This is a genomic window from Pseudomonas sp. GW821-FHT09C10 (genome assembly GCF_059418085.1).
In genome coordinates, this window is the sequence record NZ_JBWKPE010000010.1 from 57,267 (window position 1) to 114,937 (window position 57,671).

Genomic DNA, 57,671 nt, shown 5'->3' on the forward strand with positions numbered 1-57,671 from the left:
CTGGCCACGGGTGAATGCCAGGGACCGCGCGGCTTCCCATTGGGTGCTGGGGATCGAGCCGATGGCGCCCCGGAAGATTTCCGCGACATTGGCGCTGGCCGGCAAGGCCAGCCCGAGGGTGACCTTGATCCAATCGGGGAACGGCACGTAGCTGCTGCCGATCCGGATCTCGAACGGGAACACATAGGTGGTGAAGTAGATCAGCACCAGCCACGGCGCATTGCGAAACACCTGCACCCACAGCCGCGCCACAAAGCCCAGGGGCGACAATGCCAATGCACCGATCAACAGGCCCAGCAGCGAACCCATGCCGATCGCCAGCAGGCTGATCAGGATGTTCTGGCCAAAGCCGACCACCAGCGCCGGCGACCATTGCAGCAAGGCCGACAGCACCGGGAATGAATCAATGGCCATAGCCGGGCATCCTCAGGCGCGCTTCGAGCCAGCGCCCCACACAATTGACGATAAAACTCAGCAGGCCGAAAAAGCCCAGGATCAGGAGCATCAGCTCCAGTACGTTGTCACTCTGGGTCCAGATCATGATCGCCGCGTAGGTGATGTCGCCCACCGCAATCGCGGAGGCCACGGCGGTCATCTTCACCAGGTCGATCAGGTTGTTGATCAGCGATGGCAAGGCAAAGCGCAGCGCCAGGGGCAACTGCACATTCCACAGCAACTGGCGGCGGCTGAAGGCCAGGGAGCTGGCGGCCTCCAGCGTGACGGCGGGCACCGCTTCGATGCCGGCGCGCAAGGCCTCGGCATGGAACGCGCCCTTATGCAACGAGATCACGATCACCACCCAGGCAAACGGCGTCAGCGGGTTGGCCGCGCCGACCGCCTGGGTCAGCAGCATGTTCAACACCAGGAACGCGCAGTACAGCTGCACCAGCGTCGGCGTGTTGCGCGTGACTTCGACAAACACCCGCGCCGGCTTGGCCAGCCACGGGTTGCCTGAGGTCTGCATCGCCGCCAGCGTGATCCCCGCCAGCAGGCTGCCGAGGATAGTGAACAGGCACAGCAGGCCGGTGGTCAGCGCGCCCTGGACCAGGCTGCCACGCTGATAGGCGTCCAGCAGGAAGGTGTAGTTCAGGCCAATGCCGGCGGCCCAATGGACGCACAGCTCAAGCCAATGGCTCATCTCCATTGCCGGCTCAGGCGCCCTTGAACTGTTGCTGCAATTCCACCAGGGCCGGCGATGCCGGGCTGATACGGTTGCGGGTCTGGGCCTCGATCAGCCAGCCGCTGCGGTGCAGTTCCTTGACGATCGGATCGAGCCTGGCCTGGGTGTCATTCTCGCCGCGACGGGTCCAGATCACCGACGGTGCCGGGTTGAGCTCCGGACCAAGGACGCGGTAGCCCTTCCATTCGGCACTGTCGTTGATCAATGGGTTGATCAGGGTAGAGTCGTGCACCGCCGCGACGCAGTTGTTGCCCCGCAGGGCCAGCAGCGATTCGGACGAGCTCTTGAACGCCTTGAGCTGCGCGCCGAACCCGGTCAGCGGCTTGACGTAGCTGCTGCCCTGGGAGGTGCACACGGGTTGGTCCTTGAGGTCTTCCCAGCGGGTGATATTGCTGTCTTTGAGCACCGCAGCCGCACCGCCGACGCGGTAGAACGGCGTCGGCACGAAGCCGAGGATTTCACCGCGTTCGGCGGTCCATTCCATATTGGCGATGAGCAGGTCGACCTTGCCCTGTTGCAGGAACTGCACGCGGTTGGCCGGCAATACCGGCACCAGCTGCACCTCGGCCTTGAGTTGACGGCCCAGCTCATTGGCCAGGTCGACATTCAAGCCCTTGGGCTGTTGCGTGGCCGGATCGATGCTGCCAAACGGCCCGCCGGACAACAACACGCCCACCACCAGCACATGGCGCTGCTCGATCTTGTCCAGGGTCGCATCGGCCTGCGCCGCCGCACTGCCGCCCAGGGCGATCATCGACCCCAGGGCCACCGGCAACCATTTCTTCAACATCATTGGACTTCCCCCTGGCGAATGATCGGCGTACCCCGACCTGATGGAGGCTCATGCTAGGGAGAGTGCGAGGGCAACGGAAATGCAAATATCTCATATCGTTATAACTCACCGTCTTTGCACCACCTTCAATTTCGGCATAACCCATTATTCATTGGCCCAGGCAAAAAATCTTCTTCACCCATACATAAATATCTGTAATGTTTAACTTCACACACTTGATGTAAAACCGCTTCTGGAAATGGCCATGTCGACCCTCGACCTTGAACTGCTGCGCACCTTTATCGCCGTGGTCGACCACCACAGTTTCGCCGAAGCCGGCACGCACCTGGCGCGCACCCAGTCGTCCGTGACCCAGCATATGCAGCGCCTGGAGCAGCAAGTGGGGGTCAGCCTGTTCGAGAAGCGCGGCCGGCAAAAACAACTGACCGAGCCCGGCCTGCAACTGCTGCGTCATGCGCGGCAGATGCTGGCGCTGAATGACGATGCCTTGAATTCCCTGCGCGAGAGCAGCCTGAGCGGTGTGCTGCGCATCGGCTCGCCCCACGATATTGCCGACACCATCCTGCCGCCGATCCTCAGCCATATCGCCCGCTCGGCGCCGCGCCTGCGCCTGGAGATCGACGTGGGCCGCAGTCCGTTCCTGATGGACGACCTGCACCGGGGCAAGGTGGACATGGTGATCTCCACCCGCGCCGACCCGAACCTGGAAGGCTTTGCGCTGCGTACGTCGCCGGTGTGGTGGATCTGTTCGGCGCAGTACATCCACCAGCCGAGCGAGCCGCTGCCGCTGATCCTGGTGGATGAGCCGAGCATCTACCGGCGCTACGCGCTGGAGGCACTGGAGCGGGCGAATATTCCCTGGCGCCAGGCGTACCTGGCGTCGAACCTGATCGGGATTAAAGCGGCCACTCGCGCGGGCCTGGGGGTGACGCCGCGCAGCATGGAAATGCTCGGCCCGGACATGCGCGTACTGGGCGAAACGGATGGGTTGCCGAGGTTGCCGGAGGTCACGTATTACCTGTGGATTCGGCCGAATACGGCGAACCCCATTGCGCGCAAGGCGTATGACTTGATTCGGGGCAGCCAGGGCCTGTAAAGACGGGGCTGGCATCTGGATTTTATCCCGTTAGAATCATCGCCATTCCCGCCTGCCCTCCCTGACACGAGCCCCTTCATGAGCTTTGACTTCGATACGATCCACCCCCGCCTCGGCACCGGCAGCACCAAATGGAATCGCTACCCGGCCGATGTGTTGCCGATGTGGATCGCCGACATGGACATCGCCGCGCCGCCCGCCGTGCTGCAGGCCCTGCACGCGCGCCTCGACCAGCAGATTCTCGGCTACAGCGTGGCCGGCCCGGATGTACGCGAGGCCATCGTGGCCGACCTGTGGGCCAAGTACGCCTGGCGCGTGCAGCCCGACGACCTGCTGTTCCTGCCTGGCGTTGAGCCTGGCTTCAATATGGCGCTGCACGCCTTCGTCCAACCGGGCCAGCCGGTGGTGCTGCAAACCCCCAACTACCGGCCGATTCGCCTGGCGCCCGGCCACTGGAACCTGCCGCGCATCGAAGTACCGTTCGAATTGAACAACGCTGAATACATCACGCCAATGCCCGCCCTGCGCGAGGCCCTGACCGGCGCCGGCGCACTGCTGCTGAGCAACCCGCACAACCCCATCGGCAAGGTCTTCCCCCGTGAAGAACTGCTGGCCCTGGCCACTGCCTGCCTGGAAAACGGCGCGCTGATCATCAGTGACGAAATCCATGCCGAACTGTGCTTCGACGGTCGCCGCCACATCCCCACCGCCAGCCTCAGCCCCGAGATTGCCCAGCGCACCATCACGCTGATGTCGGCGAGCAAGGCCTACAACGTGGCCGGCCTGAAGACCTGCTTTGCGGTGATCCAGAACGCCGAGATCCGCGAGCGCTTCAACCAGGCCCGCTGCGGCATGGTCGACAGCGTCAGCCCCCTGGGCCTGGAAGCCACCCGCGCCGCCTACAGCCAGTGCGGCGCATGGCTCGACGCGCTGAAGCACTACCTGCAAGCCAACCGCGATTACCTGCTCGACGCCGTGCAATCCCGCTTGCCCGGCGTGGTGATGCATGCGCCGCAAGGCACCTTCCTCGCCTGGCTGGACTGCAGCGCCCTGGGCCTGGACGACCCACAGCAGTTCTTCCTCGAACAGGCCAAGGTCGGGCTGAGTGCGGGGATCGAATTCGGTGACGACAGCCAGCAGTTCGTGCGCCTGAACTTCGGCTGCCCACGGGCTTTGCTGGAAGAGGGTCTGCAACGTATGGAGCGTGCGCTGCAGCAGCGCTGAGGCAGGCTTTATGGATGGGGGAGCGGCGCTCCCACATCCGGTGGGTGTCACAGCTTGGCGATGGACACTTCGGTGGACTTCACAAAGGCAATCACTTCGCTGCCCACCTTCAATTCCAGGTCACGCACCGAGCGGGTGGTGATCACCGAGGTGACGATGCCGGACGCGGTTTGCACGTCGATTTCGGACACCACCTCCCCCAGCAGGATTTCCTTGATCACACCCTTGAACTGGTTGCGCACGTTGATCGCTTTAATGGTCATGTCGGCTTTCCTTTTGGCTGTTGGGTCAATCCGCACGAATGCGCAGGCCTTCAAAGTGCGCTATCGCGTAGAACATTAAAAGGAATATATAACTCTTTATTTATTCCATAAAAACATATGCGCACTGTTGCCTCACCAACAGCCGATCAACAATTTGCTCCCCCCGTAGCAGCTGCGGATTTGGATAAGGCGATATTTACGGTTAAGACGATCTCTACGCGGGGTAGCGGTGACCTTGGCATAGAGACTGCATATTCCTGTAAAGCATGATGAGACATTAAAAATCATCTTTCTGAATATAAGAAAAGCCTTCTCTCAACGCCTTGTCCGGAGCTGTTCCATGAACCCCTTCACCCAGCGTCTACTCGGCGCCTGCGGCCTCATCCTGAGCCTGCAGGCGCATGCCTATGCCGCCGAAACCGATCCCGCCGAAGTCAACCTCGACTACGCCTACTACTCGCCGGTCAGCCTGGTGCTCAAGCACTTCGGCTGGCTGGAACAGGCCCTGCCCCACAGCAAGGTCGGCTGGGTACTCAGCCAGGGCAGCAACCGCTCCCTGGAATACCTCAACAGCGGCGGCGTGGATTTCGCTTCGTCCGCCAGCTTGTCCGCCGTGTTGAGCCGCGCCAATGGCAGCCCGATCAAATCGGTGTACGTCTACAGCCGCGCCGAGTGGACCGCCCTGGTGGTGCGCAAGGACTCGCCGCTCAACAGCGTCATCGACCTGAAGGGCAAGAAAATCGCCGCAACCAAAGGCACCGACCCGTACCTGTTCACCCTGCGCAGCCTGCAACAGGCCGGGCTGAAAAAAGACGACGTGGAACTGGTGCACCTGCAACACCCGGACGGCCGCACCGCCCTGGAAAAAGGTGACGTGGACGCCTGGGCCGGCCTCGACCCGCACATGGCCGCGAGTGAAATCCAGGCCGGTTCGCGCCTGCTGTACCGCAACAAGGATTTCAACAGCTATGGCGTGGTGAGCGTCACCGAGCAGTTCGCCAAGGCACATCCACAAACCATAACCAAGGTGCTCGGGGCGTATGAAAAAGCCCGGGATTGGGCGGTGAAGCACCCCGATGAATTCGCCAGGTTGCTGGCGGATGAATCCGGCCTGCCGCTGGAAGTGGCCAAGCTGCAATTGTCGCGCACCGATCTGAGCACGCCGTTGTTGAGCGCCAAGGATGTGCAGTCGTCGAAGGCGGCGGCGCCGATCCTGGTGTCCGAGGAATTGGTGCGTCGTGGGGTGAATGTGGACCAGGTGATCGATCAACTGATCGACCCTTCGTTCGGCCAAACCCTGTCGAAGCAATAAGGGGCGCGCGATGACCAGCAAAAGCCAGGCATTACCGCTTCCGGTACCTGTGGCCAGCCAGCGCAGCGCCTGGCCACGACGGTTCAAAGGCCTGGTCTTGCCGGTGCTGATCCTGGTGATCCTGGAAGGGGTCGTGCGGGTGGGCTGGCTGCCGTCCTACCAGATGCCGGCGCCCAGCGAGATCGCCGTGACCCTCACCGACCTGGCCGAGGGCGCCTTGTGGAAGCACATCAGCGCCAGCCTCGCCCGCGTGCTGCTGGGCTTTGCCATCGGTGCCGGCTTGGCCCTGGTGTTTGCCGCCTGGGTCGGTTTGAGCCGTGAAGCCGAAGCCTACCTGGAGCCGACCTTCGCCGGCCTGCGTTCGATCCCGAGCCTGGCCTGGGTGCCCTTGCTGCTGCTTTGGCTGGGCATCGATGAAACCTCAAAGATTGTGCTGATCGCCATTGGCGCGTTTTTCCCGGTGTACCTCAATGGCGTCGCGGCGATTCGCGATATTGATCGCAAGCTGGTGGAAGTCGGGCAAATGTACGGTTTCAGTCGCCGCCGCCTGGTGCGCCGGATCCTGCTGCCCGCCGCCCTGCCCGGCCTGTTCACAGGGTTGCGCAGTGGCTTGAGCCTGGCGTGGATGTTCCTCGTGGCGGCCGAACTGATCGCGGCGACCAAGGGCCTGGGTTACCTGCTCAGCGATGGGCGGGAAACCTCACGGCCCGACATTGTGCTGGCCGCCATCATCGTATTGGCGCTACTGGGCAAGGTCAGCGACGGCCTGCTCGCGGCGGTGGAGAAACGCTGCCTGGCCTGGCGCGACACCTTCACTGGCCAAGGAGCGGAACAATGAGTACCCAGCCGTTATTGGACATTCGGGTGGAGCGTAAAAGCTTTGCCAGCACCACCGTGTTGAAAGACGTGCGCCTGGCCTTGCAGCCGTGCGAAGCGGTCAGCCTGCTGGGCCCCAGTGGCTGTGGCAAAAGTACCCTGCTGCGGATCGTCGCCGGGTTGGAAAAGGACTTCCAGGGCGAACTGCGCAGCCCTGACGGCGACGTGGCGTTCGTGTTCCAGGAACCGCGCCTGATGCCCTGGCTCACGGTGGAGCAGAACATCGGTTTCAGCGATGACAACCGCTACGACAGGGCCTGGGTCACACAATTGATCGAGGAAGTCGGCCTCAAGGGCTTCGCCCAGGCGCTGCCCAAGGCATTGTCCGGCGGCATGGCACAGCGGGTGGCGATCGCACGCGGCCTGTATTCACGTCCGCAGGTGCTGTTGCTGGATGAACCGTTCAGTGCGGTGGATGCCTTCACCCGCATGAAGCTCCAGGACTTGCTGCTGCAACTGGCCGCGCACCACGCCATCGCCCTGTTGCTGGTGACCCATGATGTGGACGAAGCGCTGTACCTGAGTGACCGGGTACTGGTGATGGACAACCGGCCCAGCAGCATTCGCCAGGAGCTGACGGTCGACCTGCCGCACCCGAGAGACCGACGTGATCCGTTGCTGGCCCGGCTCAAGGCGCTGGCCTTGACCGAGTTGCAGCGTGCCCACGTGATCTGAGGACTACTCGTAACTTGTGGTGAGCGGGCTTGCCCCGCGCTGGGCTGCGCAGCAGACCCAAAACCAGACGCTGCGGTTTACCTGACAGAACACAGGGAGCCTGATTGGGGCTGCTTCGCAGCCCAGCGCGGGGCAAGCCCGCTCACCACAGCAAGCCCACTCACCACAGCAAGCCCGCTCACCACAATAAGCCTGTTCACCGCAACAAGCAGGCTGGCCACAAAACCGCATCACGCCGCCTTGCGCAGGCTCACCCAATAACGGGTTCGAGATTGCACCTCCAACCCCAGGGTCGAGGCCAGCAGGTTGAGGATGCGGTCGGTGTCATCCAGGCGAAAACTGCCGGTCACCCGCAGCGTTTCCAGGCGGGGATCCCAGCGCAATACGCCGGGGCGATAGCGTTCCAGCTCGCGCAGAAAATCCCCCAGCAACTGGTTCTGTGCGGTCAACACGCCGTCGCGCCAGCCTAATTGCAGCACATCGAAGGGCACTGAAGCGCCCAGCCCGGCTGCTTTCAACGGCGCTTGCTGGCCACCCTGCAATGTAGTCAAGTTTGCGCTCAAATCACGCACCTGCACCGCGCCCTTGAGCACCGACACCAGGCAGCCGGAAGGCAGTTGCCGCACGCACACCTCGGCCTGGCTGACGAGCAATTGACCGTAGCGGGTTTGCACCGTCATCGCCGCCGTGCCCGGAACGTTCAGCGCCAGCTCACCGTCGACCAGGGTGATGCGCCGTTGTGCCAGGTCCACGTCTACGGCTGTGGCGGTATTGAGTTGCAGGCTGCCACCCCCGGCCAACGGCATTCGTTTGCGCTCGCCAGTGGCAGTGTGCAAGTCGGCACGCCAGGCTTCGATGGGCAACTGCCGGCTGATCAGCCAGGCCGCCGGCACCAGCGCCGCCACCCCCAGGGCACGCTTGAGCACGGCACGTCGCCCCGGTTGCGGGCGGTCGAGGCTGGCCATGGCGAGCGCCTGGGGCAAATCGCTGAAACGCTGGCGCAGGGTTTGGGCTCTTTGCCAGGTCTGTTCATGCTGGGGATGGCTGTCGCGCCAGTGCTGCAAGGCGGCGTGATCGCGCTCGGTGGCCGCGCCGGATTCGAGCAGCGCCAGCCACTGGGCGGCGGCGCGCGCGACGTCGCGGCTCACAGCTCCACCAGCAAACAATGCTCGTAGGCCTGGGCCATGTAGCGCTTCACCGTACGTTCGGACACGTCAAGGCGCTCGGCAATCTCGCGGTAACCCAGGCCTTCCAGCTGGCTCCATAGAAACGCACGGCGCACCAGCACGGGCAAGCCATCGAGCAATTCATCCAGGGCTTGCAGGGTTTCCAGCACCAGCCAGCGCTGTTCGGGCGACGGCACACAGGTGTCGGGCAAGGTGGCCAGGGCATTCAGATACGCCTGTTCGAGGCTGCGGCGCTGATGGAAATTCACCAACAGGCGCTTGCCCACCGTTACCAGGTACGCCCGGGGTTCCTGCATCTGCGCAATCGGCTGCGCACTGGCAAGCACCCGCAGGAACGTATCCTGGCTCAGGTCGGCCGCATCCCAGGCATTGCCCAGGCGCCGCCGCAGCCAGCTTTCCAGCCAACTGCGATGGTCACGGTACAAGCTCGATAGCGTCAGTTCAGGAGCGTGCGTGGGGACAACAGCATCATTCATGGCAACAACCTGCACGGCGCGATTGAGTCTCAAATGAGATTCATTCTATTTAATATCGTGCCGGGACACCATGATCTTTTCAACTTCGCGTTTATACGGACGCCTCGACGTCAAACACCCGCCCACGCCCCACGACACTGCCTGGCACCAACAGCGCCCCAGGCGCCAGCACCGCGTTAGCGCCGATCCGGCATTGATCCCCCAGCAACGCGCCAAACTTGTCGCAGCCGCTGCGCTGCAATACCCCGTCAACCCGTACCAGCACTTCCTTGTCGTCCCGCTCGTTGCGGTAGTTGGCGACGATACTTCCCGCCTCGAGGTTGACCCCATGGCCCAGCACTGAATCACCGACAAAGTTGAAGTGAGCCAGTTTGCTGCCGCTGAACATGAAGGTGGTTTTCAGTTCGGCGCCGGGGCCGATGATGCAGTGCTCATCCACCCAGCACCCACCGCGCAGCAGCGAGCCGCTGGCGATAAAGCAATGGGCGCCGATGATCAGGGGCGGCTTGAGCAAGGCACCGGGTTCGACGATGGCGGTACGGTGGATGGCGACTTCGTCCTTCACGCTGTACTCGTCGGCCGGCAGTTCGGCGAGCATCTGGCGAACAACGGCCGGCGCCTGGGCGACCAGGGCCCAGGGCGCCAAGCCGGCCCACGGAGCCAGGGGAGATTGAGCAAGGTTGGCGATGTAGTCGGTGAGTCGAATCAAGGTCGAGCCCTCACGTGGTCAGAGACAGTCAAGAAACCCCACATTGGCGATCATTCGACCTCGAGTACAGCACTTCCAGGCCCTCGCCTCTCACAGACCGCGCTTGCGCAACCACTGCAAAAAGCCCTTCTTCACCGGCACCACCGGCGCTTCCTGGGTCAGGACCTGAGCGGCGTGCAGGCGGAAATCCAGCAGCGCCTTCATCGCCTCACCGATGTCGTGGCGCGCGTCCAGGCACGGTTTCAAGTATTCATTCTCGATGCGGTACAGCGTGCAGAAGGTCTTGGCGGAAAAATCCGCCAGCGCAGCCTGGTCGGACAGAATCCCGGCCTCGCCAATCACTTCTCCCGGCCCCATGCGCCCGGCTTCGAATACATGGCCGCCCTTGGTCAACATCACCGAAACCACGCCGGACTCGACAATAAACAAATGATCGCTGACCTCCCCCGCCGGCAGGATCATCTCGCCAGCGCGGTAGGTGTGCAGGGTCATGTTCTGGCTGAAGGTGTCTTTCTCTTCCTGGCGCAGGGTGGAGAAAATCGATGAACGCTCCAGCAACGCCCGCGCGGCGGACATGGCCGGTGGCGCGCTGCTCTCGGTGGCGGACAGCACGCCCACGCCCGCCGCTTGCAGGTGCCGGAACGCCAGGTCATAGAGTTGGTTGCGCACCTCGCGCTTGAGGGCCATGGCCGGCACGAAGCCGCTGATTTCATACTCCACACCGCCACTGGCGGAGGTCTTGAATGCCACGCTCGGCGCCGGCTTGGCCAACAGGGGCCGGCACCCCTGCATCGCACGCTCCAGTGCCTCGATCACGGTTTGCGGACGTGCATGGGGGCTGACCTGCAGGCTGACCGCCAGGCCGAACATATCCGCCGGGCGCGAAAAGTTGATGATCTTGGCCTTGGCCGCCAGGGAGTTGGGAATCACCGCCAGGCTGCCCTGGGATGTTTGCAGGCGCGTGGCACGCCAGTCGATGTCGGTGACCCGCCCTTCGGTACCGTCGATGGAGATCCAGTCATCGATCTGATAAGGCTTGGTGGTGTTGAGCACAATCCCGGAAAACACATCGCTGAGGGTACTTTGCAACGCCAGGCCGACGATGATCGCCACCGCGCCTGAGGTGGCCAGCACGCCCTTGACCGGCAGGTCGAGCACGTAGGCCATGGCGGCGATGATCGCGATGAGGAAAATCACCGCACCCATCAAGTCCTGCAACAACCGCCCGGTGTGGCCCACCCGCTGCATCATTACCGCGCCCAGCAACACCGTCAGCGTGCGCGCCGCAAACAGCCACCAGCCGATCTGCAGGGCCGTGGCGGCCAGGTGCAAGGCGGTACTGTCGGCATAGGGCGCAAGTTGCATGGGGTTCATGCCGTCGTTGAACAGCACGGCACTGAACACGGCAAAAATCGCCAGTCGCGCAGCCAGCTTCCAATTGGCCAGGTCGGCAGAGATCAGGCGCCACACGGCGATGTCGATAAAGATCAGCGCCACGGCGCACAGCATCGGGTGATCAGCGATAAATGAGGACATCCAGGCGACTCCAGGGCGAATGACGGGAAGATCGCATGAAATGCCGTTCCGGGGTATAGCGAAAACAAATGTGGGAGAAGGCATGCCCCCACATTTGGTCCTGGGTACATTCGGCAGGTAAGATGGCGCCCCTTCGCACAGCGCCCTGCCAACCATAAGCCCTCCCATGCCTTTCGAATTCAGCGTAGACCTCACCACCCTCGCCATTCTCGCCGTCGTGGCCTTTATCGCCGGTTTTATCGACGCCATCGCCGGTGGCGGCGGCCTGCTTACCACCCCGGCGCTGCTCACCGCCGGGATGCCGCCCCACCTGGTACTGGGCACCAACAAGCTCAGCTCCACCTTCGGTTCGGCCACGGCCAGTTTCACCTTCTACCGTCGCAAGCTGTTCCACCCGCGCCAGTGGGTGCATGCCATCGTCGGCACCTTGATCGGTGCGCTGGCCGGTGCGGTGGTTGCCCACTACCTGCCCGCCGAAACCCTGAACAAGATGCTGCCGGTGATCGTATTCGCTTGCGGCGTGTATTTGCTGTTCGGTGGCACGCCCAAGGCACCGCTGGACGCCGACGCGCCGATCAAGAAGAAATGGCAAGGCACCCAGGGTTTCGGTCTGGGCTTCTACGACGGCGTGGCGGGCCCCGGTACCGGTGCGTTCTGGACCGTGAGCACCCTGCTGTTGCACCCCATCGACCTGGTGAAGGCCAGCGGCGTGGCGCGCAGCATGAACTTCGTCAGCAACGCGGCGGCGCTGTCGGTGTTTATCTTCAACGGCTCGGTGGATTGGATTGTCGGCCTGGCGATGGGGATTTCGGTGATGGGTGGCGCATTCTTTGGCGCCCGCAGCGCGATCAGCGGCGGCGCCAAATTCATTCGCCCGGTGTTTATCACCGTGGTTCTTGGCCTGACCGTGCGCCTAGCCTGGCAGCACTGGTTCAGCGTGGCCTAGGCGACGGGCCACGTAGAGGTCGATCAGGTAGCGCGCAATCGAGCGTGAAGCCGGCAGCGGCGGCAGGTCGTGGATGCTGAACCACTGCGCGTCCTCGATCTCGTCGGCCTGAGGCACGATGTCGCCACCGGCGTACTCGGCATGGAAGCCCAGCATCATCGAATGGGGGAACGGCCAGCACTGGCTGCCCATGTACTGGATATTCCTGACCTCCACCTGCACTTCTTCGCGCACCTCCCGGATCAGGCAGTCCTCGGCCGACTCACCCGGCTCGGCAAAGCCGGCCAAGGTGCTGTAGACCCCGGTGACAAAACGCGGCGAGCGCGCCAGCAGGATCTCGTCGCCACGGGTCACCAGCACGATCATGCTCGGCGAAATCCGTGGGTAGCTGCGCAGGTCGCAGGCCTGGCAATACATCGCCCGCTCCCGTGGCACCTGGACCATGGCCTGGCCGCAACTGCCGCAGAACCGATGCTCGCGCGCCCAGGTACCGATCTGCGCGGCGTAGCCCAGCACTTTGTAGAGGGTATGATCACCCTGCAGCATGAAGCCGCGCAGGCCCTGCCAGCTGCAACCCGGCACTTCGACCGCCGCGTCGAGTTCCAGCAGGTACACCGGCTCACCGTCGAGGTGGCCGATGCCGTGTTCGGCAAACACCGATAGGTCCTGGCGCTTGAGCCATTCCCGAGGGAACAGCGGGCCGTTGGCATCATGCAAAAAGCCGTCGCGGCTGCGGGCGACGGCCCAGCCGCCGGGGGCGTCGTTGTCCAGCAGCGTTGTGGTAATCCAGCCTGGGGTCATGTCAGTCAATCCACGAATTCGGGTTTCTGCTTGCTCATATGGGCCGCGATGGCCACGCGCAGGTCGTTGGATTGCAACATAGCCGAGTTCCAGGTGGCAACGTATTCCAGACCGTCATTGACCGTATGGTCACGCATGTAGCTGATCATGGCCTTGGTGCCGGTGACCGCAATCGGCGACTTGGCCGCGATAGCATGGGCGATCTCGAACACCCCGGCCAACAGGCTGTCCTGATCGGCATACACGCGATTGACCAGGCCGATGCTGCGCGCTTCCTCGGCGCCGAACGTGCGACCGGTGTAGGCCAGTTCACGCAGCATGCCGTCGCCGATGATGCGTGGCAGGCGCTGCAGGGTACCGACATCGGCGGCCATGCCTATGTCGATTTCCTTGATCGAGAATTGCGCGTCCTCGGCGGCATAGCGCATGTCGCAGGCGCTGATCAGGTCGATGGCGCCACCGATGCAGTAACCCTGGATCGCCGCCAGTACCGGCTTGCGGCAGTTATCGACAGCGTTGAACGAGGCTTGCAGCTCGAGGATCTTGCGCCGCAGCAGGCGCGCATTGCGGCCCACATCTTTGCCGAAGTCGTTGGCCACCGAGGCCAGCATCATCAGGTCGATGCCCGAGGAAAAATGCTTGCCCGCACCGCTGAGCACCACGGCGCGTACAGCGTCGGTGTCTTCGATCCATTGGAAGATGTCGATGATCTCGGTCCAGAACGCCGCGTTCATCGCGTTGATCTTTTCCGGGCGGTTGATCTGCACATGGGCAACGTTGTCGGTGAGTTCGACGACGAAAGCTTGGTATTCGGACATGGCAGTGATCCCTGGCTGGCGAGTGATAAGGCCTGAACTATAACAAGGGTACGTGACGGCGCATCGGCCAAAAGCGGGACTGGCAACAGCGATGGAAAAGACGCTGGATAAAAGCCCCGGCACACGCCATCCTTCGCGCTTTGAGCCGCCCCATCAGCGGCGTTCGACGTTTAAAGGATATGCCCATGCACGCCCAACCCCTCGCCCCCGCCGATTTCGAATTCATCGAAGAAACCCTGTTGAAATACGGCGACGACCATTCGGTGCTGAACCTGGCCGAACTCGACGGCTACTTCACCGCGCTGGTGTCCAGCCCGGCACAGGTGGACATCGCCGAGTGGTTCCCGGCGATCTGGGGCGGGCAGAACCCGGAGTGGGAAAACGCCGAAGAGGCTAAGCAGTTCCTGGACCTGTGCGTGCGTCATATCAACCTGCTGGCCGGTCAACTGGCGACTGACGCCGAGGGCTTCAAGGCACGCTTCGATGCAACCGAACACCAGGGCCAGGACGTGACCCTCGCCGAGGAATGGTGCTTTGGTTATATCCGTGGCGCGGCGATCGGCAACTGGCCGCAACTGCCGGCCGAACAGGCCGCACAGCTGGAGAAAATCTCCTGGTGCGCCGAGCAGGACAACTTCGAGTTGCCGGCCGACCTGGATGTAGACGCCCATCAGCAGCGAGCCCGAGAAATCGAACCCGCTGCACGGGCGCTACATGATTACTGGCTGAGCCGGCGTTGATCCGGGCTTATTTGAAGTCCAGGTCAAACGCCTGATAGAACGCGTTACCGGTATTGGCGACGATCCACAGCAACACCACCACATGCCGCCCCTTCTTGCCCTTGGGCAGTGTCACTTGATGCTCGACCTTGGCCTTCAATTCGTCGGCATGCTGGTAGTACGGCACCTGGGGGTAGAAGTCCTCGTAGAACGGCGAGGCTTCGAGTTGGGCACGGCTGATGCGCTGTCTGGCGTCCCAGCCGTCCTTGGTGATGAACCAGCGATAACCACGGGTGACGTGGGCGGCGGTGTATTCCCATTGCACCTTGAACACTTGGCCGGCCTCTACATTCAGGAGTGGCCAGGTGAATGGTGTGTTGAGCTTCTTGCTCATTTCCTCGTCGGTGAAGTTGATGCAGTCGCGCTCGTCGGTCTTGCCGCCACTGAGAATATGCCCATCGGCAGGCGGCGTGACGCTTTGATCGTCGGTTTCATACGGCGCAGGAAACGGCCCGGCCGTGAGCGCGGGGAAGTTCTTGCCACCTTCCATTTCATTGACTTGCCAATTGCCCAGCAACCCGCGCTCTACCGCAACCGAGCCTCGGCTGGCGGGGGTGACGACACGCCCGTGCCGAAGTTGTGTTTGAGGTTTGTTCATTTCATTCACTCCATGATTGAAAACGCCCCGGGTGGGAACGTTCTGAACTTACCCCATCACCCAGGCTTGTCCAGCAGGCGGCTATGCGGGCAACGCTGCACGTCTCCTGCAATTCATTAAGGGGACGCAGTTGTCCTGCGCCTGGTTCGGGCGTACGCCTACCTAGGCAAGGGCCATCTGCCTACAGGCCTTGTCCTGTAACAACCCACGGTGGTTGATTCCCCGCTCGACAAGCACTGCATCTATGCCCGATTATTCGGTTCCGCCCGTTGGCCGCGCCAGCCACCTTGCCTTGACCAGGAGCCTTGCACCTTGAGTTCGCAGAAAACCGTGACCGTTACACCGCCCAACTTCCCCCTGAATGGCAAGGTCGCGCCCCCCGGCTCCAAATCCATTACCAACCGCGCCCTGCTGCTGGCGGCCCTGGCCAAGGGCACCAGCCGCCTGAGCGGCGCCCTGAAGAGCGATGACACCCGGCATATGTCGGTGGCCCTGCGCCAGATGGGCGTGACCATCGACGAGCCGGACGACACCACCTTCGTGGTCACCGGCACCGGCAAGCTGCAATTGCCGGCGCAGCCGTTGTTCCTCGGCAATGCCGGCACCGCGATGCGCTTCCTGACGGCCGCCGTGGCTACCGTGCAAGGCACCGTGGTACTGGACGGCGACGACTATATGCAAAAACGCCCGATCGGCCCGTTGCTGGCCACCCTCGGCCAGAACGGCATCCGGGTCGACAGCCCGACCGGTTGCCCACCGGTGACGGTGCACGGCGTGGGCAAGGTCCAGGCCAAGCGCTTCGAGATCGACGGCGGCCTGTCCAGCCAGTATGTATCGGCCCTGTTGATGCTGGCCGCGTGCGGCGAAGCGCCGATTGAAGTGGCACTGACCGGCAAGGACATCGGCGCCCGTGGCTACGTGGACCTGACCCTGGACTGCATGCGGGCCTTCGGTGCGCAGGTCGATGTGGTCGACGACACCACCTGGCGCGTGGCCCCCACCGGCTACACCGCCCATGATTACCTGATCGAACCCGACGCGTCCGCCGCCACCTACTTGTGGGCTGCCGAAGTGTTGACCGGCGGCCGTATCGACATCGGCGTGGCCGCCCACGCCTTCACCCAACCGGACGCCAAGGCCCAGGCGGTGATCGCGCAGTTCCCGAATATGCAGGCCACCGTGGTGGGTTCGCAGATGCAGGACGCGATCCCGACCCTGGCGGTCCTGGCTGCCTTCAATAACACCCCGGTGCGCTTCACGGAGCTGGCCAACCTGCGGGTCAAGGAATGCGATCGCGTACAGGCCCTGCATGACGGCCTCAATGCGATCCGTCCGGGCCTCGCCAGCATTGAAGGCGATGACCTGCTGGTCGCGGCCGACCCGGCGCTGGCCGGCACGTCGTGCAACGCCCTGATCGACACCCATGCCGACCACCGCATCGCCATGTGCTTTGCGCTGGCGGGGTTGAAAATCGCGGGTATCCGCATTCAGGACCCGGACTGCGTGGCCAAGACCTATCCTGGGTACTGGAAGGCCCTGGGCAGCCTGGGGGTCGCGTTGAGCGACTGACTCGCCCGCGCCGGAATGGGGAGGTAAGGATCATGACCATTCGCCAACCCTGCCCACCCGGCGCCTGTGTCTGCGACCGTGAACAACTGCTGGAGGCGCCCGGCGCCGACCTGCGTATCCTCAGCCTGACACGCCAGGAAGAAAAACGCCTGGTCGAGCGCCTGGAAAACCTGCAAAGCCTGCAAGACCTGGAGCGCATGCAACAGCGGATGCACGAGCTATTGGGCATCCGCGTGCATATCGCTCCGGGGCACACCGAGGTCAAGAGCATGCGCGGCATCCAGATCGTCATCGACGAGCTGCCAGGCATGTGCCGCAAGACCCGGCAAGCGATCCCGGCGGCGATTCGCCGGGGCCTGGAGAAAAACCCGGAAATTGCCTACCGCCTGCTGGACGCCCACGACCTGTTTCGCGAAGGTTGAATCAACCGGCAACCGTCTCGGCCTCGAACAGCCTCTGCCCGACCGCCTTCGCCGTCTTCAGATGCGCCGGGGCTGCGCCGCCTTCCGAATCCAGCAACAGCTCGGACGTCACCACCTTCGCCCCGCAGTAATCGAAGATGCCGTAGTCGATCTGGGTACGCATCGCCTTGGCATAGCCATGGCGGTCAAACGCGCTGTCATCCGCACCGCCGAGGGCCAGCAAGTGCACCTGCAAATGCCGCAGTTTTTTCACCACCGGGGTATCCGGGCCGTAGTCGATCGCCCAGCCGTTGACGAACACGCGGTCGACCCAGCCCTTGAGCAGGCCCGGCAGCGACCACCAGTAGATCGGGAACGCCAGCACCAGGGCATCGGCGCGCTCGATGCGCGCCTGTTCCGCCAGCACGTCGGCCGGGGGCGTGGCTTGGGTGCGGTGTACCCGGTGATCGGCGGCGGTGTAGCGCGGGTCGAAGCCTTCGGCGGCGAGGTCGGCGATTTCAAAGGTGTGGCCCGCAGCAGTCAGGCCGGCAGCCACCTGCGCGGCCACGGCGTGGGTGAGGGATTGTGGGTCGTGATGGGCAACGACGATGAGTGCGTGCATGACTTTGACTCCGTTTGGGTTTAAGCTACTTTTGGTAAGTTAACGCCATCAAGTTACTTTTGGTATATAAGCATGTCAAGCCCTGAATCCCCTGCCCCACGTCGTCGCCTGTCCCGTGAAGATCGCCTGCGTCAGTTATTGGAGGTGGCCTGGCAGCTGGTGCGCGAGGAAGGCACCGAAGCCCTGACCCTGGGCCGCCTGGCGGAACTGGCCGGCGTCACCAAACCGGTGGTCTACGACCATTTCGTCACCCGTGCCGGGCTGCTCGCCGCGCTGTATGAAGACTTCGACGCGCGTCAGACCCAAGTGTTTGCCGAAGCCCTCGACGCCAGCCGCGCGACCTTGGAAGAACGCGCCGGGGTGATCGCCTCGTGCTATGTCGATTGCGTGTTATTGCAGGGCCGGGAAATTCCGGGGGTGATTGCCGCACTGAGCAGTTCGCCGGAGCTGGAAGCGCTCAAGCATAAGTACGAGGCGATTTTTCTCGACAAATGCCGCGACGCACTGGGGCCCTTTGGCCAGGTTTCACAGCCAGGATTACGGGCGATGCTGGGCGCTGCGGAAGCGTTGTCCTACGCTGCGGCCAGTGGCGAGATCAGCCGTGAAGAGGCGCAAGATGAGTTGTTGGCGACCATCCTGGCAATGGTCAACCGCGCACGGCGTTGAAGGCTGAAGAAGCTTCTGTGGTGAGCGGGCTTGCCCCGCGCTGGGCTGCGAAGCGGCCCCGATAAGAGCGCTGCAGTGTGCCAGGCAGCTCCGGGGCTGTTTCTGGGGCCGCTTCGCAGCCCAGCGCGGGGCAAGCCCGCTCACCACAACAAGCCCGCCCACCACAGAGGCAAGCGCACCACAGAAGCCCGCTCACCACAAAAAAAGCCAACCAGGCCAGGCTAACGCCCTGCCACAAACAGCTGGACCTTGCGGGCCAGTTGATCGAGGTGCCGATCACGCTGTTTCTCGGCATCCACCATCGCCCGCTTGCCGTGTTTTTGCAGCAGGTAGGTATGGATCTGGCGTACCTCCAGCGAACTATAGATCGCCGCCACATCCAACACGCCCATCAAGCCATCGGTGCCGTAGTCCCGGGTATTCATCAACACCTGGGTGCCCCGCGCACCCCGCACTTGAAACCCCATGGCCTCGAAGGCCGCTACCTTCTCCACGGCACAGGCCAACTCGGCATGGGGATAGCGCGCCAGCACGTCCGCCATCATCCCGCGCGCCACACCCTGGCGCCGGAAACCAGCCTGCACCGCCATAAAGGCGATGCCACAGGCTTCAGGATCATCTTTCACCGGCAGGTACAGGCAAAAGCCAATCACCTGCTCCTCGAGCATCGCCACGATCAACTCAACAGCAATCCCCTTCGACCCGCCCACTGCCTCCAGGTACAGGTGCACCTCAAAGCCGATGGCGTATTGGTAAATGTTGTAGAGCAGGTTGCTCGGCGGCAGTGCGACGCTGCTGATGTCGGTGAGGTTGTCCACCACCATCTGCAGGATCTGGGCATTGATGGGCTCGGGGCACGGAGTGGTGTAGCGGGTAAGGCTGAACATGCAGATTCCTGGGTTTCGCGTCAAGGCAGCGGCGATTGTACCTGTTGCAGGCCGTTCAGTGCCCGCACACATCACGCACGCACCCGCGCAACCAGCGGTGGGCCAGGTCGGCATCCAGCCGCGGATGCCAGAGCATCGCCACAGTGAACGGTGCCAGCATCAACGGCAACGCAAAGCTGTACAGGCCTTCGCGCTGTTGGGCGGTGTAGCGTTCGGGCACGCTGGCAATCAGGTCGGTGTCGCGGGCCAGGGCGATGGCCGTGGCGAACCCGGCGACGATGGTGCCGATCTGCCGCGTCAAGCCCAGGGCGTCAAGCCCATCGTCGATCTGGCCGCGCTCCTGCCCGCGCCGCGAGACGTAGACGTGCCGCCCCTGGGCAAACCGCTCGGCACTGATGTCGCCCTTGCTCAAGGGATGGCCGCTGCGCACCACGCCAATCAAACGGTCGCGAAACAGCGCCTGGGTCAGCACTTCGGGGCTGGCGTTGGGGTCGACCACACCGGTCTCCAGGTCGACGCTGCCTTCGCGCAGCAACGTGCTGTCCTTGTCGGTCTTGCTGACGAAACGCAGGCGTACACCAGGCGCCTCCCGTGCGATGCGCGCCAGCAACGCGGGACCGAAGTTTTCGACGAACTCTTCACTGGTGCGCAAGGTGAAGGTGCGCTCCACCTGGGCCAGGTCCAGGGCGTGTGCCGGGCGCAGCACCGCATGGGCGTCCTGCACCAGGCGGCTGACCTGCTCACGCAATGCCTGCGCCCGCGGCGTCGGTACCAGCCCGCGCCCGGCGCGGACCAACAGCGGATCGCCGGTGGTCTCGCGCAAGCGCGCCAGCGCCCGGCTCATGGCCGAGGGGCTCAACTGCAAGCGCTTGGCCGCTCGGGCGACACTGCCTTCGGCCAGCAAGACATCCAGGGTGATCAGCAGATTAAAGTCGGGCATGGGCGCTCCTTAGCAGGCGTTTGACGCAGGTATTAACTGCAAACCTTGCGTCTTCCGCCATGTTAGGCCAGGCCGTAGATTTGTGACAGTTGCGTCCACCCAAGGAATCTTCCATGCATACGTCTTCACGCGGCGGCCTTGCCAGCCTGTCGCTGTCCATGTTGCTCGCCGCCCTCGGCACCAGCATCGCCAATGTCGGCCTGCCCAGCCTGGTACAGGCATTCGATGCGTCGTTTCATGCCGTGCAGTGGGTGGTGCTGGCCTACCTGATGGCGATCACGCTGGTGATCGTGAGTGCGGGCCGCCTGGGCGACCGCCTGGGCCGGCGTCGGCTGTTGCTCGCCGGGTTATTGCTGTTCGCGCTGGCCTGCGGGCTGTGCAGTGCGGCGCCGACATTGAATGGGCTGATTGCCGCACGCGCGCTGCAAGGGCTCGGTGCCGCCGTGATGATGGCCATGGCCCTGGGAATGGTCGGTGATACGGTGCCTCCGGAGCGTACCGGCCGCGCAATGGGCCTGCTGGGCACGCTGTCGGCAGTCGGCACGGCACTGGGGCCGAGTGTCGGTGGGGTGTTAGTGAGCCTATGGGGTTGGCGGGCCCTGTTTCTGGCGGGTGCGCCCCTGGGATTAGTAGCCTTCGTCCTTGCCTGGCGCTGTTTGCCCCTTGATCGCCGCCACGGGCGATTGCCTGCACAGGCCGGGTTCTGGCGCGCCCTGGAGGACGCGTCGTTGCGCAGTCGCCTGGCCATGAGCGCGTTGGTCAGCGCGGTGATCATGGCCACCTTTGTGGTCGGGCCGTTCTATCTGTCCCAAGGCCTGGGGCTCGCGCCTGAATGCATGGGCCTGGCCATGGCGGTCGGGCCGTGTGTCGCGGCGCTGACCGGCGTACCGGCGGGGCGCCTCACCGACCGCCTGGGCAGCCGGCACATGACCCTCGCGGGGCAGGGCACCCTGCTCGGCGGTGCGCTGCTGCTGGCGCTGGCCTCAGGACTGCCGGCCTACCTGGGTTCGCTGGTGATCCTGACGGCGGGCTACAGCCTGTTCCAGACCGCCAACAACACCGCTGTGATGAAGGCCGCACAGGGCACCAACCGAGGCACGCTCTCGGGTTGGCTGAACCTGTCGCGCAACCTCGGGCTGATTGGCGGCGCATCGGCACTGGGCACGGTGTTCGCCTGGGCAACCCCTGATGTCACCCATGGCACCCCGCAATCAGTCGCAGATGGCCTGCACACAACCTTTGGCGTCGCCGCCGGTTTGATCCTGCTCGCCCTGGCCATCGCAAGGGGTCGCGTGGACAGCCAGCAGCACGCAAACATTGACAAGCTAAAATCGTAACGACTATTGTCTGACAACCTGATCACCAAGGTTGTCCCATGCTTGAGCTTCAACGTCCCGATTCGCTTGTCGTGCGGGTTGTCAGTGCGATCCGCGCAGAAATCGACGCCGGCGAGCTACCGCCCGAATCGCGCCTGCCCACCGAACAGCAACTGGCCGAACAGCTCAACGTCAGCCGCTCCGTGGTGCGCGAGGCCATTGCCCAGCTCAAGGCCGACGGTGTCATCACCGCGCGCCGGGGCTTGGGCTCGTTCATTTCCCAGACGCCTGCCGGCACGGTATTCCGCTTTCCCCTGCCGAACGGACGGCGCCCCGACCTGGCGCAGATGTTTGAAGTGCGCCTGTGGATCGAGACCCAGGCCGCCGCGATTGCCGCCCAGCGCCGCGACGACGCCGATCTGGTACGCATGAAAAGCGCCTTGCAGGACATGCAGGACAACCGCGACAACTTCGAAGCCGCCGCCCTGGCCGACGTGGAGTTCCACCGGGCCATCGCTGACGCGAGCAAGAATGACTACTTCGTAGCCTTCCATGACTTCCTGCGCAGCCAACTGGCCAGCGCGCGCAAGACCGCCTGGGAAAACTCCGCGTCACGCTTTGTGACCGGTTCTGCCGATGCCACCCAGGAACACCAACTGCTTTACCTGGCCATTGCCGACGGTGACGCCCAGCGCGCCGCCGCCAACGCCGAGGCCCACCTGCGTGCGGCGGCGCGGCGCCTGAGCTTGGAGTTGCCCGCCAAGCACTGAAGGATTTCACCCGTTTGAAGCGTGTCCCGGACACGCCATTTTTTTAACAAAACCATTAGTCTGACAACCTGATAAGCAGACCAAAATGGACAGCCCTAGGTACCCGCAATGATTCACGACTTTTGCATTATCGGCGGCGGCATCGTCGGCCTCGCCACCGCGATGGCACTGCTCAAGCGCCAGCCCGGCGCGTCCCTGGTGATCCTCGAGAAAGAACCGGTGCTGGCCAGGCACCAGACCGGCCACAACAGCGGCGTGATCCACGCTGGCATCTACTACGCACCCGGCAGCCTCAAGGCCGACCTGTGCAAGCGCGGCGCCGAAGCCACCAAGCAGTTCTGTACCGAGCACGGCATCAAGTTCGAGGTCTGCGGCAAGCTGCTGGTGGCCTCAAGCCCCCTGGAAATGCAGCGAATGGAAGCGCTGTATGCCCGCGCCCAACTCAACGGCATGCAGGTCGAACGCCTGGATGCCGACCAATTGCGCCAGCGTGAACCGAACATCGTCGGCCTGGGCGGGCTGTTCCTGGACGCCACCGGCATCGTCGATTATCGCCAGGTGTGCGAGACCATGGCCCGAGTGATCCGCCGCAGCGGTGGCGAGATCTGCCTGGAGCGCACCGTCACCGGCATCCGCGAAAGCAGCGATCACGTCACCATCAACACCCACGGCGAAACATGGCAGGCGCGCCACCTGGTGGTCTGCGCCGGGCTGCAGTCGGACCGTCTGGCGCGGCTGGCCGGGGTAAAGATCGACCACCAGATCATCCCGTTTCGCGGCGAGTACTTCCGCCTGCCGGCCGCCAAGAACAACATCGTCAACCACCTGATCTACCCGATTCCAGACCCGCAGCTGCCGTTCCTCGGCGTGCACCTCACGCGCATGATCGACGGCAGCGTGACCGTCGGCCCGAATGCCGTGCTGGGCCTGGGTCGCGAGAACTACCGCAAGTTCTCGGTCAACTGGCGCGACGTGGCGCAGTACGCCAGCTTCCCCGGCTTCTGGAAAACCCTTTGGCAAAACCTCGGTTCAGGCACCACCGAGATGAAGAATTCGCTGTTCAAGTCCGGCTATTTGGAGCAATGCCGCAAGTATTGCCCGTCGCTGAACCTCGACGACCTGCTGCCCTACGAAGCCGGCATTCGCGCCCAGGCCGTGATGCGCGACGGCAGCCTGGTGCACGATTTCCTGTTCGCCCAGACCCCGCGAATGCTCCACGTCTGCAACGCGCCTTCGCCGGCCGCCACATCAGCCATGCCGATCGGCGCGATGATCGCCGACCGCCTGTTCACGCCCGAGTAACCCCCGCACCACACGTCCATTTGACAATAACTACAAAGACCCAGAAGGAAGTACAGCATGACGGCATCCGCCCCCCTCTCCGGCACCGAAACGCCCGAGCAAACGCGCAAACGCCTGCGCAAAGTCGCAGCGGCAACCATCTTTGGCTCGATGTTGGAGTGGTACGACTTTTACCTGTACGCCACCATGGCGGCCATTGTGTTCTCGAAGATCTTCTTCGATAACAGCGATCCGAAGGCAGCCACGCTGATGGCCTTCTCCACCTTCGCCATCGGCTTTATTGCACGCCCGTTCGGCGGCATCCTGTTTGGCTACCTGGGCGACAAGTTCGGGCGCAAACAGGTACTGGTGCTGACCTTCTGCCTGATGGGCGTGTGCACCACGCTGATCGGCCTGATCCCCAGCTACGCCTCCATCGGCATCTGGGCACCGATCGTGCTGGTGTTTATCCGCATCATCCAGGGCCTGGGCGCCGGCGCCGAGCTGTCGGGGGCGGCAGTCACCTCCTACGAACACGCCGCCCAGGGCAAGCGTGGCAGCCAGGGTGCGTGGCCCGCACTGGGCCTGAACCTGGGCCTGTTGCTGTCGTCGCTTACCGTGTACCTGCTGACCATCAACGGCAATGAATTCCTCCTGGCCGGTGGCTGGCGCATTCCGTTTATCTGCAGCATCGTCCTGGTCGGCGTCGGCCTGTGGGTGCGTAACAGCATTCCGGAAACCCCCGAGTTCAAGGAACTGACCAAAGCAGCCGCCAAGGCCAAGGCTTCGCCCCTGAAAGCCTTGTTCAAGAACGACCTGAAGGGCCTCGCCGTGGTGTTCTTCGTTGCCATTGGCTACAACGCCCTGAGCTACATCTTCAAGACCTTCTCCCTGGCCTACCTGACCCAGTTCAAAGGCGTGGATGTACACGTCACCTCGCTGTCGGTGACCATCGCCAGCCTGATCGCCATCGTCGCCGTGCCGTGTTTCGGCTGGCTCTGCGACAAGTGGAGCAGCAAGCTTGTGCTGATCCTCGGTGGGGTCTGCTCGCTGCTGTTCGCCTACCCGTTCCTGGCCCTGCTCAATACCGGCGAAAGCCTGATGATCTACATCGCCATCGGCGTCGGTACCGGCATCCTGGCGCCGATGATGTTTGCCCCACAAGGTTCGTTCCTCAGCCGCCAGTTCCCGACCCAGACCCGCTCTTCGGGCTTCGGCACCGGGCGCGAAATCGGCACGGCCATCGCCGGTGGCCTGGCGCCGCTGGGCGCCCTGTCGATGGTGGCGGCATCGGCCACCCACTCCACCGATGGCGTGGTGATCATCCTCGGCATATCCGCGCTGCTGGTGGTGGTGTTTGCCTTGTGCGACCAGGGCCGCAAACACTCTGCATTCAAGAACTGAGCAAAAAAGTTCGGACCAACGGGTGCATGGACGCACCCACATCGCGCATCATGGGCACTTTCAAGCTCAAGGGTAACGTCCATGCGCGTTCTGTCATTGATGATGGGTCTTACGACGCTGGCCGCCAGTACGGTGTTCTGCGCCAGCGCGATGGCGAATGAAGAAAGTCAGTTGGTGCAACAGATCAACGAGTACCGCAGCCAGGTGCAGCGCTGCGGCGACCAGGGTTCCCAGGAACTGCCGCCGCTGGCCAACGATACACGGCTGGTGCTGCCGGCCAGTAACGTCGGCGACCTGCAGCAGGCCCTGGCCCGTGCCGCGTACCCGATGGTCAATGTGCAGGCCATCAGCCTGTCCGGGCCCAAGGACGCCCAGGCAGCCATGAAAGCCGTGCGCGAGAGTTTCTGCCGGGTGGTGCTGGACCCGCAATTCGTCGACATCGGCGTGAGCAACAGCGGCCAGGACTGGCGCATCGTGCTGGCCCGCCCGTTGCTATCCAGCGGCCTGGGCGATTGGCAAACCGAAGGCCGCAAGCTGCTCGACCTGATCAATGCCGCCCGTACACAACCGCGCCAGTGCGGCACCCAGGCGTTTACCGCGACCACACCATTGTCGTGGAACGAGGAGTTGGCCGGGGCCGCCAACAGCCATACGCGCAACATGGCCAACGGCAATTTCTTCGACCACCTGGACCACGACGGCCGCACGCCTGGCGACCGCGCCGAACTGGCCGGGTATATCGCGAAGAACATCGGCGAAAACATCGCCGCCGGCCTGGACACCCCGCGCAAGGTGGTCGACGGCTGGCTCGCCAGCCCGGGTCATTGCGCCAACCTGATGAACCCGCAATTTCGCGAATTGGGCGCAGCCTATGCCATGGACCCGAAGAGTGACGCGGGCATTTACTGGACGGGTTTATTCGGCGCGCAATAAGGTGGGGTAGTCGTCCGATAGCGCTGAACTCGGGCTATTCAAACGAGTGGAGAATCAAATTGCCATCTATCGAATAATTCGGCTGAACTGGTAGCGCTCAAGCGGGTCTGTAGCTTTGCGCCGGATCCTGACAGGCGCGCCGAAGATTCTGAAAAACAAGGTGTTTCCCGAATGATGAATTGGCTGCAAAGCAGCAGCGACATGGCCGAACAGGTGCGCCAGCATGATTGGGCCAATTCACCTCTCGGTCCATTGGAGCAGTGGCCAGACGTTTTGAAGACGACGGTCGCGCTGTGTTTCGCGTCGAGCTTTCCCCAGGCGATTGTCTGGGGTCCGCAGCTGATCACGCTCTACAACGATGCGTTTATCCCGATCCTGGGCAGCAAGCCCTACGCGTTGGGGCGCCCGTTCAACGAAGTGTGGGCCGAGGTGTGGGATGACGTCAGCCCTATCGCCAACGCCGCCTTCGAGGGCCACGCCACCTATATCGAAAACTTTCCCCTGGTGATTGAACGCGGCCCGAGGCGGGAGCAGGCGTACTTCACCTTCTGCTACAGCCCGATCCGCGATCCCCAAGGCAAGGTGGTCGGCATGCTCGACACCGTCACCGAGACCACCGCCACGGTGTTCCTGGCACGCCGCCTGGCGGTGCTGGACGCCATCGGCAACGCGGTGGCCAACGCCGCCGATGCCGAAGCCATCATGACCAGCACCACCCGGTTGCTGGCCGAACACCTGCAGGTGAGCAATTGCGCCTACGCCGACATGGACGCCGATGAGGACGGCTTTACCATTCGAGACAATTGGACCGCGCCCGGCTCGCCCAGCATTATCGGCCGCTACAGCCTGGCGGCATTCGGCGAGATGGCCGTCAACTGCCTGCGCGCCGGCGAGCCCCTGGTGATCCACGACAATCTGCGCGAGTTGCCGCCCACAGAGTCCGCCACCTTCCAGGCCCTGGGGGTGACGGCGACGATCTGCATGCCGCTGATCAAGAACGGTCGCCTGACGGCCCTGATGGCCGTCCATGACAAAAATCCACGCCCCTGGTCTCCTTACGACCTGGCCCTGTTGCGGGAGGTCACCGAGCGCTCCTGGGCGCATATCGAGCGCGTGCGTGCCGATGCCGATGTGCGCAAGGGCCTGGCGGCCTATGCCGAACTGAACACCACGCTGGAACAGCGCGTCGAAGAACGCACCCTGGCGCTGGCCAAGGCCGAAGCCGCGCTGCGCCAGTCGCAGAAACTCGAAGCCATCGGCCAACTCACCGGCGGCGTGGCCCATGACTTCAACAACCTGCTGACCATCATTCGCTCATCGGTGGACTTCCTGCGTCAGCCAGACCTGTCGGAACAGCGTCGCCAGCGCTATATGGGCGCGGTGGCGGATACCGTAGAGCGGGCCAGCAAGTTGACCAGCCAATTGCTCGCCTTTGCCCGCCGCCAACCGCTGAACCCGGAAGTCTTTGACGTGGGCCAGCGCGTACAGAACATCGGCGAGATGCTGGAGAGCGTCACAGGCGCGCGCATTCATGTACGTGTCGAGATGCCTTCGCAGCCGTGTTTTGCGCGGATCGATGCCAGCCAGTTTGAAACCGCACTGATCAACATCGCCCTCAATGCACGGGACGCAATGGAGGGCCAGGGCACCCTGACCCTGAAAGTCCTCGGGGCACAGCCGTTGCCCCATATTCGCGGTGACGCCGGGTCGGGTAAGGCGTATGTCGCCATTTCGCTCGCCGATACCGGCCCCGGCATTCCCGAAGACACCGTCGAACGCATTTTCGAGCCGTTCTTCACCACCAAGGCGGTGGGTAAAGGCACCGGCCTGGGCCTGTCGCAAGTCTTCGGCTTCGCCAAGCAGTCGGGGGGCAATATCGATGTGACCAGCACGCCCGGCCAAGGCAGCGTATTCACCTTGTATCTGCCCCAGGTCGAAGCCGAAGCAGCGCTGCCCCCCCCCTGCGAGGAAACACCGGCTTCGTCCCACGACACATCACAGTGCCGGGTGCTGATTGTGGAGGACAACCTGGAGATCGGGCGGTTTGCCAGCCAGATTCTTCAAGACCTGGGCTATCAGGCCACCTGGGTGACCGATGCCGAACAGGCCCTGACCCTTGCCGGGCACGATGGGAGTGCCTTCGATGTGATCTTCTCCGACGTGGTCATGCCCGGTATCACCGGCGTCGCCATGGCCAAGCTGCTGCGCCAGCGTCGGGCGGACCTGCCGGTGATACTGACCTCGGGCTACAGCGAAGAGCTGGCTGATAATGGCTATGACGGCTTCGAGTTCCTGCCCAAGCCTTACTCTGCCGAGCAGGTTTCGCGGGTATTGATCAAAGCCATGCACAGGGACTGAGCCGCGCCCTACTCCGCCACGGCCACCTGGTTGCGGCCCAGCGCCTTGGCCCGGTACAGCGCTTTGTCGGCGCTGTTCATCAGGCCGTGCAAGTCCTCGTCCACGGCATGGGTGAACGCCACCCCAAGGCTGGCTGACAGCCCCTTGACCGGCTCGGCGGCCAAACCGGCGATAGCCTTGATCAGGCCCTCGGCGATAGTGCGCGCGGTGTCCAACGACGTATTGGGCAACAACACCGCAAACTCTTCGCCGCCCAAGCGCCCATACACATCGGCCTTGCGGAACGACGCACTGATCACCCCGCCAATCTGGCGCAACACCTGATCACCGGCCTGGTGCCCATAGGTGTCGTTGATTTGCTTGAAGTGGTCCATGTCCATCATCAGCGCGCACAGCGGCTGCTGGTTATGACGGCATTGCGCATACAGCAATTGTGCATGTTCGAAAAATGCCCGGCGGTTCATCAGGCCGGTCAGCTCATCGGTCTGTGCGGCACGGGTCGAGATGTTATGGGCCCGTTCCATTTGCCGGGTCAGGCGAAAGGCTTTCTCCAGTGCATCGGACAACTTGCGCGTGGCACTGGCCACAAACGTGGAAAACACCAGGACCGCGATGCCGATGCCCACTTGCATCGATGTCGGCTGGAACAACAGCCACAAGGTGCACGGCAGCAACACCAGGCCGATGGACACCAGGGTCATGTAGCGATAGGCCGAATAACACGACACGGCACTGACCGACATCCCCACGGTGAACAGCATCACCAGCGCCTGGGACAACCGATCATCGGGGGGCATCAGCGCGAGTGCCCCAGCCCCCCAAATGCTCGCGGACAGTACCAGCGTGACCCAGTAGCGGCGCTCCCAGCGGTCCGGGGTGCGTTCGCTGTTGGGGCAGCGGAACCAGTCCAGGAACATCTTGACCCGCAGCAGCGACGAGGCACCCAGCAGCACCAGCCACACCAGCATCAACGTGTGATCGAAGCGCTCCCAGCACAGCCAGCAGAGCATGGCGGCTGCCATGTAGCTGCCGAAAATGGCTGCAAATGACTGGCGAAACAACTGGTGCAAACGGTCGGTTCGCACCTGCTCCTCTATAACGCAATCCTGGTCCTGCTCACGCTCAAGGCCATTCATGAAATGTGCTCGATTCGACTGCCATGACAAAGGCGCCATTGTGGCACCCTGCCAGCAGCGTGGACAACTGAATCCAGCAAGGTAGAGCCTTTAACTCGCCTCAGGCCGCAAAATCAGCACCCCCAACGGCGGCAGGTTCAACGACAGCGACACCGGTTGCCCATGGCGTGGCTCATCCTCGGTGAACACGCCACCACCATTGCCATAATTGGAACCCGCATAGGTGTCGGCGTCGCTGTTGATTACCTCGCTCCAACGCCCACCGAACGGTACGCCCACCTTGTAGGCCTCACGGGGCACCGGGGTGAAATTGGCCACCACCAGCACCGGCTTGCCGTCCTTGCTCCAGCGCAGCCAGGCGTAGACGCTGTTGATCGCGTCGTCGCCGATCAGCCACTGGAAACCCTGGGGCGCATCATCCTGCTCGTGCAGGGCCGGCTCTTCGCGATACAGGCGGTTCAAGTCACCCACCAGCTTTTGCACGCCTTTGTGCTCGGCGTACTGCAGCAAGTACCAGTCCAGTTGCTGGTCGTGGTTCCACTCGCGCCACTGGCCGAATTCGCAGCCCATGAACAGCAGCTTCTTGCCCGGATGCATCCACATGAACGTCAGGTAGGCGCGCAGGTTGGCAAACTTCTGCCAGCGGTCGCCGGGCATCTTGTCGATCAGCGAGTGTTTACCGTGCACCACTTCATCGTGGGAAATCGGCAGGATGAAACGCTCGGACCACGCATACACCAGGCCGAAGCTCAGCTCGTTATGGTGGTGGGCGCGGTAGACCGGGTCTTGCTGGATGTAATGCAAAGAATCGTGCATCCAGCCCATGTTCCACTTGTAGTTGAAGCCCAGGCCGCCCTGTTGGGTGGGCTGGCTGACGCCGGGCCAGGCGGTGGACTCTTCGGCGATCACCAGCGCGCCGGGCGCCTCCAGTGCTACCACGTCGTTCAAGTGGCGCAGGAAGTCGATGGCTTCCAGGTTCTCGCGCCCGCCATGGCGGTTGGGCACCCATTCGCCGGCCTTGCGCGAATAGTCGCGGTACAGCATCGACGCCACCGCATCCACGCGCAGCCCATCAATGTGGAAGTGTTTGAGCCAATGCAGCGCCGAGGCCAGCATGAAGCCGTGGACCTCAGTGCGGCCCAGGTTGTAGATCAACGTGTCCCAGTCCTGGTGGAAGCCTTCCAGCGGGTTAGCGTATTCATACAACGCAGTGCCGTCGAATTGCGCCAGGCCGTGGGTGTCGGTGGGGAAATGCGCCGGCACCCAGTCGAGGATCACGCCGATGTCGGCCTGATGGAGTGCGTTGACGAAATAGGCGAAATCCTCCGGCGAACCAAAACGCGCCGTCGGTGCGAACTGCGACAGCGCCTGGTAACCCCACGAACCGCCGAACGGGTGTTCCATGATCGGCATCAATTCGACATGGGTGAAGCCCAGTTGCTGCACATACGGCACCAACCGCTCCGCCAGCTCGCGCCAGGTGTACTGGCGCGCCACTTCGCCGGCCTCGTCCAGCTCGCACTGCCAGGAGCCCACGTGCAGCTCGTAGATCGACAGCGGCGCCGTGGCCTTCTGGCGCTCGACCCGCGCTTGCATCCACTCATGGTCCTGCCAGTCCACCTGCAACGGCGCGGCGACTTTCGAGGCGGTATCGGGTGGCAACTGGGTCGCCAGCGCCATCGGGTCGGCCTTGAGCGGCAGAATCCCGTGGGCGCCGAGGATTTCGTACTTGTAGGCGGCGCCAGGTTGCAGGCGTGGAATAAAGATTTCCCACACGCCCGACGGATGCCGCAGGCGCATCGGGTGGCGGCGGCCGTCCCAGATATTGAAGTCCCCCACCACCGAGACCCGCCGCGCATTCGGCGCCCACACGGCAAAACGCACGCCGTCTACGCCATCGACGCTGGTCACCTGGGCCCCCAGGCAACTGCTGAGATCACGGTGGTTACCTTCGGCGAACAGGTACAGGTCCATCTCCCCCAGCAACAGTTGCTGGAAGCTGTAAGGGTCTTCGGTGATCTGCTCGCCACCGGCCCACTGGATTTTCAGCAAGTACGCCTGGCGGGTGTTGAACTGCCCGACGAACAGCCCCGGCACCTGGGTCGCATCCAGGCTGCCGATCTGTTCACCGCCATCGCGGCTCAACACCTGGACACTCAAGGCTTCCGGCAGGAACGCGCGGATAAATTGGCCGCCCTGCTCGTCATCGTGTGGCCCGAGAATGGAAAACGGGTCGTGGTGCTCCGCGCGCACCAGCGCTTCGACGTCCTTGGACGCCGGCATGGCTGTCAACTTCGGTTGCAGCGGTTCTTTATTCGTAAAGCTCATGACGTCTCCCCACCGCGTGCAGTGTTCGATTTAGATGTAATCCCGCTCAACAACCCGTGCAAGCCCTGCAGGGGCACCGGCAACCAGGTCGGGCGGTTTTCCGCTTCGTACGCTACCTCATACGCGGCCTTCTCCAGGCTGAACAACGTCAGCGCGGCGTCCTGGCCCTTGGCATCCTGCCAGTCATGCGCCAGTGTAGACGCAGCGGCCTGATAAGCCTGGATAAATGCCTGGCGGGCCTCTTTCAGGTAGCGATCGGTCACGCGTCTGCGCGCCTGATCCGCTGCGGGCGAGTGATCCACCCCTTGTACGTTCAAGGCCATGGCCGCCGCATAGTCAAAGGAGCGCAACACGCCGCTCACATCTTTATACGGGCTGTGCTTGCCGCGCCGTTCATGCAACGGCCGCGCGGGTTCGCCTTCAAAGTCGATCAGGTAGGCATCGCCCTTCACCACCAGCACCTGGCCCAGGTGCAAGTCACCATGAACGCGAATGCGCAGCCCGCCCAAGGTGGCTTTCGACAGCGCCTGGACATGCGCGCCGATGGCTTTTTTCTGCGCCAGCAATTCACTGACCAGCGCCTGATCGGCAGGGTTCAATTGGCTTTGATGCAGCTTGAGCAATTGCAATGCACGGTCGATCTGCGCGCCAACGTCCTTGGCCCAGGCTTGGGTATCCTTGGCGCTGGTCAGTTCGGGCTTGAAGTCCTTATTGGTCGTTTTGGCACCCAGTACCCCGTGCATTTCACCCAGGCGCTGGCCGAGCAGCCCGGCGAAGTCCGCCAGCTCGCCCAGTGCGTTGTAATGCTGTTCCTGTTCGGAGATGGCCTCGGCCAGTTCATCGCGAATGGCACGTTCCAGGTTGTTCTGGGTCCAGCTCCATGCGTCACCCTGGTTGCTCAAGTAGCCCTGGGCGATCATCAGCAGGTTGTCCTCGCCGGCGCCATCATGGCGAATCACCGAGCCCATCAGCGGCGAGATATTCGGATAACCCGCCTGCGTCAGGTAGGCGCTCATTTCCAGCTCCGGGTGCACCCCGGCGCTGACTTTGCGGATCAGCTTGAGCACCAGGCTCTCGCCCACCACCACCGAGCTGTTGGACTGCTCGGCAGACAAGTAACGCACCGGCGACTCGTCCGTCAGTTGCAGCGTGTCCAAGTGTGGCGTGGCTTCAAAACGCAGGTCGCCGTCGCTGCCGTTCAATACGGTACCGGCCTGCAGACCTTGGATCACCGCGCGGATAAAGTGCTCCAGGCTGAAGGCGTCCGTCACCAGGCCCACCTGACGCACCCGCCGTACGCGGGCCAGGGCCAACTGTTGCGGCAAGGCGCTGGTGAACTGATCTTCGCCAAGAAAACCGAACGGCAGCTGATAACGGCTGACCTGGCCACCTGCGATCACTTCCAGCTCGCTGAGCAAGACCGGGTGCTGCGGGTCGCCAAAGCGCACACCGTAGGCGATGCGCACGCTGTCGATGGCGGTGTCCTTGCCGGCAAACCAACGGCGCTTGGGCAGCCAGGCGGGCAGCGAGGTCTGTTCGAGGGTGGTGCGACAGGGTTCGTCGAGCAGCTCTTCCATGCGTTTTTTCAGCACCAGGGTGGTGAAGTCCGGCATGCTTTGCGCCGGCTCCACGTGCCAGCTGGGCATCTGGTTTTCCGCCGCCAGCACGAACCAATAGAAGCCATACGGCGCCAGGGTCAGCAGGAAATTCAATTGGCCGATGGGCGGGAACGCATTGCCGCCGAGCATCTCCACCGGGACCATGCCGGCAAAGGCCGACAGGTCCAGCTCGGCCGCCTGGGCGCTGCGCGAGACGTTGGCCACGCACAGGATGATTTCGTTGCGCCCGTCTTCGCCGGTGAATTCGCGGGTATACGCCAGGATGCGGCGATTGCTTGGGGAGAGCATTTTCAGGCTGCCGCGCCCAAACGCCTTGGACTGCTTGCGCACCGCCAGCATGCGGCGGGTCCAGTTCAGCAGCGAGTGCGGGTCCTGGGCCTGGGTTTCGACGTTGACCGACAGGTAGCCGTATTGCGGATCCATGATCGGTGGCAGCACCAAGCTGGCCGGGTCGGCGCGGGAGAAACCGCCGTTGCGGTCGATGGACCATTGCATCGGCGTGCGCACGCCATCGCGGTCGCCGAGGTAGATATTGTCGCCCATGCCGATTTCGTCGCCGTAATACAGGGTCGGCGTGCCGGGCATCGACAGCAGCAGGCTGTTGAGCAACTCGACCCGGCGACGGTCGCGCTCCATCAAGGGCGCCAGGCGCCGGCGAATGCCCAGGTTGATGCGTGCGCGGCGGTCAGCGGCGTAGTAGTTCCACAGGTAGTCGCGCTCTTTATCGGTGACCATTTCCAGGGTCAGCTCATCGTGGTTGCGCAGGAAGATCGCCCATTGGCAATTGGCGGGGATCTCCGGCGTCTGGCGCAGGATATCGGTGATCGGGAAGCGATCCTCCTGGGCCAGCGCCATGTACATGCGCGGCATCAGCGGGAAGTGAAACGCCATGTGGCATTCGTCGCCGTCATCGCCCTTGCGGTCGCCGAAATACAGTTGCGTGTCTTCCGGCCATTGGTTGGCCTCGGCGAGCAGCATGCGGTCGGGGTAATGGGCGTCGATCTCGGCGCGGATCTGCTTAAGGACGTCGTGGGTTTCCGGCAGGTTTTCGTTGTTGGTGCCATCGCGCTCGATCAGGTAAGGGATGGCGTCCAGGCGCAGGCCGTCGATGCCCATGTCCAGCCAGTAGCGCATCACCGACAGCACGGCTTTCATCACCTGCGGGTTGTCGAAATTGAGGTCCGGCTGGTGGGAATAAAAACGGTGCCAGAAGTACTGGCCGGCGACCGGGTCCCAGGTCCAGTTGGACTTTTCGGTGTCGAGGAAAATGATGCGAGTGCCGTCGTATTTCTGGTCGTCATCGGACCACACGTAGAAGTCCCGCGCCGCCGAACCCGGCTTGGCCTTGCGTGCCCTCTGGAACCACGGGTGCTGGTCGGAGGTGTGGTTGATCACCAGCTCAGTGATGACCCGCAACCCGCGCTTGTGGGCCTCGGCGATAAAGCGCCGGGCATCGGCCATGGTTCCGTAGTCGCTGTGCACGCCCCGGTATTCGGCAATGTCATAGCCGTCATCGCGGCGTGGCGAGGGGTAGAACGGCAGCAGCCAGATGGTGTTGACGCCCAGGTCGGCGATGTAGTCGAGCTTGGCGATCAGGCCGGGAAAATCACCGATGCCGTCGTTGTTGGAGTCGAAATAGGATTTGACGTGAACCTGGTAGATCACCGCGTCCTTGTACCAGAGCGGGTCCTTGATGAAGGTGGCAGCCTTGGGTTTCTTCGCCATTGGAAACTCCTGAAATACTCGAAAAATCGTGCAGACTGAACCGGGTCAATGTGGGAGGGGGCTTGCCCCCTCCCACATGTTGATCTTCACCAGGCTCAGGAGGTGCTGATGCGCCAGATCCCGAACGGCATCTGCGGCTCCAGCCGCGTCCACTGGGTCTTGCCATACCAGGTCCAGCGGTGGCCGTTCATCAGGTCTTCACCCTGGGTATGCGCATCGTCCGGCAGGCCCAATTCCCACAACGGCAACTCAAAGTGGGCCTCCTGAGCATTGAACGGATCGAGGTTGACGGCTACGAGAATGAAGTTGCTGCCATCCTCGCTGCGCTTACCGAAGTACAGGATATTGTCGTTCCAGGCGTTGTAGAGCTTCAGGCCCAGGTGGGTCTGCAAGGCCGGGTTTTGGCGGCGTATGCGGTTGAGCTGGGCGATCTCGGCGATGATATTGCCGGGCGCGGTGAAGTCCCGAGGGCGAATCTCGTATTTCTCCGAGTCCAGGTATTCCTCTTTGCCCGGCACCGGAGCCGCTTCACACAGCTCAAAGCCCGAATACATGCCCCACAGGCCCGACCCCATGGTGGCCAGCGCGGCGCGGATCAAGAAACCTGGGCGCCCGGACTCATGCAGGAAGCCTGGGTTGATATCCGGCGTGTTGACGAAGAAGTTCGGCCGGTAGCATTCGCGCCACGGCGACTCGTTCAATTGCGCCAGGTATTCGGCCAGTTCGGCCTTGGTATTGCGCCAGGTGAAGTAGGTGTAGCTCTGGGAGTAACCGACCTTGCCCAGGCGCGCCATCATCGCCGGGGTGGTGAACGCCTCGGCGAGGAAGATCACCTCGGGATACTTTGCCCGTACATCGGCGATCAGCCACTGCCAAAAGGGCAGCGGCTTGGTGTGGGGGTTATCGACGCGAAAGGTCTTCACGCCCTCTTCCACCCAGCCCACCACGATGTCGCGCAGCTCGGTCCACAGGCCTGGGATCGCATCCGCGGCATAGAAGTCGACGTTGACGATGTCCTGGTACTTCTTCGGCGGGTTCTCGGCATATTTGATCGTGCCGTCCGGGCGCCAGTTGAACCAGCCCGGGTGCTCTTTGAGCCACGGGTGGTCCTGGGAGCACTGGATGGCAAAATCCAGGGCGATCTCCAGGCCATGCTCGGCGGCGGCCTTGACCAGGCGCCTGAAGTCATCACGGCTGCCCAACTGCGGGTGGATGGCCTCGTGGCCGCCCTCCTCGCTGCCGATGGCATAGGGGCTGCCCGGATCATCGGGGCCTGCGGTCAGGGAATTGTTCTTGCCTTTGCGGTGGCTGCGCCCGATCGGGTGGATCGGCGGGAAGTACAGCACGTCGAAGCCCATGTCATGGATCATCGACAAGCGCGAGTGCACGTCGTTGAAGGTACCGTGGCGGGCCGGATCGTCGGTGATCGAACGGGGAAACAGCTCGTACCAACTGGCAAACTGCGCCGCCTCGCGCTCCACATCAATCGGGTAGACGGTGCTGATGCTCAAATAGGCGCGGTGGTCGGCCTGGGTCATCAGGTGTGCACTGTCTTCGTGCAAAAACAGCGCGACCTGCTCGGTTTCCAGCAAACCGGAGAGTTCGTGGTGCAACAGCATCAGGCGGTCGCGCAGTTCGTTGTCGCTGCGTTCGGCGGCCTGCAGCACCAGGCTGCGGCCTTCCTGCAACTCCAGGCTGACCGGCACCCCGGCTTCATGTTTTTTGCGCAGTTCATAGCAGAAGCTGGCGAAGGTATCGATCCAGGCTTCGATGCAGTATTCGTGAGGGCCCTGGACGGTGACGGTAAACGCCCCTTCCCAGCCATTGTTGCCCACGTCGTTCATGACCACGCTGTGCCAGCTTTCTTCATGCAGCGGGCGCCAGCGGATCAGTACGGCCAGCTTGTCGTGGCCATCGGCGAATACCTTGCTGGTGACGTTGACCCGTTGGCCTACCACAGCCTTGACGGCAAATTCGCCGCCGTCGATCACGGGTGAAGTGCTTTCGATCGCGATCCTGGGCAGCAACAGCGCCTGGGACAGCGGCAATATGGAGTCTTCTGGAGCCAGTGTTTCAGCAGTCATCGAGCATCTTCCCCTTACGCCCTGTGGACGCTCTTTGCTTGATCCGAATTCCGATACGGCCGCGCTCTCCCTGAGCAGGGCCGCTATAGGTCCGAGCTTGGGCCTGGGTTAAAAGTTCAGCTGGATCTACCGCCATTGGGCGGGGAATCAATTGGCCCCGGCGGATGTCCACCAACAGAGCAAAGCACAAAGGAGGCCACACCGATGAATATCCCGATCCCGGCAGAAACCCCGGACCCGAATATCGACAACCCGACCTTGCCCCCCACGGAGCCCGAGCCGATTCCCGAGAAGGAACCGCCGGAAAATGAACCGCCACCGGTAGAGGAACCGCCGACGACCATGCCGCCGGTGATCGTCAGTCCTTCTCAAATCGCTTGACGATTTTTGGCATCACGCTGAACACCGCCAAGGCCAACAAGGTACTCAGTACCGCTGTCGATTCCCGACCCAATCCGGCCGAGACCCCAATCGCAGCGGTCATCCACAAACCGGCAGCCGTCGTCAGGCCCTTCACATGCCCCTCGTCATCATCCTTGCCCTTGATGATGGTGCCGGCGCCCAGGAACCCAATCCCGGCAATCACACCCTGTACCACGCGGCTCATGGCATCCGCCTGATTACCCGACATCTGCGGCACCATGACAAACAGCGCCGCGCCCAAGGCCACCAGCATGTGGGTGCGCACGCCGGCGGCCTTGCCCTTGCTCTCGCGTTCGAACCCGAGAATGCCGCCCAGGATCGCGGCGATCACCAGGCGCACGGTGATCTGGGTGAGCTGTCGGGCGTCGCCGATATCGGCAAATTCGGCCTGCAGGGTTTGCCACACTTCATTCCACCAGGCGTCCATGAACACTGTCCTTTGTCTTTATTGATGAAGGATGGACAGCGGCGACCGCCAGTCAGTTGCCTTGAACGCGCCTGCATCGCCGAACCCTAACCTTACACAGCCCATGAAAAGGAGATCGACATGACAATACGTATCGAAAACCAGTTGTGCTACTTCAGGCTCGATGAGAACGGCCAGGAACAGAGTGTGCCGGCGACCCGGGTCAATATCGTTACCGACACCGACAAATCCATGTCGTACGTGGAACTGGCGGCCGAGCGGATCTATATCACCGAAGCCGAGGCCGACGCCCTGACGGTGGCAGGTGCCCATGATGGGCGCCAGCATGTAAAGGCTGAAGAACCTGGTTCGCTGATTTAATTGATCTGTATCAGCACGCGCCAGAGCTGGCTGCACCTCAAGCGCCATGGGGTGCAGCACATTGACGCAGGCCCCTGGCCAATGCCTATCTGATCCGCTTTTTATCGCCATACCTGAGTCTGTTACGCAAACAGACCGGCGCGCATAGTTCATCGGCCTGATGGAGGCTGATGAGCGAACGACCATGAGCGAACGAATCCCAACCGTGGAAACCTTTGAGCCGATCCACCCAAAGAAGGTGAAGGCCAAATCCAGCGACAACCTGATCCATACCCGCAGTTTCACCGGCCTGTTCCGCACCTTGCGCGTGGCTGGCGCGGGCTTTCTGTTCCTGGCGTTCTTCGGCACGGTGTGGCTGAACTGGGGTGGGCGGCAAGCCGTGCTGTGGGACTTGGCCGAAAGCAAATTCCATATTTTCGGCGCCACCTTCTGGCCCCAGGATTTCATCCTGTTATCGGCGTTGCTGATCATCTGTGCCTTCGGCCTGTTTGCGATTACGGTGTTCGCCGGCCGCGTGTGGTGTGGCTACACCTGTCCGCAAAGCTCGTTTACCTGGCTGTTCATGTGGTGCGAAAAGGCCACCGAGGGCGAGCGCAACCAGCGTATCAAGCTGCAAGCGGCGCCCTGGAGCCTGAACAAACTCGCGCGACGCTCGGCCAAACACACGTTGTGGCTGGGCATCAGCGTGCTCACCGGGCTGACCTTTGTCGGCTACTTCACGCCGATCCGCCCCCTGGCCGCCGAACTGCTGACCTGGCAAATGGGCGGCGTGAGTCTGTTCTGGGTGCTGTTTTTTACCGCCGCCACCTACATCAACGCCGGCTGGCTGCGTGAAGCGGTGTGCATGCACATGTGTCCGTATGCGCGGTTCCAGAGCGTGATGTTCGATAAAGACACCCTGACCATTTCCTACGATAGCGCCCGTGGCGAGCATCGCGGCCCGCGTAAACGCGAGGTCACGCCAGCCGCTGTCGGCCTGGGCGACTGTATTGACTGCCAGCTGTGCGTGCAGGTCTGCCCCACCGGCATCGACATCCGCGACGGCCTGCAAATGGAATGCATCGGCTGTGCAGCGTGTATCGACGCCTGCGATTCGATCATGGACAAGATGGGCTATGCGCGGGGCTTGGTGAGCTACACCTCCGAGCATCAACTCCAAGGCGGCAAGACCCACCTGCTCAGGCCGCGCCTGATCGGCTACAGTGCGGTGCTGCTGGTGATGATTGCGGCGTTGGTGGTGGCATTGGTGGAGCGGCCAATGGTGTCGCTGGACGTGACCAAGGACCGTGGCATGTTCCGCGAGAACGCCCAGGGCCAGATCGAAAACATCTACAGCCTCAAGGTCATCAACAAGACACAGCAGCGCCAGGAATACCGGGTGGAGCTGCTGGATGCAGAGGGTTTCCAACTGCAAGGCAAGACCGAGATCAGCCTGGCACCGGGGGAAATCGTCGATATGCCGGTGTCGGTAGCGTTGCTGGCCGACAGGCCGGCGAGCAGTTCGCAGACAGTGCGCTTCAAGGTTTCGGATGTGGACGAGCCGTGGATCTACAGCGCCGCCGACAGCCGCTTTGTGGCACCACTGAACCGCTGAGACCTCGCTGTCGGAAATGATGCCGATCAAATGTGAGAGGGGCTGCACTCATATTACCTATTTGTTTAAGGCCAACATGAAACGCTACGAAAAATTCGCCGACGACATCGCAGAACTGATCCGCTCCGGCGTGCTCGGCCCCGGCCAGCGTGTGCCGTCGGTGCGCTATGCCAGCCAGACCTATGGCGTCAGCCCGTCCACGGTGTTCCAGGCCTACTACCTGTTGGAGCGTCGCGGGTTGATCCGGGCACGGCCGCGCTCCGGCTACTTCGTCAACACCCATGCACCCAGCCCGTTCTCCGAACCGGTGGTGAGCGAGCAGGTGCATGAGTCCACCGAAGTCGATGTCAGCGAACTGGTGTTCTCGGTACTCGATTCGATCAAAGACCCCAACACCGTGCCCTTCGGCTCGGCCTTCCCCAGCCCGATGCTGTTCCCGCTGCCGCGCCTGGCCCGCTCCCTGGCCAGCGCCAGCCGCGAGATGGACCCGCGCCTGGTGGTCACCGATATGTCGCCGGGCAACCCGCAACTGCGTCGGCAGATTGCCCTGCGCTATATGGTCGGCGGCCTGATGCTGCCCATGGAGGAACTGCTGATCACCAACGGCGCCCTGGAAGCGTTGAACCTGTGCCTGCAAGCGGTCACCGAACCGGGCGACCTGGTGGCCATCGAGGCCCCGGCGTTCTACGCCTGCCTGCAAGTGCTGGAGCGCCTGAAGCTCAAGGCGGTGGAAATCCCGGTGCATCCGCGCGATGGCATCGACCTCAACGCCCTGGCGCAAACCCTGGAGCGCTACCCGATCAAGGCCTGCTGGACCATGACCAGCTTCCAGAACCCCATGGGCGCCACATTGCCGGAAGCAAAGAAGCAGGCGCTGGTCGAGTTATTGCGCAGCCATCAGGTGCCGTTGATCGAGGACGACGTGTACGCCGAGTTGTACTACGGGCAGCAGGCACCCAAGCCGGCCAAGGCCTTCGACACCGAAGGCCTGGTGATGCACTGCGGCTCCTTCGCCAAGAGCCTGGCGCCGGGCTATCGCGTCGGCTGGGTGGCGGCCGGGCGCTACGCGCAGAAGGTCGAGCGCTTGAAGCTGATGACCTCGCTGTGCCCCTCGATGCCGGCGCAAGCGGCGATTGCCGACTACCTGCAACACGGCGGCTATGACCGCCACTTACGTAAACTGCGCTATGCCCTGGAAGAACAGCAAAGCGCCATGCTGGCGGCAATCGCCCGCTACTTCCCGGCGCAGACACGGGTGAGCCAGCCGGCCGGCGGGTATTTCCTGTGGCTGGAATTGCCGGAGCAGACCGATTCGTTGAAGTTGTTCCAGATGGCGCTGGCGCAAGGCATCAGCATTGCGCCGGGGCCGATCTTTTCGGCGACCCAGCGCTTTCGCAACTGTATTCGCCTGAACTACGGCAGCCCGTGGACCGAGGCCTCGGAGAAGGCGATGGAAACGTTGGGGCGGATTGTGCGGTCGTTTTGAGAGATGGCGTTGCGCTTTCTGACGCCATCGGGGGCAAGCCCCCTCCCACATTTTGGGCTGTGAATACTCTCAAGTGTGGGAGGGGGCTTGCCCCCGATGGCGCCGGTGCAGGCACTGCATGAGCTAGCGACCGCCACCCAAATCCAGAAAAGTCCCCGTGGCATACGAAGCCTTGTCCGACAGCAACCAGATAATCGCTTCCGCCACTTCATCGGGCCGCCCGCCACGGGCCATGGGAATACCGGACTCGAGCTTGCTGACCCGGTCCGGGTCGCCGCTCAGGGCGTGGAAGTCGGTGAAGATGTAGCCGGGGCGCACCGCGTTGACGCGGATGCCCTCGCCCGCCACTTCTTTCGACAGGCCGAGGGTGAAGGTGTCGAGTGCGCCCTTGGATGCGGCGTAGTCGACGTATTCACCCGGCGAACCCAGGCGTGCGGCCACCGAAGACACGTTGACGATACTACCGCCCTGCCCGCCATGCTTGGGCGACATCCGCAGCACCGCGTGTTTGGCGCACAGGATCGGACCGAGCACATTGGTCTTGAGAATGTTCAGGATGCGGAACTCGGACATCTCATCCACCCGCGACTTGTGGCCCACGGTGCCGGCATTGTTCACCAACGCGGTGACCCGGCCCAGTTCGGCGTCCACACGATGAAACAGCGCAATCACTTCATCTTCGATACTGACATCCGCGCGCACCGCAATCGCCTGGGCACCGAGGCCGCGAACCTGCTCGAGCACGCTGTGGGCGGCTTTTTCATCGGAGTGATAGTTGATGCAGAGGCGATAGCCCTCGCGGGCAGCCAGCAATGCCGTCTCGGCGCCGATACCACGGCTTCCCCCGGTGATGATGAGGACTTTGTCCATGCGTGCGGTCTCCTGATCCAACCTGGTGTTTAGGGTTGGATCCGATACTAACCGTCACGCACGGCTTTTGTCAGGCGCCGCTGCGTCTTCACCGCGCTGGATATGGTCCATGAAACCGTCCGCCGGCAACGGGTGGCCGAGCAGGTAGCCTTGCAGGGAGTTGCACCCCAACCGTGTGAGAAAACTCTGCTGCACATCGGTTTCCACACCTTCGGCGACGATTCGCAGCCCCAGCGCCTGGCCCAAGGCAACAATGGCAGACACGATGGCGGCGTCGTCGCTGTCATGCTCCAGGTCACGCACAAAACCACGGTCGATCTTCAACTCGTTGGCCGGCAGGCGCTTGAGATACATCAGGCTGGAGTAGCCCGTGCCGAAATCGTCGATGGACAGGTCCACGCCCATGTCCGACAGCTGCTGCAACACCGTCATGCTCGCATCGGCATCGCTCATCGCGGTGGTTTCGGTGATTTCCAGGGTCAGGCTGTTGGCCGGCAACCGGTGCCGCGCCAGGGCGCCGGCCACGCTGTTGACCAGCCCGGCGTGGCAAAACTGCAACGCCGACAAGTTCACCGCAATGCGCCAGTGCTCATAACCCTGGGCGTACCACAGGCTCATTTGGCGACAGGCTTCATTGAGCACCCATTCGCCGATGGGGATGATCAGGCCGGTTTTTTCCGCCAGTTCGATAAAGGTCGCCGGCAACAACAAGCCTTGTTGCGGATGCTCCCAGCGCACCAGCGCTTCGGCGCCCACCGGGATCCCACTGATCGCATCAAACTTGGGCTGGTAATACAGCCGGAACTGCTCGTGCTCAAGGGCATTGCGCAGGTCTTGCAGCAGCTGCAATTGCTTGCGCGCATTGGTGTTCATCGACACATCAAAGAAGCTGTAGCCGTTCTTGCCCATGCCCTTGGCATGGTACATGGCGGCGTCGGCGTTCATCAGCAGTTCCTGGGGGGTGTTGCCATTGCCCGGGAACATGGCGATGCCGACGCTGGCGGAAATCTTCAGCTCATGCTCGGCCACCTGGAACGCGCGGTTGATCAGCACCACCTGGCGTTCGGCAAGGCCGAGGGCATCGTCGGGCTGGGTCAACTGCACCAGCAATACAAACTCATCGCCGCCGATGCGCGCCAGGGTGTCGTGACTGCGCAGGTCTTCGCGCAGGCGCAGGCCGACTTCGCGCAACAACTGGTCGCCCATGTGATGGCCAAAAGCATCGTTGACCGGCTTGAAGCCATCCAGGTCGATGAACATCAGGGCAAAGCAACCGCCCTGCTCCTTTACCGCCTCGATGGCCTGTTGAATACGATCGGCCAGCAAGGTGCGATTGGGCAGGCCGGTGAGCATATCGTGCAGGGCCAGGTGGGTCAGTTCCTGGTTGGCTTGGGTCAGTGAGTCGGCGAGCACCGCAGTGCGGGCTTCCAGGCGCGCGTCGAGCAACGACGTCAGCAACGCGATGGCCAGTACCGCCAGGGTCGTCACCAACACCAGGTTATCCAGGCCCTTGCCACTCAAACCGTCCAGCACGGCGGCGCAGTAGCTTTCATCGGCAAAGCGTGCGGCCGCCATGCCGGTGTAATGCATGCCGACGATTGCAAAGCCCATCACCACCGCCGCACCACCACGGGCCAGGCGTACGTAAGGCGTGTTGCGGCGCAGGTTGAACGCGATCAACAGCGCGGCGCCGGACGCCACCACCGCGATCAGCAACGATAGGCCAAATAGCGTGGGGTCATAGTCGATGCCCGGCGTCATGCGCATCGCGGCCATGCCGGTGTAGTGCATGGTGGCAATACCGCTGCCCATGACCAGCGCGCCAAACGCCAGTTGCCAGGCAGGCAAACGCGCTTGGCTGACCAGCCATAATGCAAAGCCGCAGGACAATACCGCGATCAACAACGACAGCGCGGTGATACCGATGTCGAAGCCCAAGGCAAACGGCAGGCGCAACGCCAGCATGCCGATAAAGTGCATGGACCAGACGCCTACCCCCATCGCCATGGCCCCGCCGGCTATCCATAAATACACGGCGCGCCCCTTGGCGGTCGCGATGCGGCCGGTGAGGTCCAGGGCGGTGTAGGAAGCGAGGATCGCGACAAACAGCGAGATCGCGACCAGCGAGGGGGAATAGCTACCGATAAGCATGGGACTTCTCGTGGGCAGCGGACCCGAAACGCCCGTGCCAAGTGGCAAAGCGGGCGATTGTAGCGAGAATAATTCTTGGACAGTTGATTAATTATCAGAGGGCCATTAGTGGCAATTTGACGCCAATCTACTGACTGAAATTACCCACACACTGCGTTCCCACGCACATGGGAACGATCGATCAATCCTTCTCGGCAATCGGCGTCTGCCCATCCCAGCCACCGCCCAGCGCGGCGATCAGTTGCACGCTGGCCACCAGGCGGCTCTGCAACAGGGTCAACACGGTGCGCTCGTTACTCAGCGCCGTGGCCTGGACCGTCACCACATCCAAATAGGCAATCAGCCCGGCCTTGTACTGGTTCTGGGTCAAGCGCAGCGATTCTCGGGCGGCCTCGAGGGCTTCGTTGCTGACCACCGCCTCGTCTTCCAGCACCTTGAGCTGGACCATGTAGTTTTCCACTTCACGGAAGCCGTCGAGCACGGTCTGGCGGTACTTGGCCACGGTTTCGTCGTAGGACGCCACGGTGCGATCGACTTCCGCCGAGCGTTGGCCGCCGTCGAACAGGGTCATGGCCAGTTTCGGCCCTACCGACCAGAAGCGGTTCGGCAGGCTGATCCAGTCGGCATAGGTGCTGCTGGAATAGCCACCGGCCAGGCTCAGCGTCAGGTCCGGGTAATAGGCGGCCTTGGCTACGCCGATATTGGCGTTGGCGGCGATCACCGAGCGTTCGGCCGAGGCGATGTCCGGGCGCCGTTCAAGCAATTGCGACGGCAGGCTGACCGGAATCTGCGGCAGGGCCGGGATGTCCTTGCTCACCGCCAGGTTGAAGTTGGCCGGTGCCTCGCCGATCAACACGGCGATGGCGTTTTCCAGTTGAGCGCGTTGCCAGATCAGGTCGATCAGGCTGGCCTGGGTGGTCTTGAGCTGGGTTTGCGCCTGGGCCACCGCGTCCTTGCCGGAGACACCGGCGCGGTACTGGTTTTCGGTCATTTGCAGGGAGCGCTGGTAGGTGTCCAGCGTGGCTTGCAGCAGGCGGGTCTGCTCGTCCATGACCCGCAGTTGCAGGTAGCTTTGCACCAGTTCCGACTGTTGGCTCAGGCGCATCGCGGCCAAATCCGCCGAGCTGGCTTCGGCACTGGCCTCGTTGGCCTCCAGGCCACGGCGCAACTTGCCCCAGATATCGGCTTCCCAGCTCACGCCGAGCTGCGCATTGAGGGTGTCACGGATCCCGCTGCTGGAACTGCTGAGGCTGGCGCTGCTGCTGCCGGTGCCCTGGCTGGCGCGGGTTTTACCGGCGCTCAGGTCGACACTGGGGTAAAACGCCCCGCGTGAGCTGCGCACCAGGGCCTGGGCTTGGCGAAAACGCGCTTCGGCCTGGGCCACGGTCTGGTTGGAATTATTCAGGCGCAGCACCAGGTCGTTGAGTTGGCGATCGCCGTACAGCTCCCACCAGGCGCCACGGGCCAGGGAATCACTCGGCGCGGCCTGGCGCCAGCCCTGGGCCTCCTTGAACTGCGCGGGTTCAGTGACTTGCGGGCGATGGTAATCGGGGCCGACGGCGCAAGCGCTGAGCAGTGCGCCGCAAAGCACCAGGCTCGCAACACGGGAACCCCGGGTCATGGCCAATTTGGCAAAGGTTGAATCGGTCATAGCGCAGTGTCCAGGGCAGCATCGGTACGCACGCCGCGCCAGGCATTGAAGCGGTGGCGCGCGCGGTCGAGATAGAGGTAAACCACCGGGGTGGTGTAGAGGGTCAGGACCTGGCTGAAAATCAGGCCGCCGATGATGGTCAGGCCCAGGGGATGGCGCATCTCCGCGCCATCGCCGGTGCCCAGCAGCAACGGCAAGGCGCCGAGGATGGCCGCCAGGGTGGTCATCAGGATCGGCCGCAGACGCAACAGGCAGGCGCTGCGAATCGATTCCAGCGGGCCCAGGCCGTCGTTGCGCTCCAGCTGCAACGCCAGGTCGATCATCAGGATCGCGTTCTTCTTCACCACCCCGATCAACAGGAACAGGCCGAGCAGCGAAATCAGGCTGAACTCCCCTCCCGTGAGGTAGATGGCAAGCATCGCGCCGACACCGGCCGACGGCAGGGTCGAGAGGATCGTCAGCGGGTGAATGTAGCTCTCATACAGAATGCCCAGCACCAGGTACACCGCCACCAGCGCGCCAAGGATCATGAACGGCTGACCCTTCTGCGTGGCCGCAAAGGCATCGGCGGTGCCGGCCATCTTGGCGATCACATCTTCCGGCAGGCCGACCTTGGCAATCGCCCGCTCGATGGCCGCCGTGCCCTGCTCCACCGTGACCCCGGGGGCCATGTCGAAGGCGATGTTCTCCGAGGCGAACTGGCCTTCATGGCTGACGCGGTCGTCCGCCAGGCTGTTCTCGTAATGGGCAATGGTCGACAACGGCACCCGCGCGCCGCTGGAGGTGATCACCTGCATCTGGTTGAGGGTGATCGGGTCCTGGGCATATTTGGGGTTGACCTCCATCACCACCTGGTACTGGTTGAGGCTGTCGTAGATGGTGGAAATCTGCCGCTGGCTGTAGGCGTTGTTGAGCACCGCGGTGACCATGTCCATGTCGATGCCCAGGCGCTTGGCCTGGTCACGGTCGACAATCAGCGTGACCTGGGCCGCGCCTCGGCCTTCGCGGGCGTCGATGGCGGTCAGCTCCGGCAGCTCACGCAGCGCCGCGACCACTTTCGGGTACCACAGGCGCAGCGCGGCCAGGTCGCCGCTTTGCAGGATGTAGGAATACTGCGCGCTGGTCTGGTCACGGCTGCCGCCGAACTGCAGGTCCTGGTCGGCCATCAGGAACAGACGCCCGCCCGGCACCAGCGGCACATCCTTGCGCAGGCGCTCGATCACCGCCTGGGCGGACACCTTGCGTTCGCTGATGGGCTTGAGGCGAACCAGCATCACCGCGTTGTTGGTACCGTTGTTGCCGCCGATAAAGCCGGCCACGCTGAGCACCGCCGGGTCGTTGAGCACCGCCTTGCGGAAGATTTCCATCTTCGGCTGCATGACACTGAACGACAGGCCGTCATCCCCGCGCACAAAGCCGATCAATTGGCCGGTGTCCTGTTGCGGCATAAAGGTCTTCGGGACCACCACGTAGAGCGCCACGTTCACGCCAATAGTCAGCAGCAGGCTGAGCAGGGTCAGGCGGCGATGGCGCAGCACCCAGTCCAGGCTGGTGGCGTAGCCGGCCACCATGCGGTCGTTGATCTTCTGGCTCCAGCGCTGCAGGCCGGTCATCTGCCCTTTCACGTGGGGCTTGAGCCAACGGGCGCAGAGCATCGGCGTCAACGTCAGCGACACGATCAGCGACACGATGATCGCCGCCGACAAGGTGATGGAAAACTCGCGGAACAGGTTGGTGACGATCCCGCCCATGAACAGGATCGAGAGGAACACCGCCACCAGCGATACGTTCATCGACAGCAAGGTAAAACCGACTTCCTCGGCGCCCAGGTAAGCGGCCTTCATCGGCGGCACGCCCGCGTCGATATGCCGGGAAATGTTCTCCAGCACCACAATGGCATCGTCCACCACCAGGCCGGTGGCCAGGATCAGCGCCATCAGCGAGAAGTTGTTCAGTGAGAACCCGTACAGGTACATGATCGCGAACGTGCCCACCAGCGACACCGGCACCGCCAGGGTTGGAATCAGCGAGGCGCGGAAGTTGCCGAGGAACAGGTACACCACCAGGATCACCAGGCCCACCGCAATCAGCAGGGTCATCTCGGCTTCATGCAGGGTCGCGGTGATCACCGGCGAGCGGTCCATGGCCAGGCTGAGCTTGACGCTGGACGGCAGCACCGCCTGCAACGCCGGCAGTTGCGCCTTGATCTGCCTGACGGTCTCGATGATGTTGGCGCCGGACTGGCGGTTGATCACCAGCAGCACCGCCGAATCGTTGTTGAAGAAGCCACTGTTGTAGCGGTCTTCGACGCCGTCGCTGATCTTCGCCACATCCTTGAGGCGCAGTGCGGCGCCGTCCTGGTAGCGAATCAGCAGCGGCTCGTAGTCCTTGGCCTTTTCCAACTGGTCGTTGGCCTGGATCTGCCAGTTGCGCTCACTGTCTTCCAGGGAGCCCTTGGGCCGGCGCTGGTTGGCATTGGCGATGGTGTTGCGCACGTCGTCCAGGGCCACGCCGTACTGGTCGAGGGCCTTGGGTTCCAGCTCGATACGCACCGCCGGCAGGGAGCTGCCGCCGATCTGCACTTCGCCCACCCCCGGCACCTGGGACAGGCTTTGGGAGAGGATGGTCGAGGCCAGGTCGTACAGCTGGCCCTTCTGCAACACGTCCGAGGTCAGCGACAGCACCATGATCGGCGCCTGGGACGGGTTGATCTTCTTGTAGGTGGGCATGCTGCGCATGCCGCTGGGCAGCAGGTTGCGCGAGGCATTGATAGCCGCCTGCACTTCCCGCGCGGCGCCGTTGATATCACGGTCGGAGTCGAACGCCAGGATCACCCGGGTGGAACCCTGGCTCGACGAACTGCTCATGGTGGTGATGCCGGCAATCGCGCCGAAGGAACGCTCCAGCGGCGTGGCCACCGTGGAGGCCATCACCTCGGGGCTGGCGCCGGGCAGGCTGGCCGAGACCACGATCACCGGGAAATCGATCTGCGGCAGCGGCGACACCGGCAGCAGGTTGAAGCTGACCCCGCCCAGCAACATGATCGCCAGGCTCAGCAGCAGGGTCGCTACCGGCCGGCGAATGAAAGGTCCGGACAGGTTCATGACTCAACCGGCTCCAGGCTTTGCGGCTCTTTGCGCCAGCGGCGGCCGAGGCGATCGAAATACAGGTAGATCACCGGCGTGGTGAACAGCGTCAACACCTGGCTCACCAGCAGGCCGCCGACCATCACCAGGCCCAGGGGCTGGCGAAGTTCGGCACCGGAGCCGGTGGCCAGCATCAATGGCACTGCACCGAACAGGGCGGCCAGGGTGGTCATCAGGATCGGCCGGAAGCGCAGCAGCGCCGCCTGGTAGATCGCGGTCTGCGGGTCCAGGCCCTGGTTGCGTTCGGCATCGAGGGCGAAGTCGATCATCATGATCGCGTTCTTCTTGACGATACCGATCAGCAGGATGATGCCGATGATCGCGATCATGCCCAGGTCATTGCCACTGAGCAGCAAGGCCAGCAAGGCCCCCACCGCGGCCGAGGGCAAGGTCGAGAGAATGGTGATCGGGTGGATATAGCTCTCGTAGAGCACACCCAGCACGATGTACATGGTGACCACCGCTGCCAGGATCAGCAGCAAGGTGCTCGACAGCGACGCTTCGAACGCCTGGGCCGCGCCCTGGAACTGGGTCTGCACGCCCACCGGCATGCCGATGTCCTTCTGCGCCTGGTTGATCAGCTCCACACCTTTGCCCAGGGCAACGCCGGGGGCCAGGTTGAACGACATCATCACCGCCGGGAACTGGCCGATATGCGCAATCGCCAACTGCGCCTGGCGCTGTTCCACATGGGCCAGGCTGGACAGGCGCACCTGGCCGCCGTCGGTGGTCTTCACATGGATCTGGTTCAGCGCCGCCGGGCCCAGGGTTTCCCCCGACTGGGCCTGCAAGACCACGCGGTACTGGCTGGCCTGGGTGTAGATGGTGGAAATCTGCCGCTGGCCGAACGCGTCATACAGGGCATCGGTGATGGTCGACACACTGACGCCCAGGCGCGAGGCCGCATCGCGGTCGATCACCAGGTACACCTGCAGGCCCTTGTCCTGCAGGTCGCTGGCGACGTCGGTGAGTTCCGGCATCTGGCTCAGTGCGTGCACCAGCTTGCCGCTCCACAGGGCCAGCAGGTCGGCGTCCGGCGAGGACATGCTGAACTGGTACTGGGTGCGGCTGACACGGTCTTCGATGGTCAGGTCCTGCACCGGCTGCATGAACAGGCGGATGCCCACCAGCTTGTCGATCTGCGGTTGCAGGCGCGTGATCACCTGGGCCGCGCTCAAGTCGCGCTGGCCGTGGGGCTTGAGGTTGATCAGCAAGCGGCCGCTGTTGAGGGTGGCGTTATCGCCATCCACGCCGATATAGGACGACAGGCTTTCCACCGCCGGGTCGGTGAGGATGATCTGCGCCAGTTCCTGCTGGCGCTGGCTCATGGCGGCGAATGAAATCGACTGCGGCGCTTCGGAAATACCCTGGATCACCCCGGTGTCCTGCACCGGGAAAAAGCCCTTGGGCACCACCAGGTACAGCACCACCGTAAGGCCCAGGGTCGCAATGGCCACCAACAGGGTCAGCGGCTGGTGCCTGAGCACCCATTGCAACTTGCGCCCGTAGGCTTCGATCAGCCAATCGATCCAGGCGCCGCTGGCCTTGTAGAACCGGCTCTGTTCTTCTTCCTTGGGCTCGCGCTTGAGCAAACGCGCGCACATCATCGGCGTGAGCGTCAGGGACACCACCAGGGAAATCAGGATCGCCACCGCCAGGGTGATGGCAAATTCGCGGAACAGCCGTCCCACCACGTCAGCCATGAACAGCAGCGGGATCAATACGGCGATCAGTGACAGGGTCAGGGAAATCAGGGTGAAGCCGATCTGCCTGGCGCCCTTGAGCGCAGCGGCCAGCGGCGTCTCGCCTTCCTCGATGTAGCGGGAAATGTTCTCCAGCATCACGATGGCATCGTCCACCACGAAACCGGTGGCAATGGTCAGGGCCATCAGCGTCAGGTTATTGATGGAGAACCCGGCCAGGTACATCACCCCGAAGGTGCCCACCAGCGACAGCGGCACGGCAATCGACGGAATGATCGTGGCGCTGACCCGCCGCAGGAACAGGAACGTCACCATCACCACCAGAGCGATGGCGATCAGCAATTCGTGCTGCACATCGGTGACCGAGGCGCGGATGGTCTGGGTGCGATCGGTCAGCACCGTCACGTCGAGGCCGGCCGGCAGGTTGTCGGTGATGCTCGGCAGCAGCGCCTTGATGCGGTCGACCACCTCGATCACGTTGGCGCCCGGCTGGCGCTGGATATTGAGGAGTACGGCCTGGTTTTCATTGGCCCAGGCGGCAAGGCGTTCGTTTTCCGCACCGTCGACGATCTGTGCCACATCCTTGAGGCGCAGAGGCGCGCCATTGTTATAGGCCAGGATCAGCTCGGCGTATTGCTGGGGCGACACCAACTGGTCGTTGGCATCGAGCATCGACACCCGCGTGGGGCCGTCGAAGTTGCCCTTGGGCTGGTTGACGTTGGACGCGGCGATCAGGGTGCGCACATCGGAGAGGTTCAAGCCGTTGGCCGCCAGGGCTTCGGGGTTGACCTTGATACGCACGGCCTGGCGCTGGCCACCGGCGATGCTGACCATGCCGACGCCGCTGATCTGCGCGATCTTCTGCGCCATGCGCGTGTCGACCAGGTCATTGAGCTTGGGCAGCAGCATGGTCTTGGAGGTAATGGCCAGGGTCAGCACCGGGGTATCCGCTGGGTTGACCTTGTTGTACACCGGCGGCGCCGGCAAATCCTTGGGCAGCAGGTTGGTGGCGGCGTTGATCGCGGCCTGCACCTGTTGCTCGGCGACATCCATATTGATGTCGAGGTTGAAACGCAGGGTCAGCACCGAGGCGCCGCCGGAACTGGTGGACGCCATCTGGGTCAGGCCGGGCATCTGCCCGAACTGGCGCTCAAGGGGCGCGGTGACCGCGCTGGTCATCACATCGGGGCTGGCGCCGGGGTACAGGGTCATCACCCGGATCGTCGGGTAATCCACCTGGGGCAGCGCCGAGACCGGCAACAAGCGGTAGGAAATAATGCCGGCCAAAACAATCGCCAGCATGCTCAGCGTGGTGGCGACCGGGCGAAGAATAAACAGCCGCGACAGGTTCATGAACCGACCTTTTGCGCCTTGCCGGCGTTGGCGCCAGTCTCCCCTTTAGCCGCAGGCTTGCCTTGCAGGTGTTCGGTGGGGGTGGTCGGCACTTCGCTGCTGTCGTTGACCACTTCGATCTCGCTGCCGTCCTTGAGGCGGTCGGTGCCTTCCAGCACCACGCGGTCGCCGGCGACCAGGCCTTCCTTGATCACGGTGTTGTCGCCATCGGTGTCACCCACCACCAGCGGCTGGACCTTGACCTTCTTGTCGCCATCGAGCTTGTAGACAAAGGTGCCGGTGTTGCCGAACTGAATCGCGGCGGATGGCGCCAGCACCACGTTGTGCAAGGTATCGGCGAGCAGATGCACATTGACGAACTGGTTGGGGAACAGCGCCTGGTCCTTGTTATCGAAACGCGCCTTGAATTTCAGGGTGCCGGTGGTGACGTCGATCTGGTTGTCCAGGCTTTGCAGCACACCGGTGGCCTGCCGCTTGACGTCGCCACGGTCCCAGGCTTCCACGGGCAGCTTGTTACCGGCGTGATAACGGGCGAGCACGGTTTCCAGGGTGTTTTCCGGCAGGGTGAAGGCTACGCTGATCGGTTGGGTCTGGGTGATCACCGCGAGGAAGGTGGTGTCATTGGCGGCCACCAGGTTGCCCACGTCGACCTGGCGCAGGCCTACACGGCCACTGATCGGTGCGCGGATCTTGGTGAATTCGAGGTTGAGCTTGGCGTCGTCTACCGCGCCCTGGTTGGTCTTGACCGTGCCCTGGTATTGCAGGACCAGCGCTTCGGCGGTGTCCAGGGTCTGCTTGGCGATACTGTCCTGGGCGTACAGGTCGCGATAACGCTGCACGTCGACCTGGGCGTTTTTCAACTGGGCCTGGTTCTGCATCAGCGTGCCCTGGGCCTGGAGCAAGGCATTCTGGTAGCTGCGCGGGTCGATCTCGGCCAGCAGGTCGCCGGCCTTGACCATCTGCCCTTCTTCAAAGGCGATCTTGACCAGCTCGCCCCCCACCCGGCTGCGCACATTGATGGTATTGAGCGCGGTGACCGTGCCCAAGGCCTTGTAGTACACCGGGAACTCCCCCAGCACCGCCGGCGCTACACGCACCGGTACCGGGCCGGTGGACCCGCCGAACCCTGGGCGCGCCATGCCGGTTTTACCGGTATGCCCGGCCGGTGCGTCTTTGTGGGCGGCGCCGCCTGGCCAGAATTTCCAGCACAGGCCGGCGATAACCAGCAGCACGAGCAGGCCGAACAGCCAGCGGCGGGAGTTGCGGGGGGAGGATTGCATGGAGTGATCAACCATTGGGCGCGAGAGCTTCTTCTTCGGGAGGCTGAAAGATAAGCACTGGAGCGCGTTAAGAAAAGCGCCTTTACCGGCTATTTACCTTGGGCTTACAACTTTTAACTTCTGCGGCTTAGTCTGCAGGCTATTTCGCTAAACGTCTGAGCCACAAATGAAAACGGCCTGGACTAGGCCAGGCCGCAATCATGTCTTACGGGTGTTACTGCAAAACGACAGTAACGCGCCGCAACAGTTACTTCAAAACAGCCAGGGCAGCTTCGTAGTTCGGCTCCTGGCCGATTTCCGAAACCAGTTCGCTGTGCAGCACGGTGTTGTTTTCGTCCAGTACCACGACCGCACGGGCGGTCAGGCCCTTGAGCGGGCCATCGGTAATCGCTACGCCGTAATCGACGGCGAAACCAGGGTCACGGAAGTCCGACAGGTTCTTCACGTTTTCCAGGCCTTCGGCGCCGCAGAAACGCGCCTGGGCGAATGGCAGGTCGGTGGAGATGCACAGTACGACGGCGTTGTCCAGCTCGTTGGCCTGGGCGTTGAACTTGCGTACCGACGTGGCGCAGGTCGGGGTGTCGACGCTTGGGAAGATGTTCAGCACTTTGCGCTTGCCGGCAAAGGTAGCCAGGGTTGCATCCGACAGGTCGCCGGCGGTCAGGGTGAAGTCTGCTGCTTCAGAGCCGACTTTCGGCAATTCGCCTTCAACCTGGACAGGGTTACCGCGAAGAGTGACTTGAGCCATGAACAGAATCCTTATGCTGGGTTTTGGTTAAACGAATTCGAGAGGCGGAAGTTAACCACAAAGTACCGTGGCTACCTACCGCCAGACACAAATTGTCATGCCACACGGTTGTGGTTTAATTGCGCGCTTTGCGCCTGCCCTCCAAGGAAACCGTTGTCGATGAATCAGCCCGCCACCAAAGTCCTGGTCATTGGTTATGTCTGGCCGGAGCCCCGTTCCTCGGCCGCGGGCGGGCACATGATGCAGATTCTCGAAACTTTTCTTACGCAAGGTTGGGATATTACCTTCAGCAGCCCGGCTGCACTGGGCGAGCACAAGGCCGACCTGCTGGCGCTGGGCATCGCCGAATGCGCGATCGAGCTCAATAACAGCAGCTTTGACGATTTTGTCCGCGAGTTGGCCCCGGATATCGTGCTGTTCGACCGTTTCATGATGGAAGAACAGTTTGGCTGGCGCGTGGAGAAGTGTTGCCCCGACGCCCTGCGCGTGCTGGAAACCTCCGACCTGCAAAGCCTGCGCGACGCCCGTCAGCAGCGCCTCAAGGCGCACCTCAAGGCCCAGCCGGGCAGCGACGACTTCAGCGCGCTGTTCGCCCCGGCCCTGGAGGAGGAATTCCAACTGATGGCCGACACCGACCTGGCCAAGCGCGAAATCGCCGCGATTTACCGCTGCGACATCAGCCTGATGATCTCCGACGTGGAAATCCGCCTGCTCACCGAACAGTTCAAGCTGCCCGCCGCCCTGCTCCACTGGTGCCCGCTGATGATGACGCCGCCAACCGAGGCCTTCGTACCGTTCGAAGAGCGTGCGCACTTCCTCAGCATCGGTAACTTCCGCCATGCGCCGAACTGGGACGCCGTACTGTGGATGAAGAACAGCGTCTGGCCACTGATTCGCCAGCAATTGCCCGGTGCCCAGCTGCATATCTACGGCGCCTACACCCCGCCCAAGGCCACCGCCCTGCACAACCCGGCGCAGGGCTTTCATGTGATGAACTGGGCCGAAGATGCCCTGCAAGTGATGAGCGCCGCGCGCATCTGCCTGGCGCCCCTGCGCTTTGGCGCGGGTATCAAGGGCAAGCTGGCCGATGCGATGCTCTGCGGCACGCCCAACATCACTACCCCCATCGGCGCGGAGGCCATGGGCGATGAGCGGCCATGGCCCGGCGCCATCGAGCAATGCGCCGAAGCCCTGGCGGCCGCGGCCGTGGCGCTCTACCAGGATCGCGAACGCTGGACCCAGGCCCAGCAGGATGGGCGCCAACTGATTGCCGGCCGGTATGACCGCACTGTCCACGGGCCTGCACTGGTGGAGTGCCTGCAACACTGCCGCAGCCACCTCGCCGCCCATCGCCGCAGCAACTTCACCGGCAGCATGCTGCGCCACCATGCGCATAAAAGTACGCAGTACATGTCCCAGTGGATCGAGGCGAAAAACCGCAGTCTGTAAACCGCGGCGCTGGCGAGGTCATGCGCGAGGGGGCATTATCCCAAGCAGCAACCACAATAAAGCGACGGCAGCATGACCCGAGCAACGCGAATCACCGACCCTTCCTACGAGCTGATGGACGATCACAACGGTCTGTCCATCATCTATCGCCAGCATGGTTTCCCCTGCCCGCTGGTGCGCTGGCATTTCCATAAGGAATACGAACTGCACCTGATCGTCGCCAGTTCCGGCAAGGTGTTTATTGGCGACTATATCGGCAACTTCTATCCGGAAAGCCTGTTCCTCACAGGGCCCAACCTGCCCCACAACTGGATCAGCCAGGTGGAGGAAGACGAAGTGGTGCCCAAGCGCGACATGCTGGTGAACTTCACCGATGAGCTGTTCGAGCAGGGCAGCCACATTTTTACCGAACTGAAAATGCTGGCACCGTTGCTGGAGCGCGCGCAGTCCGGCATCGAGTTCCGCTGCAAAAAAACCATCGCCCAGGCCATGACCCTGATGCAACGTATCGAAGACGCCCAGGGTATGGCGCGCCTGGGGCATTTCTTTATCCTGCTGGAAGTGTTGAGCAGCTGTGAGGACTACCAGCTGCTGTCCGGCGTCACCACGCCGCAATTGGCGGATGAACACAGCATCGACCGCACCAACCGCGCGGTGGACTACATTTTTGCCCACTACGCGCGCGAGTTGCCCCTTGAGGAAGTGGCGGAACACCTGGGGATGAAGCCGACGTACTTTTCCCGGGTGTTCAAGCAGGCGACCGGGCGCACATTTATCGAATTCGTCAATCGGCTGCGCATCAGCAAATCCTGCGAATTGCTGGCTGACGGTGATAAAGCCGTGACGGACGTGTGTTTCGAGTCGGGCTTCAACAACATCTCCAACTTCAACCGGCGCTTTCAGCAACTCAAGGGTATGACCCCCTCTCACTACCGCCGCCTGGCGGTACAACGCTTGACCGAGCAGAACCTGGCCTAATGGAGATCGTTCCCAGGTAAGCATGGGCACGATCATCGAGTGCAAAAAAGTATCAGTCCAAGTGTTCCCAAGGATTTGTCACAACCCCATTTGAAGGCTGTAATCAACGCACACTCTTCCTGACTCCCTGTAGGAAGACACAACAACAATAACTGTCCTTCCGTAGCCCCTGGGCGCGGAAATGGAGTGCGCGATGAAGTTCACAGCAAAAGCTCTGCTTGCCTGTACCTGTATGACCCTCAGCGCCGTCAGCCTTGGCGCGCAAACCCTGACCATTGCCACCGTCAACAACAGCGACATGATCCGCATGCAGAAGCTCTCGAAAACCTTCGAGGCCGAGCATCCGGAGATCAAGCTGAACTGGGTGGTGCTGGAAGAAAATGTGCTGCGCCAGCGCCTGACCACTGACATCGCCACCCAGGGCGGGCAGTTCGATGTGTTGACCATCGGCATGTACGAAGCCGCACTCTGGGGCGCCAAGGGTTGGCTGGAGCCGATGAAGGACCTGCCGGCGTCCTACGACCTCGACGATGTATTCCCTTCCGTGCGTGACGGTCTGTCCGTCAAGGGTTCGCTGTACGCCCTGCCGTTCTATGCGGAAAGCTCGATCACCTACTACCGCACCGACCTGTTCAAGGACGCCGGGCTGAGCATGCCCGAGCACCCGACCTGGAGCCAGATCGGCGAATTCGCGGCCAAGCTCACCGACAAGAGCAAAGAGCAATACGGCCTGTGCCTGCGCGG

The 57,671-nt window shown here is 62.8% G+C and carries 49 protein-coding genes (2 of these 49 cut by a window edge); 23 read left to right on the forward strand and 26 right to left on the reverse strand.

Annotated features, from left to right (window positions below; all coding sequences use genetic code 11):
- The 3 genes in view from AC07OT_RS19260 to AC07OT_RS19270 are tightly spaced (at most 13 nt apart) and all read right to left on the reverse strand, a layout consistent with a single transcriptional unit that may run on beyond the window.
- A protein-coding gene (locus tag AC07OT_RS19260) for an amino acid ABC transporter permease (RefSeq protein ID WP_495108793.1) crosses the window boundary here: on the reverse strand, positions 1-414 show its 5' portion. Its footprint begins 270 nt before the window's first position; 414 of the gene's 684 nt are visible here — the first part of the coding sequence; its start codon is at positions 412-414; its stop codon lies off the left edge, out of view.
- The gene (locus tag AC07OT_RS19265) at positions 404-1,138 is read right to left on the reverse strand and encodes an amino acid ABC transporter permease (RefSeq protein WP_495108794.1); all 735 of its coding nucleotides are present in this window, start codon (positions 1,136-1,138) and stop codon (positions 404-406) included. Before AC07OT_RS19265 ends, AC07OT_RS19260 begins: the two co-directional genes overlap by 11 nt.
- A gap of 13 nt (positions 1,139-1,151) precedes the next feature.
- Positions 1,152-1,973 carry a transporter substrate-binding domain-containing protein gene (locus AC07OT_RS19270; RefSeq protein WP_495108795.1) on the reverse strand — a complete coding sequence of 274 codons (822 nt, stop codon included), beginning with the start codon at positions 1,971-1,973 and terminating at the stop codon, positions 1,152-1,154.
- Positions 1,974-2,217: 244 nt separating this feature from the next.
- Between AC07OT_RS19270 and AC07OT_RS19275 the strand changes: the two genes are divergently transcribed.
- Positions 2,218-3,069, forward strand: a complete 852-nt coding sequence (locus AC07OT_RS19275; RefSeq protein ID WP_370671275.1) for a LysR substrate-binding domain-containing protein — start codon at positions 2,218-2,220, stop codon at positions 3,067-3,069.
- A gap of 78 nt (positions 3,070-3,147) precedes the next feature.
- Positions 3,148-4,293 (forward strand): MalY/PatB family protein, encoded by a 1,146-nt coding sequence (locus AC07OT_RS19280; RefSeq protein WP_495108796.1) that lies wholly within the window; start codon positions 3,148-3,150, stop codon positions 4,291-4,293.
- 47 nt (positions 4,294-4,340) lie between these two features.
- Here AC07OT_RS19280 and AC07OT_RS19285 read toward each other — a convergent pair whose 3' ends face one another.
- Entirely contained in the window at positions 4,341-4,556 is a 216-nt protein-coding gene (locus AC07OT_RS19285; RefSeq protein ID WP_003173733.1) for a TOBE domain-containing protein, read from the reverse strand.
- Between the two features lie 340 nt (positions 4,557-4,896).
- On the opposite strand from AC07OT_RS19285, the gene AC07OT_RS19290 reads away from it, so the two are divergent.
- Genes AC07OT_RS19290 through AC07OT_RS19300 form a run of 3 tightly spaced genes read left to right on the forward strand, consistent with a single transcriptional unit; the run spans position 4,897 to position 7,419 of the window.
- Positions 4,897-5,868, forward strand: coding sequence for an aliphatic sulfonate ABC transporter substrate-binding protein (locus tag AC07OT_RS19290; protein WP_495108797.1), 972 nt, complete (start codon positions 4,897-4,899; stop codon positions 5,866-5,868).
- Between the two features lie 10 nt (positions 5,869-5,878).
- The gene (locus tag AC07OT_RS19295; protein WP_495108798.1) at positions 5,879-6,706 is read left to right on the forward strand and encodes an ABC transporter permease; all 828 of its coding nucleotides are present in this window, start codon (positions 5,879-5,881) and stop codon (positions 6,704-6,706) included.
- A complete protein-coding gene (locus AC07OT_RS19300) occupies positions 6,703-7,419 on the forward strand; it encodes an ABC transporter ATP-binding protein (protein WP_141155088.1) in 717 nt (238 codons plus the stop codon). The genes AC07OT_RS19295 and AC07OT_RS19300 overlap by 4 nt, the downstream gene beginning before the upstream one ends.
- Before the next feature lie 230 nt (positions 7,420-7,649).
- Here AC07OT_RS19300 and AC07OT_RS19305 read toward each other — a convergent pair whose 3' ends face one another.
- The 4 genes from AC07OT_RS19305 to AC07OT_RS19320 form a co-directional block, all read right to left on the reverse strand.
- Positions 7,650-8,567, reverse strand: coding sequence for a DUF4880 domain-containing protein (locus tag AC07OT_RS19305; RefSeq protein ID WP_495108799.1), 918 nt, complete (start codon positions 8,565-8,567; stop codon positions 7,650-7,652).
- Positions 8,564-9,082 (reverse strand): sigma-70 family RNA polymerase sigma factor, encoded by a 519-nt coding sequence (locus tag AC07OT_RS19310; protein WP_027607930.1) that lies wholly within the window; start codon positions 9,080-9,082, stop codon positions 8,564-8,566. The genes AC07OT_RS19305 and AC07OT_RS19310 overlap by 4 nt, the downstream gene beginning before the upstream one ends.
- 91 nt (positions 9,083-9,173) lie before the next feature.
- Positions 9,174-9,791, reverse strand: a complete 618-nt coding sequence (locus tag AC07OT_RS19315; protein WP_495108800.1) for an LbetaH domain-containing protein — start codon at positions 9,789-9,791, stop codon at positions 9,174-9,176.
- Positions 9,792-9,881: 90 nt separating this feature from the next.
- The gene (locus AC07OT_RS19320; RefSeq protein ID WP_495108801.1) at positions 9,882-11,327 is read right to left on the reverse strand and encodes a mechanosensitive ion channel domain-containing protein; all 1,446 of its coding nucleotides are present in this window, start codon (positions 11,325-11,327) and stop codon (positions 9,882-9,884) included.
- Between the two features lie 166 nt (positions 11,328-11,493).
- On the opposite strand from AC07OT_RS19320, the gene AC07OT_RS19325 reads away from it, so the two are divergent.
- The gene (locus tag AC07OT_RS19325) at positions 11,494-12,273 is read left to right on the forward strand and encodes a TSUP family transporter (RefSeq protein WP_495108802.1); all 780 of its coding nucleotides are present in this window, start codon (positions 11,494-11,496) and stop codon (positions 12,271-12,273) included.
- On the opposite strand, the gene nudC is transcribed toward AC07OT_RS19325, so the two are convergent.
- Together nudC and AC07OT_RS19335 are read right to left on the reverse strand one after the other, a co-directional pair.
- Positions 12,241-13,074 (reverse strand): NAD(+) diphosphatase, encoded by an 834-nt coding sequence (gene nudC / locus AC07OT_RS19330; RefSeq protein ID WP_495108803.1) that lies wholly within the window; start codon positions 13,072-13,074, stop codon positions 12,241-12,243. The genes AC07OT_RS19325 and nudC overlap by 33 nt on opposite strands.
- 5 nt (positions 13,075-13,079) lie before the next feature.
- Positions 13,080-13,892, reverse strand: coding sequence for a crotonase/enoyl-CoA hydratase family protein (locus AC07OT_RS19335; RefSeq protein WP_495108804.1), 813 nt, complete (start codon positions 13,890-13,892; stop codon positions 13,080-13,082).
- A gap of 185 nt (positions 13,893-14,077) precedes the next feature.
- On the opposite strand from AC07OT_RS19335, the gene AC07OT_RS19340 reads away from it, so the two are divergent.
- A complete protein-coding gene (locus AC07OT_RS19340; protein WP_495101563.1) occupies positions 14,078-14,632 on the forward strand; it encodes a UPF0149 family protein in 555 nt (184 codons plus the stop codon).
- A gap of 7 nt (positions 14,633-14,639) precedes the next feature.
- On the opposite strand, the gene AC07OT_RS19345 is transcribed toward AC07OT_RS19340, so the two are convergent.
- Positions 14,640-15,269, reverse strand: a complete 630-nt coding sequence (locus AC07OT_RS19345) for a lytic polysaccharide monooxygenase auxiliary activity family 9 protein (RefSeq protein ID WP_115486173.1) — start codon at positions 15,267-15,269, stop codon at positions 14,640-14,642.
- A 312-nt stretch (positions 15,270-15,581) separates the two neighbouring features.
- Here AC07OT_RS19345 and aroA point away from each other — a divergent pair, with 312 nt between their 5' ends.
- Together aroA and AC07OT_RS19355 are read left to right on the forward strand one after the other, a co-directional pair.
- On the forward strand, positions 15,582-16,838 hold the full coding sequence (aroA, locus tag AC07OT_RS19350) for a 3-phosphoshikimate 1-carboxyvinyltransferase (RefSeq protein WP_141157586.1): 1,257 nt from the start codon (positions 15,582-15,584) through the stop codon (positions 16,836-16,838).
- 32 nt (positions 16,839-16,870) lie between these two features.
- Positions 16,871-17,260 carry a hypothetical protein gene (locus AC07OT_RS19355; RefSeq protein WP_065941293.1) on the forward strand — a complete coding sequence of 130 codons (390 nt, stop codon included), beginning with the start codon at positions 16,871-16,873 and terminating at the stop codon, positions 17,258-17,260.
- Position 17,261: 1 nt separating this feature from the next.
- Here the strand turns inward: AC07OT_RS19355 and AC07OT_RS19360 are convergent, their stop codons facing one another.
- Positions 17,262-17,861 (reverse strand): NAD(P)H-dependent oxidoreductase, encoded by a 600-nt coding sequence (locus tag AC07OT_RS19360; RefSeq protein WP_065941292.1) that lies wholly within the window; start codon positions 17,859-17,861, stop codon positions 17,262-17,264.
- A gap of 72 nt (positions 17,862-17,933) precedes the next feature.
- Here AC07OT_RS19360 and AC07OT_RS19365 point away from each other — a divergent pair, with 72 nt between their 5' ends.
- A complete protein-coding gene (locus tag AC07OT_RS19365; protein WP_495108805.1) occupies positions 17,934-18,527 on the forward strand; it encodes a TetR/AcrR family transcriptional regulator in 594 nt (197 codons plus the stop codon).
- A 221-nt stretch (positions 18,528-18,748) separates the two neighbouring features.
- Here AC07OT_RS19365 and AC07OT_RS19370 read toward each other — a convergent pair whose 3' ends face one another.
- Both AC07OT_RS19370 and AC07OT_RS19375 read right to left on the reverse strand, forming a co-directional pair.
- Positions 18,749-19,414: a GNAT family N-acetyltransferase gene (locus AC07OT_RS19370; RefSeq protein WP_092488582.1), complete on the reverse strand. Its 666-nt coding sequence runs from the start codon at positions 19,412-19,414 to the stop codon at positions 18,749-18,751.
- Positions 19,415-19,469: 55 nt separating this feature from the next.
- A complete protein-coding gene (locus AC07OT_RS19375; protein WP_495108806.1) occupies positions 19,470-20,354 on the reverse strand; it encodes a LysR family transcriptional regulator in 885 nt (294 codons plus the stop codon).
- Between the two features lie 113 nt (positions 20,355-20,467).
- Between AC07OT_RS19375 and AC07OT_RS19380 the strand changes: the two genes are divergently transcribed.
- The 6 genes from AC07OT_RS19380 to AC07OT_RS19405 all read left to right on the forward strand — a co-directional run bounded on the left by AC07OT_RS19380 (position 20,468) and on the right by AC07OT_RS19405 (position 28,416).
- A complete protein-coding gene (locus AC07OT_RS19380) occupies positions 20,468-21,691 on the forward strand; it encodes an MFS transporter (RefSeq protein ID WP_495108807.1) in 1,224 nt (407 codons plus the stop codon).
- A gap of 38 nt (positions 21,692-21,729) precedes the next feature.
- Entirely contained in the window at positions 21,730-22,440 is a 711-nt protein-coding gene (locus AC07OT_RS19385) for a FadR/GntR family transcriptional regulator (protein ID WP_495108808.1), read from the forward strand.
- A gap of 108 nt (positions 22,441-22,548) precedes the next feature.
- Entirely contained in the window at positions 22,549-23,742 is a 1,194-nt protein-coding gene (lhgO, locus tag AC07OT_RS19390; RefSeq protein WP_141157581.1) for an L-2-hydroxyglutarate oxidase, read from the forward strand.
- A gap of 57 nt (positions 23,743-23,799) precedes the next feature.
- Positions 23,800-25,125 carry an MFS transporter gene (locus AC07OT_RS19395; protein WP_141157580.1) on the forward strand — a complete coding sequence of 442 codons (1,326 nt, stop codon included), beginning with the start codon at positions 23,800-23,802 and terminating at the stop codon, positions 25,123-25,125.
- An 81-nt stretch (positions 25,126-25,206) separates the two neighbouring features.
- Complete coding sequence (locus AC07OT_RS19400; protein ID WP_495108809.1) at positions 25,207-26,058, forward strand: CAP domain-containing protein; 852 nt, start codon at positions 25,207-25,209, stop codon at positions 26,056-26,058.
- A 171-nt stretch (positions 26,059-26,229) separates the two neighbouring features.
- Positions 26,230-28,416 carry a GAF domain-containing hybrid sensor histidine kinase/response regulator gene (locus AC07OT_RS19405; protein WP_495108810.1) on the forward strand — a complete coding sequence of 729 codons (2,187 nt, stop codon included), beginning with the start codon at positions 26,230-26,232 and terminating at the stop codon, positions 28,414-28,416.
- Positions 28,417-28,424: 8 nt separating this feature from the next.
- On the opposite strand, the gene AC07OT_RS19410 is transcribed toward AC07OT_RS19405, so the two are convergent.
- The 4 genes from AC07OT_RS19410 to AC07OT_RS19425 all read right to left on the reverse strand — a co-directional run bounded on the left by AC07OT_RS19410 (position 28,425) and on the right by AC07OT_RS19425 (position 37,308).
- Positions 28,425-29,591, reverse strand: coding sequence for a GGDEF domain-containing protein (locus AC07OT_RS19410; RefSeq protein ID WP_495108811.1), 1,167 nt, complete (start codon positions 29,589-29,591; stop codon positions 28,425-28,427).
- Positions 29,592-29,642: 51 nt separating this feature from the next.
- A complete protein-coding gene (gene glgB / locus AC07OT_RS19415; protein ID WP_141157577.1) occupies positions 29,643-31,880 on the reverse strand; it encodes a 1,4-alpha-glucan branching protein GlgB in 2,238 nt (745 codons plus the stop codon).
- Entirely contained in the window at positions 31,877-35,224 is a 3,348-nt protein-coding gene (gene treS, locus AC07OT_RS19420) for a maltose alpha-D-glucosyltransferase (protein WP_495108812.1), read from the reverse strand. The genes glgB and treS overlap by 4 nt, the downstream gene beginning before the upstream one ends.
- A gap of 95 nt (positions 35,225-35,319) precedes the next feature.
- On the reverse strand, positions 35,320-37,308 hold the full coding sequence (locus AC07OT_RS19425) for an alpha-1,4-glucan--maltose-1-phosphate maltosyltransferase (RefSeq protein WP_115486184.1): 1,989 nt from the start codon (positions 37,306-37,308) through the stop codon (positions 35,320-35,322).
- A 204-nt stretch (positions 37,309-37,512) separates the two neighbouring features.
- Between AC07OT_RS19425 and AC07OT_RS19430 the strand changes: the two genes are divergently transcribed.
- Complete coding sequence (locus tag AC07OT_RS19430; protein WP_168209022.1) at positions 37,513-37,689, forward strand: hypothetical protein; 177 nt, start codon at positions 37,513-37,515, stop codon at positions 37,687-37,689.
- Here AC07OT_RS19430 and AC07OT_RS19435 read toward each other — a convergent pair.
- Positions 37,667-38,158, reverse strand: a complete 492-nt coding sequence (locus AC07OT_RS19435) for an MgtC/SapB family protein (RefSeq protein WP_495101573.1) — start codon at positions 38,156-38,158, stop codon at positions 37,667-37,669. The two genes, AC07OT_RS19430 and AC07OT_RS19435, sit on opposite strands and share 23 nt — an antisense overlap.
- 120 nt (positions 38,159-38,278) lie before the next feature.
- Between AC07OT_RS19435 and AC07OT_RS19440 the strand changes: the two genes are divergently transcribed.
- The 3 genes from AC07OT_RS19440 (at position 38,279) to mapR (ending at position 41,598) form a co-directional block, all read left to right on the forward strand.
- Positions 38,279-38,518, forward strand: a complete 240-nt coding sequence (locus AC07OT_RS19440; RefSeq protein WP_495101574.1) for a DUF3203 family protein — start codon at positions 38,279-38,281, stop codon at positions 38,516-38,518.
- Positions 38,519-38,702: 184 nt separating this feature from the next.
- Positions 38,703-40,112: a cytochrome c oxidase accessory protein CcoG gene (gene ccoG / locus AC07OT_RS19445; RefSeq protein WP_495108813.1), complete on the forward strand. Its 1,410-nt coding sequence runs from the start codon at positions 38,703-38,705 to the stop codon at positions 40,110-40,112.
- Between the two features lie 76 nt (positions 40,113-40,188).
- Positions 40,189-41,598, forward strand: coding sequence for a GntR family transcriptional regulator MpaR (mapR, locus tag AC07OT_RS19450; RefSeq protein WP_065941278.1), 1,410 nt, complete (start codon positions 40,189-40,191; stop codon positions 41,596-41,598).
- 123 nt (positions 41,599-41,721) lie between these two features.
- On the opposite strand, the gene AC07OT_RS19455 is transcribed toward mapR, so the two are convergent.
- From AC07OT_RS19455 to tpx, 7 genes are all read right to left on the reverse strand, one after another.
- Positions 41,722-42,468 carry an SDR family oxidoreductase gene (locus tag AC07OT_RS19455; protein WP_027606391.1) on the reverse strand — a complete coding sequence of 249 codons (747 nt, stop codon included), beginning with the start codon at positions 42,466-42,468 and terminating at the stop codon, positions 41,722-41,724.
- Between the two features lie 54 nt (positions 42,469-42,522).
- Positions 42,523-44,619: a putative bifunctional diguanylate cyclase/phosphodiesterase gene (locus AC07OT_RS19460; protein WP_098479669.1), complete on the reverse strand. Its 2,097-nt coding sequence runs from the start codon at positions 44,617-44,619 to the stop codon at positions 42,523-42,525.
- A 181-nt stretch (positions 44,620-44,800) separates the two neighbouring features.
- Entirely contained in the window at positions 44,801-46,270 is a 1,470-nt protein-coding gene (locus AC07OT_RS19465; protein ID WP_495108814.1) for an efflux transporter outer membrane subunit, read from the reverse strand.
- Complete coding sequence (locus AC07OT_RS19470; protein WP_108574322.1) at positions 46,267-49,374, reverse strand: efflux RND transporter permease subunit; 3,108 nt, start codon at positions 49,372-49,374, stop codon at positions 46,267-46,269. The genes AC07OT_RS19465 and AC07OT_RS19470 overlap by 4 nt, the downstream gene beginning before the upstream one ends.
- The gene (locus AC07OT_RS19475; RefSeq protein WP_065927846.1) at positions 49,371-52,472 is read right to left on the reverse strand and encodes an MdtB/MuxB family multidrug efflux RND transporter permease subunit; all 3,102 of its coding nucleotides are present in this window, start codon (positions 52,470-52,472) and stop codon (positions 49,371-49,373) included. The genes AC07OT_RS19470 and AC07OT_RS19475 overlap by 4 nt, the downstream gene beginning before the upstream one ends.
- Entirely contained in the window at positions 52,469-53,767 is a 1,299-nt protein-coding gene (locus AC07OT_RS19480; RefSeq protein WP_495101579.1) for an MdtA/MuxA family multidrug efflux RND transporter periplasmic adaptor subunit, read from the reverse strand. Before AC07OT_RS19480 ends, AC07OT_RS19475 begins: the two co-directional genes overlap by 4 nt.
- Positions 53,768-53,999: 232 nt before the next feature.
- Complete coding sequence (gene tpx / locus AC07OT_RS19485; RefSeq protein ID WP_495108815.1) at positions 54,000-54,500, reverse strand: thiol peroxidase; 501 nt, start codon at positions 54,498-54,500, stop codon at positions 54,000-54,002.
- Between the two features lie 159 nt (positions 54,501-54,659).
- Here tpx and AC07OT_RS19490 point away from each other — a divergent pair, with 159 nt between their 5' ends.
- From AC07OT_RS19490 to AC07OT_RS19500, 3 genes are all read left to right on the forward strand, one after another.
- The gene (locus AC07OT_RS19490) at positions 54,660-55,949 is read left to right on the forward strand and encodes a glycosyltransferase (protein WP_495108816.1); all 1,290 of its coding nucleotides are present in this window, start codon (positions 54,660-54,662) and stop codon (positions 55,947-55,949) included.
- A gap of 72 nt (positions 55,950-56,021) precedes the next feature.
- The gene (locus AC07OT_RS19495) at positions 56,022-56,927 is read left to right on the forward strand and encodes an AraC family transcriptional regulator (protein ID WP_065941271.1); all 906 of its coding nucleotides are present in this window, start codon (positions 56,022-56,024) and stop codon (positions 56,925-56,927) included.
- Positions 56,928-57,120: 193 nt separating this feature from the next.
- A protein-coding gene (locus AC07OT_RS19500; RefSeq protein WP_495108817.1) for an ABC transporter substrate-binding protein crosses the window boundary here: on the forward strand, positions 57,121-57,671 show its beginning. 760 nt of this gene lie beyond the right edge of the window; the window shows 551 of its 1,311 coding nt (coding positions 1-551); its start codon is at positions 57,121-57,123; its stop codon lies beyond the right edge, outside the window.

Coding starts and splice junctions, on each gene's coding strand:
- AC07OT_RS19460 (WP_098479669.1), bottom strand. CDS start 44,619: ATGCTTATCGGTAGCTATTCCCCCTCGCTGGTCGCGATCTCGCTGTTT.
- AC07OT_RS19320 (WP_495108801.1), bottom strand. CDS start 11,327: ATGTCCTCATTTATCGCTGATCACCCGATGCTGTGCGCCGTGGCGCTG.
- AC07OT_RS19290 (WP_495108797.1), top strand. CDS start 4,897: ATGAACCCCTTCACCCAGCGTCTACTCGGCGCCTGCGGCCTCATCCTG.
- AC07OT_RS19295 (WP_495108798.1), top strand. CDS start 5,879: ATGACCAGCAAAAGCCAGGCATTACCGCTTCCGGTACCTGTGGCCAGC.
- AC07OT_RS19265 (WP_495108794.1), bottom strand. CDS start 1,138: ATGAGCCATTGGCTTGAGCTGTGCGTCCATTGGGCCGCCGGCATTGGC.
- AC07OT_RS19340 (WP_495101563.1), top strand. CDS start 14,078: ATGCACGCCCAACCCCTCGCCCCCGCCGATTTCGAATTCATCGAAGAA.
- mapR (WP_065941278.1), top strand. CDS start 40,189: ATGAAACGCTACGAAAAATTCGCCGACGACATCGCAGAACTGATCCGC.
- AC07OT_RS19465 (WP_495108814.1), bottom strand. CDS start 46,270: ATGACCGATTCAACCTTTGCCAAATTGGCCATGACCCGGGGTTCCCGT.
- treS (WP_495108812.1), bottom strand. CDS start 35,224: ATGGCGAAGAAACCCAAGGCTGCCACCTTCATCAAGGACCCGCTCTGG.
- AC07OT_RS19455 (WP_027606391.1), bottom strand. CDS start 42,468: ATGGACAAAGTCCTCATCATCACCGGGGGAAGCCGTGGTATCGGCGCC.
- AC07OT_RS19380 (WP_495108807.1), top strand. CDS start 20,468: ATGCATACGTCTTCACGCGGCGGCCTTGCCAGCCTGTCGCTGTCCATG.
- AC07OT_RS19300 (WP_141155088.1), top strand. CDS start 6,703: ATGAGTACCCAGCCGTTATTGGACATTCGGGTGGAGCGTAAAAGCTTT.
- AC07OT_RS19280 (WP_495108796.1), top strand. CDS start 3,148: ATGAGCTTTGACTTCGATACGATCCACCCCCGCCTCGGCACCGGCAGC.
- AC07OT_RS19325 (WP_495108802.1), top strand. CDS start 11,494: ATGCCTTTCGAATTCAGCGTAGACCTCACCACCCTCGCCATTCTCGCC.
- AC07OT_RS19270 (WP_495108795.1), bottom strand. CDS start 1,973: ATGATGTTGAAGAAATGGTTGCCGGTGGCCCTGGGGTCGATGATCGCC.
- AC07OT_RS19385 (WP_495108808.1), top strand. CDS start 21,730: ATGCTTGAGCTTCAACGTCCCGATTCGCTTGTCGTGCGGGTTGTCAGT.
- AC07OT_RS19355 (WP_065941293.1), top strand. CDS start 16,871: ATGACCATTCGCCAACCCTGCCCACCCGGCGCCTGTGTCTGCGACCGT.
- AC07OT_RS19495 (WP_065941271.1), top strand. CDS start 56,022: ATGACCCGAGCAACGCGAATCACCGACCCTTCCTACGAGCTGATGGAC.
- AC07OT_RS19405 (WP_495108810.1), top strand. CDS start 26,230: ATGATGAATTGGCTGCAAAGCAGCAGCGACATGGCCGAACAGGTGCGC.
- AC07OT_RS19490 (WP_495108816.1), top strand. CDS start 54,660: ATGAATCAGCCCGCCACCAAAGTCCTGGTCATTGGTTATGTCTGGCCG.
- lhgO (WP_141157581.1), top strand. CDS start 22,549: ATGATTCACGACTTTTGCATTATCGGCGGCGGCATCGTCGGCCTCGCC.
- AC07OT_RS19395 (WP_141157580.1), top strand. CDS start 23,800: ATGACGGCATCCGCCCCCCTCTCCGGCACCGAAACGCCCGAGCAAACG.
- tpx (WP_495108815.1), bottom strand. CDS start 54,500: ATGGCTCAAGTCACTCTTCGCGGTAACCCTGTCCAGGTTGAAGGCGAA.
- AC07OT_RS19335 (WP_495108804.1), bottom strand. CDS start 13,892: ATGTCCGAATACCAAGCTTTCGTCGTCGAACTCACCGACAACGTTGCC.
- AC07OT_RS19410 (WP_495108811.1), bottom strand. CDS start 29,591: ATGGCGCCTTTGTCATGGCAGTCGAATCGAGCACATTTCATGAATGGC.
- ccoG (WP_495108813.1), top strand. CDS start 38,703: ATGAGCGAACGAATCCCAACCGTGGAAACCTTTGAGCCGATCCACCCA.
- AC07OT_RS19430 (WP_168209022.1), top strand. CDS start 37,513: ATGAATATCCCGATCCCGGCAGAAACCCCGGACCCGAATATCGACAAC.
- AC07OT_RS19285 (WP_003173733.1), bottom strand. CDS start 4,556: ATGACCATTAAAGCGATCAACGTGCGCAACCAGTTCAAGGGTGTGATC.
- AC07OT_RS19375 (WP_495108806.1), bottom strand. CDS start 20,354: ATGCCCGACTTTAATCTGCTGATCACCCTGGATGTCTTGCTGGCCGAA.
- AC07OT_RS19435 (WP_495101573.1), bottom strand. CDS start 38,158: ATGGACGCCTGGTGGAATGAAGTGTGGCAAACCCTGCAGGCCGAATTT.
- AC07OT_RS19470 (WP_108574322.1), bottom strand. CDS start 49,374: ATGAACCTGTCCGGACCTTTCATTCGCCGGCCGGTAGCGACCCTGCTG.
- AC07OT_RS19275 (WP_370671275.1), top strand. CDS start 2,218: ATGTCGACCCTCGACCTTGAACTGCTGCGCACCTTTATCGCCGTGGTC.
- AC07OT_RS19440 (WP_495101574.1), top strand. CDS start 38,279: ATGACAATACGTATCGAAAACCAGTTGTGCTACTTCAGGCTCGATGAG.
- AC07OT_RS19310 (WP_027607930.1), bottom strand. CDS start 9,082: ATGAATGATGCTGTTGTCCCCACGCACGCTCCTGAACTGACGCTATCG.
- AC07OT_RS19400 (WP_495108809.1), top strand. CDS start 25,207: ATGCGCGTTCTGTCATTGATGATGGGTCTTACGACGCTGGCCGCCAGT.
- glgB (WP_141157577.1), bottom strand. CDS start 31,880: ATGAGCTTTACGAATAAAGAACCGCTGCAACCGAAGTTGACAGCCATG.
- AC07OT_RS19480 (WP_495101579.1), bottom strand. CDS start 53,767: ATGGTTGATCACTCCATGCAATCCTCCCCCCGCAACTCCCGCCGCTGG.
- AC07OT_RS19475 (WP_065927846.1), bottom strand. CDS start 52,472: ATGAACCTGTCGCGGCTGTTTATTCTTCGCCCGGTCGCCACCACGCTG.
- AC07OT_RS19425 (WP_115486184.1), bottom strand. CDS start 37,308: ATGACTGCTGAAACACTGGCTCCAGAAGACTCCATATTGCCGCTGTCC.
- AC07OT_RS19365 (WP_495108805.1), top strand. CDS start 17,934: ATGTCAAGCCCTGAATCCCCTGCCCCACGTCGTCGCCTGTCCCGTGAA.
- AC07OT_RS19370 (WP_092488582.1), bottom strand. CDS start 19,414: ATGTTCAGCCTTACCCGCTACACCACTCCGTGCCCCGAGCCCATCAAT.
- nudC (WP_495108803.1), bottom strand. CDS start 13,074: ATGACCCCAGGCTGGATTACCACAACGCTGCTGGACAACGACGCCCCC.
- AC07OT_RS19360 (WP_065941292.1), bottom strand. CDS start 17,861: ATGCACGCACTCATCGTCGTTGCCCATCACGACCCACAATCCCTCACC.
- AC07OT_RS19345 (WP_115486173.1), bottom strand. CDS start 15,269: ATGAACAAACCTCAAACACAACTTCGGCACGGGCGTGTCGTCACCCCC.